This is a genomic window from Bartonella grahamii ATCC 700132, from assembly GCF_000518085.1.
Taxonomy (GTDB): domain Bacteria; phylum Pseudomonadota; class Alphaproteobacteria; order Rhizobiales; family Rhizobiaceae; genus Bartonella; species Bartonella grahamii.
Genome location: NZ_JACX01000008.1, coordinates 57,672 through 108,606, shown reverse-complemented (window position 1 = coordinate 108,606; position 50,935 = coordinate 57,672). Strand labels below are relative to the sequence as shown.

Genomic DNA, 50,935 nt, shown 5'->3' with positions numbered 1-50,935 from the left:
CTATTTAATGTAATGATTTATTACAAAATAATTTCAAGTAAATATATATAAATAATAAATTATTATATTAATATACTATATATTATTTATTGTAAATAATATATAGTATATTATGTTTATAATATATGTATAAAACATAAAAAATATAATATAACTTATATTTTATTTCTTATGTATAAAATAGTTATTCCATTAATTTATAATGTTTTTTCTTTGTTCACATATAGTCATAGAAAAAAATTCCTTTACTCCTTAACCATAGCGTGTTCCGATAGAAGAGATTACCTTTTTTAGGATAATTTTTATTTAAAAGTAACTAAGGGGAAATTCCCAAAAATGAACAAACAAAATTTAGAAAAAAAACCTAAGAAGAAATTGCAACGTGGACTACATAACCGACACATACAACTTATAGCCCTTGGTGGAGCGATTGGAACAGGTCTCTTCATGGGATCAGGAAAAACAATCAGTGTAGCAGGCCCCTCAATTCTACTCGTTTATACAATTATTGGTTGTGCTCTATACTTTGTCATGCGTGCTATGGGAGAGTTATTGCTTTCTAATACACAATATCGATCTTTTATTGACTTCTCAACCGATCTTCTAGGTCCGTGTGCCGGATTCTTTATTGGCTGGACATATTGGTTATGTTGGATTGTCACCGGAACTGCTGAAATTATTGCTATTGTCACTTATACACACTTTTGGTGGTCTGAACTCAATTCGTGGATTCCTGTTATAATTGGTCTTATGTCCTTTTTAATTCTTAACCTCGTCGCCGTAAAACTATTTGGCGAACTTGAGTTTTGGTTTGGTTTTATCAAAATCGTAGCAATTCTAGTCTTAATTGTTGTAGGATTTTATATGATCTTTACCGGTTTTGTCTCTCCAAACGGCACGGTTGCTTCTCTTAGCCATATATGGAATGGTGGAAATATTTTTCCGCGAGGAATTACAGGCTTTTTTGCTGGATTCCAAATTGTTATTTTTGCTTTTGTTGGCATTGAACTCGCTGGAACAGCTGCTGCTGAAGTACAAGAGCCTCAAAAAGCTTTACCACAGGCTGTTAATTCAATACCAATCCGCATTGTATTCTTTTATATATTCTCTCTTCTTGTGATTATGTCTGTGACACCGTGGAATCAAATCAGTCCAGAAAAAAGCCCATTTGTAACAATGTATGCACTTATTGGTATTCCAACTGCTGCTGGTTTGATGAACTTTGTTGTCCTCACAGCTGCCGCATCTTCAGCAAATAGTGGAATTTTTTCTACCAGCCGTATGATATATGGGCTAGCAACACAAAAAGGTGCTCCTAAATTTTTAGGAAAACTTTCTCGTAACCACGTTCCAGCCAACGCATTATTCTTTTCATGTTTATGCATCTTATTTGGTTATGCAGTTGTATCGTTATCTCAAACCCTCATAGCTGCTTTTACAATTGTTACGACGATTGCCGCAATTTTGTTTATATTTGTATGGTCTATCATTTTGATCAGCTATATCGTCTATCGTCGTAATCGTCCTCTCCAGCATACTGTCTCTCCTTATAAAATGCCAGGAGGTGTTATTATGTGTTGGGCGCTTCTTGTTTTCTTTGCATTCATTATTTATTTATTATCATTAGAAGCTGATACTGCCATAGCTTTAAAATACACTCCAGCGTGGTTCATATTTTTAGGAATTGTATACTTTCTTTTTGGAAGAAAGAATTATGCAAAAAATTAAAAAATAAAGCTTATGTTGCAAAAAACATATAAAAAAGGGTAACTAAAGTTACCCTTTTTTGATATTTATCTATAAAATTATAAAAGCTATTAACAAAATATCTCTTTAGAAGCTTCAATTACGCTCTTTATCAACCAAAGCGTTAGATTTTATCCAAGGCATCATAGAACGAAGTTTTTTACCAACTTCTTCAATAGGATGATTATCATTTAAACGCCGCATGCCTTTAAAATGAGCTGCACCAGCTTTATACTCTTGAATCCAATTTGACGTAAATTTACCCGTCTGAATATCCTTCAAAATACGCTTCATTTCTGCTTTTGTTTCATCAGTAATCACGCGTGGACCAGACATATATTCGCCCCATTCAGCCGTATTGGAAATCGAATAATTCATATTTGCAATGCCCCCTTCATACATGAGATCAACAATCAGTTTAACTTCATGTAAACACTCGAAATAAGCCATTTCCGGTGCATAACCTGCTTGTGTTAATGTTTCATAACCTGCTCGAATCAGTTCAACAAGACCTCCACAGAGAACCGCTTGTTCACCAAAAAGATCAGTTTCGCACTCTTCTTTAAATGTTGTTTCAATCACCCCAGCACGTCCACCACCAAGACCACATGCATAAGACAATGCTACATTATGAGCATGTCCTGAAGCATCTTGTGCCACCGCTATTAAGCAAGGAACACCACGACCAAGTTGATATTCATTGCGCACTGTATGACCTGGACCTTTAGGAGCAATCATCACAACATCAACTGTTTTTTTAGGTTCAATTAAGCCGAAATGAATACTCAAACCATGCGCAAAAGCAATCACTGCCCCATCACGTAAATGATCATGAATATGCTCTTTATAAATATCAGCTTGCAATTCATCTGGTGTTGCCATCATGATGAGATCTGCCCATTTTGCTGCTTCCGCAACACTCACCACTTCAAAACCATCGGCCATAGCCTTCTTAACTGTTTCCGACCCTGAACGCAAAGCTATTTGCACATTTTTAACACCGGAATCTTTCAAATTTAAAGCGTGCGCACGCCCTTGAGAACCATAACCAACAATGGCTACTTTTTTCCCTTTAATAAGATTAACATCCGCATCACGATCATAATAAACACGCATAAAAAAATTCCTTCTTTTTCTATTTAAACTGAATTTCAGATTATTTTTATTAAATAAGAAACATCATCTTCAGTGCATCACACACTTATAAAGACAAAAAATACCGCTTATAAGAACACAGCAATTGAATAATTTTTAAAGTTTACATATTGCATAAAAAAAACTGTAGTCCCCAAATATTCCCAAAACATATACGGATCCCCAAATCAACTTCAACTGCTATTCCACAAAAACAATAATTACACAAAACAAGATTTTTAAAGAAAATATATTTGCTAATATTTTACTCTTCTATCGTGCAACAAAACCCTATATTCTAAAAATTAAGATACAATATACAATTTTTAACATGAACCAAATCAATACGGATAGCAAGAAAAATTACAAAATAACAAGTATTGTTTTAATACAATCTTCAAAAGCATATACAACAATATCTTTAGAATAATAGAGAGAACGTTTTTACTTTTTACGTTCTTTAATATCCGCGCTTCTCACGCGAAAAAGAACACCCCCATACTGCCATTATGTTATTCATTTATGGCGCCTTATAAAAAAACTTTTAATGTGCTCGAGCCCTTTTCAAAAGTCCCCTATAATCGCCTAAGATTTATTACACACCACTCTCTTTACTTCATAAAGCTACAAGTCGATATCATCATTCTATTCGACAGCTCTTATTGCATTAAGCCTATTCATAAAAAGCATTTTCTGATTTTAAATCTGTTCATGATGAAATCATCAAAACCCTTATATGCCAAAAACTGCCACAACATTGAATTAGCCAATAAAATGATGATAGCAATAGACTTCATATCATCTATGGAGATTTTACATTATACTATTTACAGATAACCCGTAAAATGAGCTCAAACATCAAGAAAATTTGTGTATTGATCCATAAAAACCCTACGCACTCCTTTACAAGGAAAATACTTTCCAACCCCTATTTCTTCTCCCTAATAGATAGTACAAATAAAAAACATCGCATACACTCAAAACAAAAGATAGAAAGCAACCAATAAACAGAGCAATAATAGAATATTTATAATGCACGCTAATAGTGCTATTTATCTAAACATATATTATTTTTTAAAGATAAATTGGCAAAGCTTTATAAAAATTTCTCTTTCAATTTTATAGAGAGAAAAAGATTACGATAATAACCGGATAAAACGCTGAACAGTATCATGCATTCCATACTCTAATGCATCGGCAATGAGCCCATGGCCAATAGAAACTTCATCAAGCCAAGGAATGTTTTTGACAAGAGCAGGAAGATTAGCAATCGTCAAATCGTGACCTGCATTGATACCTAATTGCAGTTCTTTGGCTTTTTTTGCTGCTAAAACAAGTTTATTGAGCTCTTGATCCTGTTTTATCTTATCCTGAAATGCACCACCGTAAGGTCCAGTATAAAACTCCACACGATCAGCCCCTATTGCTTTAGCAGTATCAAGACCATCGATAGTAGGATTAGCAAAAAGTGATACACGAATCTTTCTTTTTTTCAAATGCTGAATAATAGGTGTTAAAAATTCTGCATCATGAGCAAAATTCCAACCATGATCAGACGTTGACTGCGCTGGATCATCAGGAACAAGGGTAATCTGATCAGCATACTTTTCTGCTATATCCAAAAATTGATCACTGGGATAACCTTCAATATTCAACTCAGCTGTAGGAAAATTGTTCTTGATTAAACAGTATATATCTGGCAAATCCGCAAAACGAATATGCCTTTCATCAGGGCGTGGATGAACAGTCAAACCTGCTGCTCCAGCAGCAAGCGCTATATGCCCAATATTCGTGATACTTGGCCACGGAAGATTACGTCGATTACGCAAAACAGCAACAGCATTAAGATTAACCGAAAGTTTTACCGCCATGCCCATTTCCATTTTTCTATAGTGTGTAACAAGATAGAAAAAAGGCATTTTCCATCTGAAACTTAGATAATATACATATTTTTTCTATCGAACAATCATTAAACGTTCTGCTGCGCGCGTAATTCCCGTATAAAGCCAGCGCGCATACATATCACGAAATGCAAAACTTTCATCAAACAAAACGACGTTATTCCATTGAGAACCTTGCGCTTTATGAACTGTTAATGCATACCCATAATCAAAATCATCATATCGCTTTTTTAATTGCCATGAAATTTCTTGATCCGGGTTTTCAAACGCTGCTTTTAACAGTTTAATCTTTGCTACCCCACGCTCACTTTCTTCTGGTTTCACAAGAAGATTAATACTTGGTTTAACTGTTTCCTTCTGTGAAGTCATCACCTTCCATAAAGAGCCATTCAACAAACCTTTAGTAGGATCATTTCGCAAGCACACAAGCTTGTCTCCTGCTTGTGGATAATCTGCTGTAAATCCTTTTAACACACGCAACCGCTGATTATAAAGGTAGCGCGTACGATTAACCCCTACCAATACCTGATCAGCATCCAAAACCAATTGTTGATTGACCTCTTTACGTGTAACAACGCGAGCTTCTCCATAGTCACCATAAGCAATATCGCGTCCTTCACGCACATCCATAGCAAGACGTATAATCGGATTATCCCGCGCTTGCCGATGAATTTCTGAAAGAAGAAAATCTGGTTCTCCATTAGAAAAAAATCCTCCACCTGATATAGGAGGCAGTTGACCTGGATCACCAAGAACAAGAATTGGCGTCCGAAAGCTCATTAAATCACGTGCCAATTTTTCATCTACCATCGAGCACTCATCAACAATAATGAGCTTAGCTTGTGCAGCCGCACTCCTCCGATTTAATGTAAATGTTGGAGCAATAGACTTCTTTCCCGTAATTTCATCGGAAACTTCTTCTTCCCCACGCGGACAATAAATCAACGAATGAATAGTACAAGCATTACTGGCGCCTTTAGAGCGCAAAACCTGTGCCGCTTTGCCTGTAAACGCCGCAAACTGAACAGAACCATCAACTGTTTCTGCAAAATAGCGTGCCAGCGTTGTCTTACCCGTCCCCGCATAGCCAAAGAGGCGAAAAAGTGGAGAACGCCCCTCTTTCAACCACGCAGCAACAGCCTTCAATGCATTATCCTGTTCCGGTGAAAATTGCATAGCTTACCAACATAAGATTTGCATTAAAAGAGCAGTATTTTGAAAAAAACCGACTATCAAGAAAAACTTTTTTATTAAGAATTGCTGACACACGCCCATCTAACAACTTTCATAGCACAATTATCAATTATTTACCCATTGCTTTTTCAAGATATTGTAATAATCTAAATTTTATCTATACATCGATCTTCTTGGTAACACCTTATACTTATCAAATAAAATATCATTTTTTACAACAGTAACACCAACAATGGAATATACATATCTTAAATTTAAAATAATACCTATATACGCTTTTTTTAACCAAAATTTAGAATGAGAAAAAGAGCATTGCAATTGCAAAACCCTCGCTAGAAAAATGTCCTTAACAGGATAAGAATAATGTAATTTTATGAATACTATTTTACACAATCAATCAGCTTTCTTGCACCTAAAATAAAGTACATCCACTATTACGAAATAATAATTAAATATATCAAACACCTTTTAGCAAAAATAGAAATAGCTCTCAACAAAACTACTTAATCTTATGATGATACACCTATAAAGTTCCTATCTCCCTCTTATCATGATTTAATAAATTTACTCTTCATGCTACAAATAAGTTATATCTCAACGAATAAAGAGAGCCATCACGCTTATATGAAGCACGCTTTATCTCGCACAAATATGTAGCATTTTCTGTTTCGACAATAAAATCTGGTTCGTAAGTATGGCCTTCTTGGTAGTCTATTATAAGAAAACTGGGACATGGGTTTCAGTCCAGCGTAGCACTTCAGGTCCGTCCTCTAGAATATGAAAAAAGTGCAATTTTCCATCTACTGAGTCAAACTTTTTGTCGCAATGTTTTAAAGTTTATAAAAACTAACTGATTAATGCTATTCTTATTGCTAGAAATAACAATGAAATCAAGGGGTATAATTTGTTAATAGGCTTGGCGTTATGTCAAAATATCAGCGACGAGATTGCTTTTTGATTGTTTTAGAAATGAAATAATGAGCTCCAATATTGATGAATGAAACGGGAGATTTAAATTGAAAATATTAATTCCAGATGACTATCAAAAAGCCACCCTAAAATTACAATCTATTACAAAATTAATGAAATCGCATGAAGTGCTTGTTATAAATAATTTAGCTAAAGAATGTGATTTAGAAGATAAGCTCAAAGAGATAGATATTCTTATCTTAATCAGAGAGCGGACTATAGTTGATAGAAATCTTCTACTGAAACTGCCAAATTTAAAATTAATCTGCCAAACAGGCCCTATAGGTTCACATATTGATATAGAAGCTTGTAGAGACTTAGGAATTGAAATATTAGACGGTGGTGGAGATCCAACTTCTGCTGCTGAATTTGCGTGGCTCTTAATTATGTCTGCGCGTAGAAAACTCTGTAAATCTGTATCTGATATGAAAAAAGGACGATGGCAAACAACATTTGGCAACCAAATGAAAGGGGCTACTCTTGGAATATTCGGGTTTGGGCGTATTGGTAAAATGGTTGCTCAATATGCTCAAGCTTTTGGCATGTCCATTTTGGTTTATGGGAGCGAACATTCAACGCAAGAAGCAAAAAATTTAGGTTATCATTTTACGCATTCAAAAGATGAATTTTTTACACGTCCTGACATTATATCCATCCATTTACGTTTAAGCGATAAAACCAGAGAAATCATTCAATTAAATGATCTATTGAGCATGAAACCTCATGCTATTTTTGTCAACACAGCGCGTTCAGCTTTGGTTGAAAAAGGGGCGATAGAAAAAATACTAAGTTTGGAAAATTCAACTTACTTTGCACTGGATGTTTATGACAGCGAGCCGGTATATGAGAGCAAATTATTGCAATCAGATAGAGTTCTTTGCACACCGCATCTGGGCTATGTGACTGAAGAAAGCTTTGAGAATTATTTTGAAAAAGCTTGCCAAAATATAGCTTCTTTTATAAAGAGCGCTTAATGCCGGATGAACCAATGTTTGTAAAATTTATCTTATATCGCTAGCCTATCAAATTTGCACGACACATAATAGCTTATTTCCTTAAATTAAGCATATTCCTTAGCTTTCATATTAAGACCAATCGTATTGACAGATTTTTATGTAATCAGCATAAAATACCTAATTTATTGTTGCAAGCATTATTAAAAAAAAGGCCACTTTATTGGAATACACTTTAATTGGAGGGGGCTGAGTGAGCAATAATAAATTTATAGAAAAAATTATTATAGATGGATTATATTGCTTGTTGCCACTATCGCTCAAGCATCAGCTTGCTTCTTTGTTCAAGGGATTGGTCCTTTAGCTGAATTTTTTAAGAAGAATTTCTCGCTTAGTGACTCTCAGATAGGTTTGCTGTCTTCAGCAGCGCAGTTCCTACCTATTATTGGGTTACTTGTAGCTGGTGAATTACTAGACAAATTTAACGAGCGCTATATTGTTGGAGTTGGCGCGGTCGGCGTTTCTGTCGCTCTTTTGTTGGGAGCAATCGCAGATAACTATATTTCCCTTTTGGTTTGTTTGCTAATTGTAGGGGGATTTTATAGTTCTGCTCAACCCGGTGGCGCTAAATCTGTTTCTTCATGGTTTCCACAATCGCAGCGCGGATTTGCAATGGGAATAAGGCAGGCGAGACTACCATTAGACCAGGGGGGGGCATTAGCTGGGATAGTTCTTCCTGCTAGTGCGCTTGTCTATGGCATACAAGGTGCGTTTTTGGTCGGTGCCATCGTTTCTTTTTTAGGTGGATGTACATTTATTATTTTTATCACTCACCAGCAAAAGTTGTAGCTATCGTTCCAGAAAGCAAGGCAAGGATTTCGTTCTATGCAAATGTAAGGTCTCGTCTTGCAATGTTGGCTGCGCTGCATATGAAAAATATTATTCTTTCAGGCGTTTCACTTGTGATAGTTCAATATGTTTTAACCATTTTTATAACGATTTATTTTTATAGAATCTATCACCTGTCTTTAGATAAAAGTGCTTATTTTTTTGTTTCACAAGCTTCTGGTGCCTTAGGAAGAATTATTTTAGCAGCATGGAGTGATCATTGTAGAAAAGGACGATTTTTTTCTGTCTTGTTTTGCATGATTGCAGTCGTTTTTGGATTTTTAATATTAATTTTGGGCATGAGTGGATCCATAATTTATTTAACTATTTTATCTGCTTGGTTAGGTTTTTTTGGAATGTGATGGTATGGCCCTTGGGTCGCCTATATTGTAGACTCTTCGCCAAAAGAAAGCGTTGGCTTTTCTCTGGGTTTGGCAATATCTGTAAATCAAATCGCAATTACTACTGCTCCACCATTATTTGGATTAATCCAAGATTTTACAGACACTTATTTACGAACATGGCTGATTTTAATTTTAATTATTGTTTTTTCACTTTTCTTAATAAAAAAATAAGGAAATATAATTGGGGAGGAAATTATAATGATAAATGAAAATACTTTTGAATTCAGCAATGTCGAAAGAGACAAACTTTGGTAGACTTTAGACCATGTTATTTATGATCCATACAGGTGGTATTGAATATTCGGTTGAGCTAAAAAAATAGCATTTTCGCTGCTACCATATAGAATATCGACAATTCTTATGAAGTAAAAGATGTCTATTCCCCCCTAGACCATATTTAATCTTTGAAAAACTTCCAATTGATAGAAAAATTAATACGTCACCTAATCCTTATAATTTAGATGCATCTTGTAAAAGTGGCTATATTAGCGAAAATTTAATTATGATGTTCTCTTTATTAATCGGAGAGCCGTATTCAATTAAGTTTGAAGGCGAACATATAGTAAATAACCTAGTTCCTTTAGAGGATAATAAAAAGGATTATATAGGATTAGGATATGAAGTTGAGTTAGATTTTCATATAGAAAATGCTGCACTAAAATTTATAAGAGGTTTAAATTTATCTCCTAAAGGGATACTTTTAACCGATGTTCGCAATGATGTTGATGGCCCGTTAACGAGAATATCTGATGCACATCTAGCTTTAAAACTTTTAAGTGAGGAGGATTTGAGGAGCTTAAGGGATAATTTATATATAATTAACGTTCCCTATAGATGGAGAAAAAATGAGGTAACCTCTACAAGTAAAGTGCCCCTAATTCAAGGGGACGATGAATTCCCAGATATCAGCGCTGTTTTTTATCTGGGCATGTTAGAACCACAATCACAAAAAGCCAAGGACGCTTTAGATCATTTTTATGAAGCTATTAAGGCTGTATCTTTTGGAATTGATGTACAACCAAGAAGATTATTATACATTGATAACAGAATGGCTCTACACTCTAGAGATAAATTTTCTGGATCATTTGATCGTTATGAAAACCCAATGCGGTGGATTCAAAGAGTGTTTGCGTCTGCAGATTTATGGAATCATAGATATGTAGAACAAATAAAAGAAAGAGTCTTTGACTTTCAATGTTAATGTCTTGATGATGATATGATGTTGAGTATTATATATATTGACGACATATCTCATATGTATAGATTTCTCCCGCATAATCAAGTGAGGTGACTATTTAATTATAAGCTATAGTAGCCCATTGATTTTCTATGGCTGCATTTGATCTTTGTCATTTTTTCCCTTCCTTTCAAGCCGCTAGGGGGCTCTTCCTATTAAGCCCTTGAAAGAGCGATTTGGAGTAATTTCATAATGCGAAACCAAAACATAGTGACAAACCCTTCTATTGTTTTCACAAGTATGACGGCTTGCATGGTTGCACCCTTCAAGCACAGTGACTTTTTTTCTTGCACGATGGAATCTTTCATATATGAGGCAACATAATTAATTTATAACAGATAATTCAATGTATTATCTAAAAAATGCAACGAAATAGCTATTAATGTGAACATATGAATTAAAAAAACAAACATCGCGTACAAATAAATTCAAGCATAATTGGCCACACGACTTATAACATTTTTTAGATGAACAAATAATAATACACCCCATGTCTTTAAACAAAGCCCTATGTCTTTAAACAAAGAATGAAAATCATAAAATGAGCTCTAAGGATAATAGAAACTCTCCACAAAGAAGAGACAGAGATGAAGACTTCAAAGACTTCATCATCACCATCCTTCACTATTTTGTTAACATATTCATTTTATACAAGAATCTTTCCCTCGGAAGAAACAGCATTTGCAACAGCTTCCTCGCTTGCCTCATCGGGTAATAACATCTCATTATGAGCACATCCCGATGGGATCATAGGAAAACAATTTTCTAAATGATAAACACGACAATCAAAAAGAACAGGCTTATCACAGTCAATCATCTGCTGAATTTTATCATCAAGTTCATCTGGTTTTGAACAATGAATTCCCACGGCTCCATAAGCTTGTGCCAATTTCACAAAGTCAGGCATAGATTCGGTATAAGAATGAGAAAGACGATTACCATGCAGCAATTGCTGCCACTGACGGACCATCCCCATATACTGATTATTTAAAATAAAAATTTTCACTGGTGTATCATGCTGAATTGCCGTTGCAAGCTCTTGAATATTCATTTGAATGGAGGCATCACCAGAAATACACACAACAAGTGCATCAGGATGGGCTATTTGAACACCAATAGCCGCAGGAAGACCATACCCCATCGTTCCAAGACCACCAGAAGTCATCCAATGTTTTGGTTCATCAAAATGATAATACTGTGCTGCCCACATCTGATGCTGTCCAACATCCGTTGTGATATAAGCACGAGCATCTTTGGTCAGTGCATAAAGCCGTTCAAGAGCATATTGCGGCATGATAACATCTTTTTTTTTCATATATGCCAATGAATTACGAGCTTTCCAGCGATTAACTAGCGTCCACCACGCCTCACGGACTTCACTATTAAACGCTGGTTGCTGTATCTTTAAGAGTTGCGTCATATCTCCTAAAACACAAGCCACATCGCCAATAAGTGGAACTTCTGCTTTTACAATTTTATTGATGGAAGAAGGATCAATATCAATATGAATAATACGCGCATGAGGTGCAAATGCATCCAATCGCCCTGTGATACGATCATCAAATCGTGCTCCAACAGCCAACATGACATCACAATCATGCATGGCCATATTAGCTTCATAGGTTCCATGCATCCCAAGCATTCCAAGCCAATTTTTGCCAGAAGCGGGATAAGCACCAAGCCCCATGAGTGTTGACGTAATCGGAAAATCACCCAGTTGAACTAAATCGCGCAAAAGCTTTACAGCTTCCATCCCCGATGAAATAACACCACCACCAGAATAAATAACAGGACGCTTTGCTTCTACTAAGAGAGAAACAGCCTCTTCAATAGCCTGCACATTCCCTTTCGGCTTTGAATAAGAACGCATAAATGTCGGCGCTTGAGGTGCTCTATAAATTCCTGAAGCAAATTGAACATCCTTAGGAATATCAATCAAAACCGGTCCAGGACGACCTGATTGAGCAAGAGAAAAAGCTTCATGAATAATAGCCGCAAGATCATTGACGTTTTTAACCAGCCAATTCCACTTCGTACAGGGCTTTGTAATTCCAACCGTATCAGCTTCTTGAAAGCCATTTGTTCCAATGATCGTTGTCGCTACCTGACCAGAAAAACAAACAAGAGGTATAGAATCCATAAGAGCATCTTGCAAAGGTGTAACAGCATTCGTTGCGCCTGGACCAGAAGTCACAAGCATAACACCTACCTTTCCAGTACTGCGTGCATAACCTTCAGCAGCATGCCCTGCAGCTTGTTCATGGCGCACCAAAATATGCTGGAGTGTATCTTGGTGATAGAGCACATCAAAAATAGGCAGAACAGCCCCACCAGGATAACCAAAAATATGTTTAACCCCTTGATCTATAAGAGCCTGAACCACTATTTCAGCCCCCGACATTATTTTTCCATCTGCACTCTCTTGCTTTCTTGGATCATTTCTCATTTTTCCCACTCACCTACTTGATAGGACAATAAAAAAGCCCCTAACGGAGCCCATAAAAAAAGACCCCAAAGGAGCCCATTACACAACACACACTGTATGATCACCCCCATTATTCCAACGTATAAAATATATAAAAATTTCCTTGTAGAAAGATTTCTAATTCCATTGATACCATTCGTCAATAAAAAATTATATTTTCTAAAAAATTCTTTTTCACGAATTATCTTTTATCTTTCGATAAGTTTCTTTGTAAAGCTCTAGCTCTTTTATCAAAAAGTAAGCATCCATTCTTCATCAAATTGATTACGAAACCATGTCATTTGTCTTTTTGCATATCTCCTCGTTTGTGTTTTCACCGCTTCAAGAGCATTCTCAAAGCTTCTATATCCATCCAAATAAGCCATAAATTCAGGTATACCAATAGCCTTCATTGCTGGTAATGAAGGGGAAAGCATAAGATTCTTCATAATCATCACCTCTTCTAAAGCTCCTCTTTCAATCATAGAATCCAAGCGTTTATGAATACGTTCATAAAGCAGAGGACGTGGTGGCATGAGAAGAATTTTTTCGGTGAAATTCGGCGCAATGAGAGGTGTTGTTTTTTGTTTCTGCCACCAACTGAGCGTCTTACCGGTTGCATCATAAACTTCCAAAGCACGAACAATACGCTGTCTATCGTGCGAAGAAATTTTTTTAGCAACAACAGCATCAATCTGCAACAACTGGCGATAAAGACTTGCAACGCCCTCTTTATCAAGCCGAAGTAGCCACTTCTGCCGAACAACATCTGGAACATGAGGGATTTCCGAAATTCCCTCTAAAAGAGCACGAAAATAAAGTCCTGTTCCACCAACAAAAATAACTGATCTTAAAGAAAAAGTAGCCAATAGCTTCTCGACATCACACAACCATTGCCCTACTGAATAATTCAAAGTAGGACTCACATGACCATAAAGATAATGCGGAACAATCGCAGTATCAGCCTCCGTAGGCCGTGCCGTTAAAATATTTAAAACATCATAAACCTGCATTGAATCAGTGTTAATAATGAGAGCATTTTTTTCTTGAGCCATTTGCAAGGCAAGTTCTGACTTCCCACTTGCCGTTGGTCCCGCTATTAATGTAACTGTTCTCTGTGTCATGAATAGCAATTTCTCCCAATCAATAACTTATTGCAACACACAGCCCCCCAAAGCCCCTATGAAACTTATAAAAAAAGAAAAAATGGACTTAATAACGACACCAAAAGAATTTCCAAGCATTTTTGCTATCATAATTCAATAATAAACTACAGCCATAATCATTCTGTCCGTTAGCCATTAAAAACAAACGTATTCTTTGTCATCATTTATGAAAATAATACTGAGCTTAACCTATACAATCAAACAGCTTTATTTTGTCCTATAAAAACAGCATGCTACTCTGATTTATAATAAGAGATTCAGAAATTGTCTTCTTCACGCTCTCTTTTTTACAACTATTTTTTCATCCATCACCAAGAAAGGTATAAATATATATAACTAATTTAGTCTAATATGATTTTTCTCTAGGATAACTTTTTTCAAACTGAAGTGAAAAAAACGTTCTCTATAGCACACAAAGTACAATCACAAAGTACTAAAAGTCTCACTAGATAAAACATTATTTATAATAATAATTGCACCCTTTATTTATAATAGTTGAGCATTTTGCAATCTGAATAAGAGCTCCCAATATCATAAGATTTTCTCATTTTTATGCTTCTCATAAAGTGCCATATCAATACCATTCACTTGTGCATCAAAAGCAGAGATAAAAATTGACTTGAACACAAGACAGAGATCTCTTATGCAGCACTTCAAAGCCTAGGCTGTTGCAATATTGGGAACTAGCAAATCTATTATGCTACAAACTTATACTTTTATTTAATGCAAAAATAGAGCTGCCCAACGGATTTTATGTTATACAATCCATGCTCTTTGTCGTGAAATAAGCTTGAGAAATATTGGACATCACATGGCTGAACTACAAAGTAGCCCATATACTAAGGCTGATAAAAAACAAAAAATTAATTTTTAAGCCTCAATCTATTGGGGTATCAATCCATTAGAAGCGTTACGAACCGTAACTCTCCATCTGGACGCGCTACGATGAATAGAGCATTTTTGCGTCCAGCTTCACGTAATTTATGAATACGTTTTTTAGCCTCATCGATTGTTGTGATAGCACTCTGATTAATATCAATAATGACTTCACCAACGCGAATACGCTTTTTATCCGCTGCGCTATTTTGTGCAACAGATGTTACCACTAGTCCTCGAAGTTTATCTGAAATTGAATAACGATGACGCAAATCCTCTGTCAATTCAGATAGCGTCATTCCCATAAATTGCATTGTCACGCTTTTCGACAGATCATTATCTTTTTTATCATCAACTTCTTCTTCTATATCTTCATTTGCATCTGTTTCAATCAAACGTCCAAGCTTAACTTTTACTGTTTTTTCTTGCCCATTCCGTAAAACAGTAACATCCACCACTTTTCCTTCTGAACTTTCTGCAACTAAACGCGGCAAATCACGTGCATGCTTAATTTTGAAATTACCAAAGGAAAGAATGACATCTCCAGTTTGTAACTGGCTATTATCTACATTATTTTCTTCCGTCTGTTCTATTTTACCAGCCACCAATGCTCCCACAGCACTGTCCAATTTTAAACTTTTTGCAATATCCTCTGTTACCGGCTGAATACGAATAGCCAACCAACCACGCCTTATTTCTCCAAAATCACGCAATTGATTAATAACAGAAAGGGCCATATCCGATGGAATAGCAAACCCAATACCGATAGATCCTCCAGAAGGTGAAACAATTGCTGTATTAATGCCAATGACTTCACCATTTCTATCAAATAACGGACCACCAGAATTGCCCCGATTAATTGCTGCATCTGTTTGAATAAAATTATCATAGGGACCAGCATTAAGATCACGGTTACGTGCAGAAATAATACCAACCGTTACACTTCCACCAAAACCATAAGGATTACCAATAGCCATAACCCAGTCACCAATACGTGCTTTTTCTGAGTCACCAAAACGCACAGCTTTTAATTTTTTACGTCCCGCATCCACTTGAAGTAGTGCCAAATCAGTTTTGCTATCCTTGCCAAGAAGCTTCGCCTTGAGTTTTGTACCATCTGTAAAATTAACTTCAATATCATCAGCATCAACAATAACATGATAATTTGTAACAATAATCCCTTTTTGCGCATCAATCACAAAACCAGACCCCAAAGAACGCACCTTTTGAAATTGACTATTTTTTTGACCATCTTTGGGTGTAAAAAAATCATTAAAATATTCCTCCAGCAATGAATCTTTGGGAATAACGGGTACCGAAGTATTTTCATCCTGTTCGGTTCCTTCAACAGTCTGTGCCGTAGAAATATTCACAACCGTCTCCAAAAGCTCAGAAGCTAAATCAGGAACAGAAAGCAATGTCTTGTTTGTCTCTGCGCTCCAAGACAAATTCACTGATCCTGATAAAAACAAAACCACACACAAAACAACTCTTGTGATAAAAGACTTCAAAAACGTATTTCCACTCACGATACTTCTATCCATGACATGCCTTTAACCAAAGCTGAAAAGAGCCCTACCCAATTTATTATACAAAATCAGTGTGGCTTAACACTGTCTTACATTCATCATAAAAAAAGCAGCTATAGAGCATACTTCTCATATGAAATAGTATACTCTATACATTGTTTCATCTATTCTCCACCAGACTTTGAATCAGTTTTGCTCAAACTAGGACTCATTGTTGATGAAAGCTTTTTCTTTACTTGCAGGGGATTTTGAAAATAAAAAAAGAAATCCTCATTCGGTGAAATGACCATCGGAACTCTTTCTAAATTCTTATACTGTTCCATCGCTAACCAAAAATCGTAAAAAGATGGATTAGCTTCCCGCGCATTTAATAAAATGCGAATACTTTCGGCTTGTCCTTCACCGCGAGTAATTTCAGCATCACGCTTTGCGGCTGCCACAATTTCTTCATATTCACGATTTGCTTCTGCCACAATACGATCTCGTTCTTGTTGACCACGAGCCCGGATATTTTCCGCAGCAGCCTCCCGTTCAGCTGCCATTTGCCGATAGACATCTTCTGAAACAGCATCGGTCAAATCAGTTTTTCGAATACGCACATCAACAATGGTAATACCCAACGAACCAGCATCTACAGAAAACTGCTTCTGTACTTCAGCCATCATCGCTCCCCGTTCATCCGATAAAGCTGCTTTAAATTCTCGCTTACCATAAACAGCACGCAAAGCGTCAATAAACCGTGGTGCAAGGTTTTCACGTGCCGCAATTTGTGGACGCCCTGAAGCAATACGCTGTAAAAACAATTTAGGATCCGTAATACGATAAATAAAGAACGCATCCACTTCGTAATAAGCACCCCCACGAACTTGTACCGATTGCGTAGGAACATCGTAACGCAACAAGCGATTATCCACCACAATCATCTTATCCACAAAGGGCATTTTCGAATAAATTCCAGGATTAGACTCCACCTTAACAATTTGACCAAAACGCTTAATTGCCACTTGTTGACGAGGATAGACAATAAAAAGTGACATCCATAAAATGATCAAAAGAAACATTATAGTACTAAAAATAAACAAAAAACGAGACTGCTGCATTATTAGCGTCCTCCAGAAATATGAGCATCCAAGAGCGATGTCGAACGTGCTGATTTCGCTTTTGCTTTTTCTGATAAATTGTTACGCAGCAATTCGTTCAAAGGAAGATAAGGCACCGCTGGAGAATTCATTTGATCAAGAACCAATTTATTTGGTGAAGAGAAAATACGCCCCATCGTCTCCATATAAAGACGATAACGCGCAGCCTCTGGTGATATTGCCGCCTCACGAGCTATGGCCTGAAAACGTTCGGCACGCCCGCGTGCTTCTTCAACCATTTGTGCTTTTTCACCTTTTGCGATTTCCCGTGTACGTGAAGCTTCACCATTTGCTAAACCAATCTTCGTAAAACGCACACGATTCCCCTCTTCAATCATTCGTCCACGTTCCTGCTCCGCTTGTTGAACAGAATTAAACGCAGCAGCAACCTTTGTCGGAGGAGCAGCTTCACTGATAGACACACGACTTATTTCAACACCAAGTTGATATTTATCTACAGTCAACTGGATAATTTTTCTAACGTCATTAGCAACTTCTTCTTTCTTGTCACGTAAAACATCATCAACCGGCCGCGAACCAATGACCTCGCGCATTGCACTTTCAGCAACCTGACGAACTGTTCCTTCTTGATCATTAACGTTGAATAAAAATTGTCCTGGATGTGAAATGCGATAGTAAACAGAAAAATTGACATTAACAATATTTTGATCACTAGACAGCATCAAACCTTCACTTTGTTGTACCTGACCAGGCTTCCCACCAATTGCGATTGTTTTTTCCGTTAAAGGCACTTTCATATAGGTCTCAATTGGCCAAAAGTGAAAATGCAAACCATCACCGATTATGCCTTCTTTAGGGACACCAAAACGCAATTCTACTGCTTGCTCATTTTGTTGGACAATATAAAGTGATTGATAGAGCAAAAAACACACAGCAAGAAGAAGGAACAAAACAACAGTTCCCCCTCTACTAAATTGTTTAAACTGATCCTTCCCTTTACGCAAAATATCATCAAGATTGGGACCATTTTCACCACCATTATTGCCACCAGAACCAAAAAGATTCTTAGCCGATGTTTTTTTGTCACCACTGTTCTTGTTTTTATCGCCACTCCACGGGCCACCACCATTTTGATTTGTCCAGGGCATTATCACCTCTTTAACTGACTACCACTCATTCAAATACCAACCATTCACTTAGATCTTATAGGGATTCTCTTATCTCATTACAATACAACTGACAGGTTCTTTTCACTTATGATTATTTTCGTTCATAAACCACAAAACGTGTCGGATGACTATCTTTTTCTCCTTTTGGAATATCTTGTGTTTCTACAATAGTCCATTTTTCTTTATCAAAAACAGGAAAAAAACTATCACCTTCTATAGAAGCTAAAACTTCTGTAAGGAATATTTTATCAGCCATATACAACCCTTGTTGAAAAATTTCACCACCCCCAATAATAAAAACTGCATCTGCACCATTTTGAGAAGCCACATTTTTTGCGATAGAACAGGCTTGCGACAAAGAATGAGCAATAACAGCGCCTTCAGCCGTGAATGCACAATTACGGGTAATAACAATATTTGTACGCCCTGGTAAAGGACGCCCAAGAGAATCCCATGTTTTTCGCCCCATAATAATGGGGTTACCAAAAGTCAAAGCTTTAAAGCGTTGCAAATCCGTGGATAAATGCCAAGGCATCGCACCTTCACGACCTATAACACCATTCTCTGCAACAGCTGCAATTAAACAAACTGGAAAAGTCATACTGCTACCGGTGCCTTAATATGTGGCTGCGCTTCATAATTAAGCAATTCAAAATCCTCAAATTTAAAAGAAAAAAGATCTGTTACCGCTGAATTTATAAGCATCAACGGCAAAGCATTTGGTATACGAGACAACTGATATCTCGCCTGTTCAAAATGGTTAGAATAAAGATGAGCGTCACCCAGAGTATGAATAAAGTCTCCTGCTTTAAGTCCACTTACTTGAGCAATCATCATCGTCAACAACGCATACGAAGCAATATTAAACGGAACACCTAAGAAAATATCTGCTGAACGCTGATAAAGCTGACAGGATAGCTTCCCATCAGCAACATAAAATTGAAAAAAACAATGACAAGGAGGCAAAGCCATCTCCTCTATCAGTGCGGGGTTCCAAGCAGATACAATTAAGCGACGAGAATCAGGCGTTTCTTTAATCATCGTCAAAAGATGACTGATTTGATCAATATGCCGTCCATCGGGAGCAGGCCAAGAGCGCCACTGATAACCATAAATAGGACCAAGGTTCCCTTTCTCATCAGCCCACTCATCCCAAATTGACACACCATGTTCCTTCAACCATGCAATATTTGTATCACCTCTCAAAAACCACAAAAGCTCATAAATGATCGAGCGCAAATGCAATTTCTTCGTTGTTAACAGAGGAAAGCCAGCCTGCAAATCAAACCGCATTTGATACCCAAAAATTGATCGCGTCCCCACACCGGTTCGATCTGTACGATCAATGCCGTTATTTAAAACATGCGATAAAAGATCAAGATAGATTTTCATATAAATATTATGGTTGATTCTTAACGTTACAGGAAATAGAAACTTCAAAATTTATAAAAATACAATTCAAAAAAATCCTCCTCCCAAACATCTTTTATAGGAAATCATTATTATACGATTGCATTTTGATGAATCAAATCGTAAATAAATTTTAAAAGAAACAAGTTAGGTATGATCATAAAAGGGATAAATTTATGGAGAATGAACCAACTTTAGCACCACATGATACAAGAAAACGTATCTGGGCTATCGTGTCCAGTGCATCAGGTAATCTAGTAGAATGGTATGACTTTTATGTTTATTCCTTTACATCCATTTACTTTGCATCACAATTTTTTCCCTCAGATGGCAATGTCGTTACACAACTTTTAAAAGCGGCTGGTGTCTTTGCTATTGGTTTTCTTATGCGCCCAATCGGCGGATGGCTTTTTGGCTTCATTGCCGATCGTTACGGACGCAAACGCTCTATGCTTATCTCTGTTTTTATGATGTGTGGTGGTTCGTTCTTAATCGCCCTACTTCCTACCTATGAAACCATTGGAGTAGCAGCAGGAATTCTTTTACTTTTACTCAGAATGCTTCAGGGGCTTTCTGTCGGTGGTGAATATGGTACAACAGCAACTTATATGAGCGAAATCGCCCTCAAAAATCGCCGAGGATTTTTTAGCTCTTTCCAATACACCACACTGATTGGTGGTCAACTTCTAGCCAGTCTTGTTATATTCATTTTAGCGCTTTATCTCACTGAAGATCAGCTAAAATCGTGGGGCTGGCGTATTCCATTTGCCATTGGTGGACTAGGAGCAATTGTTGCGATTTATCTACGCCGCACACTCCATGAGACAACGACCAAAGAAAGTCGTTCTAGTGCACAAGCTGGTAGTATTAGGGGACTTCTAAGCAACCACCGAAAAGCTTTTTTTCTAGTTATCGGCTTTACCGCTGGAGGATCGCTCACATTCTACACCTATACGACTTACATGCAGAAATATCTGATCACAACCACCGGCTTTGATAAACATACAGCCACAACTGTGATGACTGCTGCACTCTTTGTTTTCATGTTACTTCAACCTGTATTTGGTTTTATGGCTGATAAAATTGGAACAAGAACTTCACTCCTTATTTGGAGTGTTTTATCTATTATTTTTACCATTCCTGGACTTAATGTGATTGGTAGTACTGATAGTACATGGATTGCTTTATCAGTTATTATTGGAATGCTCTGCATTATGAGCTTTTACACATCCATCTCTGGCATTGTAAAATCAGAAATGTTTCCCGCTTCAGTACGAGCAATAGGAGTTGGGCTCTCTTATGCTATTGCCAACGCACTGTTTGGTGGTTCTGCTGAATATGTCGCGCTTGGATTAAAAGATCTTGGATATGAATCTGTCTTCTATTTTTATATAACCGGCATGATGATTATTGCATTCATTTCTGTTCTCTTAATGCCCGATGCCCGGAAAGAGGGTTATCTTCAAGGTGATAGTATCCATTAAATTTTCTAAACTAAATCAAGAATCCCGATTTTTCGGGCTTCTTGATTATGATAATACTGTAAAATCAATATTTATAATCTATTACAGACACGCCTTTCGTATCATAAAGAAGCGGTATCCTCTTCTTTGATATAAACCATGATGAATAAAGCACCTCATGCCATGACCCTATATTTTTCATGATACCAATAAATCCAGTATACTTAGCTTTAAAATATCAGATCTGTTTTAATTAGGATCCTCTTTTCTTTATCAAAAATAAGCAAAATATCGTTTCCTTATTTGTCTAATAATAGAAATTAAACCGCATCTATTATCACCAATCAATCCTCTCTCAACACCCCTTTCTGATCTGGATGATCAATGACACCGTTAAAGATACAATAAAAATCAAAACATACCTTCCTATAAAAATATGAGTACCGTTTTTGTTCTATGACAAAATAAAAACTGCAAACATCATGGAAATAAGCCACTTCCCCCCCCCCTTTTTTTTAAGAAACATCGCAATATGATTGAATTTTTATGGCTTAAACTGTAAACAACTTTAAAGAGAAGAAAAGTTATAAATCTAAAAGGGGAATACTTCATGAATAATCAAACAACTTTAGATCCACATGATACAAGGAAACGTATTTTTGCTATTATATCCAGTGCATCAGGAAATCTGGTAGAATGGTACGACTTTTATGCTTACTCCTTTGCATCGGTTTATTTTGCATCACAATTTTTTCCTGAAGATGAAGATATCGTTACACAACTTTTAAAAACTGCAGGAATCTTTTTTATTGGCTTTCTTATGCGTCCAATTGGAGCATGGCTCTTTGGATTCGTTGCGGATCGTTATGGACGTAAACGCTCAATGCTTATTTCTGTTTTTATGATGTGTGGCGGCTCTTTTCTCATTGCCATACTTCCCACTTATAAAACCTTGGGAATAACAGCAGCATTTCTCCTCCTTTTAGTCCGCATGTTTCAAGGACTTTCCGTTGGCGGTGAATATGGTACAGCAGCAACTTATATGAGCGAAGTTGCACCCAAAAATCGTCGTGGACTCTTTGCTTCTTTTCAATATGCAACAACGATCACAGGTCAACTTCTCGCAAGTTTTATAATATTTATTTTATCCCTTTACCTTACTGAAGATCAGTTAAAAGCATGGGGCTGGCGTATTCCTTTTGTCATTGGTGGCTTTGGAGCAATTGTTGCAATTTATCTGCGTAGTTTGCTCCATGAAACAACAACCCACAAAAGCCGCTCTGAACAACATGCTGGTAGTCTTAGAGAACTTTTTCGCAATCATAAAAAAGCTTTCTTTTTGGTTGTTGGCTTTACAGCTGGTGGATCACTCACATTTTATACATACACCACTTATATGCAAAAATATCTGATCACAACCACGGGTTTTGATAAACAAACCGCAACAACGATAATGACTGCCGCCCTCTTTATTTTTGTGCTACTCCAACCCCTTTTTGGTTTCATAGCCGATAAAATTGGAGCAAGAGCTTCACTCATTAGTTGGAGTACCTTATCCATTATCTGCACCATTCCTGTACTTAAAATGATTGGGAATGCCCATAATGCATGGGCAGCACTCTTAATCATCATTGGAATACTCTGTGTTATGAGTTTTTATACGTCCATTGCTGGTATCATAAAAGCAGAATTGTTCCCAGCCTCAATCCGCGCAATTGGTGTTGGATTTGCTTTTGCCATTGGAAATGCACTATTTGGCGGTTCTGCTGAATATGTAGCGCTTGGATTAAAAAATATGGGATACGAATCTGTTTTCTTTTTTTACATAGTTGGCATGATGGTCATTGCACTCATCTCTATTCTCCTTATGCCCGATATAGATAAAGGAGGATATCTCGATAAAGACGATAAACTTCATTAAACTTATTTTTCGGAAAAAAAAGCCCAAGAAAGTGGGCTTTTTTTATAATTATTTAATTTTTATTTATGAAACCCATTTCATTATCTTACTCTCAATAATGGACTGTCATCGAATATTTTCTATGACCTACAATATTACTTCCATAACCTATTGATTTGTAATGGTTGTTTATCATTTTGTATCTCAATTGAAAAACCCAAATACCATAAGATTTTTTCATTTCTACCCTTTTTATATCACGTCCTCATAACGATACCTCTTGCAACTCAGAAACAGAGTTAATGCTATGCATAAAATTATTTAATAAAAGAATAAAACAGCCTGTTACAAACTATTTAAATTGCAAAAAATGTATAAATCTATTGATATAATTTAACTTTAACAAATTTTAATGAACATAAAGGTATTTAAAATATAATAAAAACTTACTTAATTCTTATAAAGAATAGTTTTATATTTAAATTATAAATTTATTAAAACGATTTTTATTATTTATATTAATTAATAAAACTATTTATACTATAGAATAAATAATTTAAAATTGCAAAAGTATTTTATTTTAAATTTTTTTCATAAAAATAATCATTATACAATTGAATTTTTCTGGAAATCATAAACAATTATGGTTAGAAAATATCAACTATAAATTTAAAAGGGGAGCACTTCATGAAAAATGAAACAACTTTAGTACAACATGATACAAGAAAACGTATCTTCGCTATCATATCTAGCGCATCAGGGAATCTAGTAGAGTGGTATGATTTTTACGTTTACTCATTTGCGTCTATTTACTTTGCACCACAATTTTTCCCTTCAGATGGCGATGTTGTTACCCAATTTTTTAAAACTGCAGGAATCTTCTTTATTGGTTTTCTTATGCGCCCAATTGGAAGTTGGCTTTTTGGCTTTATTGCTGATCGTTATGGACGAAAAAACTCGATGCTCATATCTATTCTTATGATGTGTGGGGGCTCTTTTCTCATTGCCATACTTCCCACTTATGAAACTTTAGGGAGAACTGCAGCAATTCTTCTTCTCCTAATCCGTATGATGCAGGGACTTTCAGCAGGTGGTGAATATGGTACAGCTGCAACTTATATAAGCGAAGTTTCCCTTAAAAAACACCGCGGTCTCTTCGCTTCTTTCCAATCTGGTACGCTTATTACTGGTCAACTTTTAGCCAGTTTTATTATATTTATTCTGGCACTTTATCTAACGGAAGACCAATTAAGAACATGGGGCTGGCGTATTCCATTTGCTATTGGTGGATTGGGAGCATTCGTCGTACTTTATCTACGTCGTTCACTTCATGAAACAACCACCAAAGAAAGCCGCTCTCAAAAACATACTGGGAGTCTTAAAGAACTTCTAAGCAAACACACAAAAGCATTTTTTGTAATTGTTCTCTTCGCCTCTGGAGGATCTCTCACATTTTACACCTGTACGACTTATATGCAGAAATATCTGATCACAACTACTGGTTTTGATAAACATACCGCTACAACTGTAATGACCGCGGCACTCTTTATTTTCATATTACTCCAACCCATATTTGGTATCCTAGCTGATAAAATTGGAACAAGAAATTTACTTATCCTTTGGAGTGCACTCTCTACTCTCTTTACGATTCCTGGACTTATCATAATCGGTCACACGCATAATCCATGGATTGCGCTATCAGTCATTATTGGAATACTCTGTATTATGAGCATGTATACATCCATCTCTGGTGTCGTAAAATCAGCAATGTTTCCCTCTTCAGTACGAGCACTGGGAGTTGGTCTCTCTCATGCTATTGGCAATGCATTATTTGGTGGTTCTGCCGAATACGTAGCTCTTGGATTAAAAAATATAGGACATGAATCACTGTTTTATTTTTACGTAATCGGCGTAATGATCATTGCATTCATTGCCACCCTCTTTATACCGGATATGAGCAAAGGAGGATATCTTCAAGAAAACGATTAAACCTTCGATGCTAAACAAAAAAGCCCAAAGAATTTTGGGCTTTTTTATTGAGCAAAATTGAATTTTAAAATTGTTTAAATTTTATCAAGTGCGTTTAATTGTTTAGCTACCAAATAATAGAAAGTCATACGACTTTTTCTGCGATCTCCAGACATCATTTCTGCAACTTTTGACACAGCCATTTTAGCCCTCTGCTCATCCGCGCCTAATACATCTTGAACCCATTTTTCAACGCGTTCTAACTCTTTTGGATCCGATGTAGCAACAAGCGCTGCATCCTGCTTTTTCATCACCAAAGCTAAACGACGGCTAAGCCGTTCTACTGCTGCTTCATCGGGGTTTGAATCATATAGTTTAATATCTGCTAGATTATTGGTCATTTTGCATCATCTCCTCTCCAAAAATGAGCGGCCTATACTTTACAGCCGCATCATATAGCTCCATAAATAATTAGAGGATTAAAAATATTAACAACCCCCCCTTTTCCTAAGACTGTTCTTCATCTATATTTAAGGAGCTGGTTTACCAGCTATGGTAATAAATGGACAATGAAATAAACTCATTGGACCCGGGGGCGGTACCCGGCGCCTCCACCAAAATATAAGAGACCAAAGTTATATTTTGGTGGGGGCGAAATAGGATCGACAAGGGCGTAAAGATTGCTCTTTTACTCGGCATAGTACCACCGTTATCGGACTAAATGAGTAGTTGCAAATGACAACTATGCGGAAGCACGTCTCGCTGCTTAATGCAGTGCGAATGTTTCAATTTAAGTCTTAAACCGTCGCAGGTCTAAGCGGGGTTCGGAGGCACCTGGCAACAGAAGCCTTCATTTTTTTAAATGTTATTGATTGATCTTTCAAACATTATCAGACATTATTTACCATAGAGTTTCGTTTTTATTCGATTTATTGAGGTGCATCATAGACAAAATACTGCTAATTTTAAAATATATTTATCACACAATATCAATACGCCCCATTCTGCTCCGTGAAATAAAAGGAATAAACTTCGATGGTTAAAGATCAAATCCGTTACGATATTCTCGTTCAGGATGCGCTTCGTGGAGTTATCCGTAAAGTTTTATCGGAAGTTAGCAAAGCAGGTCTTCCGGGAAATCATCATTTTTTTATAACTTTTTTGACGAATGCCCCAGGTGTTAAAATTTCTCCTCGGCTAAAAAATCGCTATCCTGAGCAAATGACAATCGTCTTACAACATCAGTTTAGAGATCTCAGTGTTTCAGAAACAGCTTTCGAAGTAACCCTCTCCTTCAGGGAAATAACCGAAAAGCTCGTGATTCCTTTTACTTCCATTCAGGTCTTTTATGATCCTGTAGCAGCATTTGAAGCAGCATTTGATCTGCCCTCAAATCTTACCTCTGGAGAAAGTGAAAATTCAGAAAATACCTCAACTACGCCCATTACCTTATCAAACACACAAAAAAAAGAAAATACGCTTACAAAAGAACAAAATTTCAGTACAAATAAAGAATCTTCAAATAGCGATACAAAACAAAGTGCTGATGTTGTCTCTTTAGATTCTTTTCGGAAAAAATAAATTTTCTCATGACTGAATTGATTAATCTTCGCCGATTTCGAAAACAAAAAAAACGTATAGAAAAATCTCTTCGTGCTGAGCAAAATCGTTATCGTTTTGGACGAACAAAAACTGAAAAATTTTTTGAGCAACAAAAATCTTTAAAAGCGCAAAAATTTCTTGATCAAAATCGTTTACGAAACGACGAATAAAGGTGGAAAAATGCACGAAAATAATTCTATCGATTGGTCAAAAGTCATTCCACGAAAAATATCTGTTCGCGTTGATGGGCACGCAACAAGCGTCTCTTTAGAACCGCCATTTTTAGATATTCTAAAAGATATAGCCCGCAAAAAAGGACAATCTTTAGCCTTTATTATCACTGATATTGATAGCAAAAGACCACAACAAATCAATCTTTCGGCTTCGTTACGCGTTTATGCCCTTCAAAGCGTTCTCACCCAACGCCTTTAATGTTTATGCTTATTTTTTACGTTCTCTTTTTGTTTATTCAACTGAAGCTGTTGTGACTTTTTTAAGAGAAGTTTTTTTAATCTAGAACTTCAATGAAAAAAAGACTACAAAAGAGATATAATGAGTAATTTTTCTGATCACAACATACCTTTCTTTGAAGAAGATTCCCCTCCAGACCATGATAAAAGGAGCTCTGGTTTTTCCTCCCATACTCTAAAAGAACAAAAATCATATAACACAGACTATTTAAAACAACTCAATCCAGAACAGCAACAAGCTGTTATGAATACTGAGGGACCTCTTTTAGTTCTTGCAGGTGCTGGTACAGGAAAAACGCGCGTTTTAACAACCCGTATTTCTCATATTTTACGCTCTGGGCTTGCCTCTCCTCAACAAATACTTGCTGTTACTTTCACCAACAAAGCAGCACGTGAAATGAAAACACGTATTGGTGAACTTATTGGAGGAGTTGTTGAAGGTATGCCTTGGCTTGGAACTTTTCACTCCACTGGTGCTAAAATTTTACGCCGTCACGCAGAGCTTGTTGGTTTAAAAAGAAACTTTACAATTCTCGATAGCGATGATGTTCTTCGACTTTTAAAACAGCTTATTCAAGCTGAGGGACTAGACGATAAGCGTTGGCCCGCACGAAACCTTGCCATGATGATTGATTCTTGGAAAAATCAAGGACTTTCACCAGAACATATCTCAAAAAGTGATGCTCATTCCTTTGGCAACGGCATGGGACGCGAACTTTATCACAGTTATCAAAATCGATTAAAAGATCTTAATGCTTGTGATTTTGGTGATCTTCTGCTTCATTCTATCTCTATCTTCCAACATAATCCAGATATTCTTCGCGAATACCATTCTCAATTTCGCTATATTCTTGTCGATGAATACCAAGATACAAATACAGCACAATATCTTTGGCTTCGCCTTTTGGCACAACATCCCCAAGGTCAACATGTTAATCTTTGTTGTGTTGGCGATGATGATCAATCCATTTATGGATGGCGTGGTGCAAAAGTCGAGAATATATTACGTTTTGAAAAAGATTTTCCTTCTGCCAAAATTATTCGTCTAGAACGTAATTATCGCTCAACATCCCATATTCTTAAAACCGCCTCCCATCTCATTGCTCATAATGAAGAAAGACTGGGCAAAGTCCTTTTTTCTGCACAAATAAAGAGTGAGGAAGAAAAAGTAAAAATTCATTCAGCATGGGATTCGCAAGAAGAGGCCCGTGCCATCGGAGAAGAAATTGAACAAGCACACCAAACAGGTCATGCATTAAATCATATGGCTATATTGGTGCGTGCATCATTCCAAATGCGTGAATTTGAAGATCGCTTTGTAACGCTTGGTCTTAACTACCGCGTCATTGGTGGTCCTCGTTTTTATGAACGAATGGAAATACGTGATGCTATGGCTTATTTACGCGTTGTTGTCCAACCTGCTGATGATTTAGCTTTTGAGCGTGTTATTAATACACCGAAACGCGGCATAGGCGATGCAACCCTGCGCATTCTTTATGAGAGTGCGCGAGCACGTGCTGTTCCTCTCTTTTCTGCAGCCGCTGACATCATTGAAACAGATGAGTTAAAGCCTAAGGCACGCAGTGCGTTACGAAGCCTTATTGAAAACTTCCGCCGCTGGCAAAATATGCTTCAAGATACTCCTCATAAAGAACTTGCCGAGATTATCCTTGATGATTCTGGTTATACAACCATGTGGTTAGAAGATCGCTCACCAGAGGCTCCTACACGACTAGAAAATCTTAAAGAAATGATCCGTTCCATGGAACAATTTGAAAATCTTCAAAGTTTTTTGGAACATGTTGCACTCGTTATGGATGCTGAAAACAATGAAAATACCGATGCAGTCAACATCATGACACTTCATTCAGCCAAAGGACTTGAATTTGAAACAGTTTTTCTTCCTGGCTGGGAAGAAGGACTTTTTCCCCATCAGCGCTCATTAGATGAAGGTGGACGTTCAGGATTAGAAGAAGAACGGCGTCTTGCTTATGTTGGACTCACAAGAGCAAAAAAACACCTGCATATATGGTTTGTATCTAATCGTAGAATTCATGGACTTTGGCAATCTACTCTTCCCTCCCGCTTTCTAGATGAATTACCAGCAGAACATATAGAAGCCATAGCAATGGAAACATCTTATGGTGGTTATGGAAAATCTTCCTTTCAAAATCACGATTCCTGTTATACTGGCTATGCAACAGCAAGACAAAAGCATGCACAAAAAAACAAGACGATTGAAGGGAAAATTATCGCTCAATCAATCTCTCATGCATCATCAGATTTTTCCATCAATGATCGGATTTTTCACATAAAATTTGGTTATGGTCATATTACAGCAATAGACGATCATAAATTGACAATAATGTTTGAAAAAGCCGGAGAAAAGCGTGTACTGGATAATTTTGTCAACAAAGCTTAACTAAAAGCAAACCACGATCAGTTTTTGCAAGAGACCATTTTGTTTTATTCTGATTATCATTTCCATTTGCGAACAAAAACTTCAATGGGTAAATTTTGCATATCAGGCAATGCATCGTAAATTTTATCAAGCGGCCAATCCCACCAAGCCATCTCCAAAAGGCATTCTATGACATGATTGGGAAAACGCATCCGCAACCGTTTAGCAGGAACACCAGCGACAACCGCATAAGGCATAACATCTTTCGTTATAACAGCGTTAGCACCAATAATTGCTCCATGTCCAACTGTCACCCCAGGCATAATAACCGCGCCATATCCAATCCACACATCATGCCCAATAATAACACGTTTTGCACAACGCCTTTCGCGAAAAGAACGATCAAGAGCCATATAACGAAAATATTCGTTTGGACGATAGGTTATTTTATGCGTTGAAACGCGCTCCATAGGATGCTCCAACGCATTCATCCGTACATGAGATGCAATAGAACAAAAACGCCCAATATCGCTATAAATAGCCTCACTATTACGTTCTAAATAAGAAAAATCTCCAACGGTTACATCCCGTAAAATCACCCGCTCATTAATTTCCACATAGCGCCCTAATTTACAACCATGCAGCCGTGCTGTCGTATGGATACGAGGCTCACTTTCATGAAATCGAAGATCGTTCTCAATATTCATGCATCCCTCACCAATGTTTCATCAATAGATATGGAAAGACATACCAATCAAGCCAATAAAATCAACCATGAAACAGAGATTGCAAAACAAACCTGCCGATGTTACAATTTCTTGATCTATCTAAGAGAGTCAAACTATGAAAAATGTAATACGCATCTTGGGGCTGACAATCATATTTCTTGCAGGTATTTTTATTTATGATGCGCTGACAAATAAGCCTTTAGGTGATAATTTTACACTCACGGATTCTAATGGAAAAAATATCACTGAGGCTGATATTCGAAGCAAGCCTTCAATAGTTTTTTTCGGCTTCACTATGTGTCCTGAAATCTGCCCTACGACATTGATGAATCTTGATCGATGGCTTACAGCCCTTGGACCCAATGCCGATAAATTAGGCATATGGTTTGTTACTGTTGACCCTGAACGTGATACACCAGAAGTGCTCCATGAATATCTCAGTAATTTTAACAATAAAATCATGGGTATCAGTGGAGATCCTGATAAAGTTCATAAAATGGTCAATTCCTTTAACATCGTTGCTGAAAAAGTCCCTGGAACAGATGGAAACTATACATATAACCATACAGCAGCAATTTTTTTACTCAAAAAAGGTGGAAAATTAGCTGGCGTTATCCGTTATGACACGAAAGAAAGCGATAGCGAATTAAAAGATGAAATCGCCATTGAACGGTTAAAAAAACTCATCTTAAACTAAAAAAAGCCGATCAAAAGAAAGAACAGCATGTCGCAACAAATTCGCCTCTATTATACTGCTTCTAAAAATGAAGTAGAACGGTTCTATACCCTTATAAACACAGCCTTTGACGAAGAAGGTTATCCTCTTGCTCTTACAGAGATAGATGAACAAAATGCTGTATATGAACTTTCACTCTATGTAGACCAAGAAAACTACGAGCATATTTCGAAACGTTTTGCCCAAATCCTTTCTATAGATCCTGATAAAATTAATATGGAAGTTGTACCCAACATTGATTGGGTACAAAAAAGCCTAGAAGGACTAAAGCCTGTGCAAGCCGGTCCTTTTTTTCTTCATGGAAGTCACAACCGAAACGCCATTCCAGCCAATGTTCTTCCTATTGAAATTGAAGCAAATCAAGCTTTTGGCACCGGACATCATGGAACGACAGCTGGTTGTTTAGAAATGATTGCCAAAGTGATGGAACATGAAAATCCCCAAAATGCACTTGATCTTGGTACCGGCAGTGGGGTACTCGCCATCGGCATCGCAATGCTCAAACCTATTGCTATACTTGCATCTGATATTGATCCAATCGCTATTCAAGTTACACAACACAATATCCAGCTCAATGGCGTAAAAAAATATATCACAGCTGTCACAGCAACAGATTTTGCCCATGATGAAATTGCTTCACGTGCTCCCTTTGATCTTATTGTTGCCAATATCCTTGCCAATCCTCTTATCGCACTTGCACAAGAAATGGTAAAGGCACTCCAAAAAGGTGGATCACTGATACTCTCTGGAATTCTTGAAGAACAACATGCAGATGTTTTAAAGGCTTATGTAAAACAAGGGCTGAAACACATTGAAACATACCACCGTCAAGGATGGGTTACGATACATCTGAAATAAAGTAAAAGAAAAGGACGTCATTATGTATCAATCTTTTGAGGCGACAACAAATCCAGCCCATGCTCTAGAACGCATTGCCTCTCTGCGTAAAGAGTTTGACCGCCTTGGTCTCGATGGTTTTCTTGTTCCGCGTAGCGATGAACATCAAGGAGAGTATGTCCCTTCCCATGCTCAACGCCTTAGCTGGCTAACCGGCTTTACTGGATCAGCTGGGATTGCACTGATTTTAAAAAACAAAGCCATCATATTTACAGACGGGCGATATAAGCTCCAAGTTCGCCAACAAACTGATCCTAATATTTTTGATTATGAAGATCTCATAACTTGCCCTCCCTCACAATGGCTTGAAAAAAATGCTCAAAAACTTTCTATTGGCTTTGATCCATGGCTCCACACCATCACTGCCACCGATGCATTGAGAAACGCATTAGAAATGAAAGCAGGTGGAAAACTTGTAGCAATTCACTCCAATCCCATTGATCTGCTTTGGCATGATCAGCCATCATTGCCACAAGCTGCCCTATCAATTCACCCTCTCAAATATGCTGGGTGCAATACGGATGAAAAACTCGCTTTGATTTACAAAGATATACAGAAAACTCATGCAAATGCTTTTATTTTTACAGACCCTTCCTCCATTGCATGGACATTCAATATACGTGGCAACGATGTTTCCAACACACCTTTTTCCCTTTGTTTTGCTTTCATTCCTATCCAAGAAACACCAGCCTTATTCATTAGCAGCAAAAAACTTGGTGTAGAACAGAAACAATATCTGGAACGTTATGCAAAATTATATGAACCAGAACAGCTTATTCCAAAGATCAAAGAGTATGTTCAAAAAGGGACAGTGTTTGCCTTAGATCCACAGCTAACATGCGAAAAATTACGAACTGTTATTGAAGAAAAAAATAGCTCTTTCATCACACTTACCGATCCTGCCGCTCTACCACGTGCCATTAAAAATGACACAGAACTCAATGGCGCACGCAAAGCGCATCTACGCGATGGTGTTGCCCTAACCCGTTTTTTTTCCTGGTTAGATAAACAAATACCAGGGTCAATAAGTGAAATTTCTGCTGCTCAAAAATTAGAAGAATTTCGCATAAATACAGCAAAAGAAATGGGAGAAGAACTTAAAGATCTTTCTTTTGATACAATTTCAGCAGCAGGAGAAAATGGCGCCATTATTCATTATCGTGTAACAACACAAACAAATAAACAACTCAATGCGGGTGAACTTTATCTTGTTGATTCAGGCGGACAATATCGTGATGGAACGACAGATATCACACGTACAGTAGCAATTGGGAATATTGGAGAAGAAGAAAAACGCTGTTTCACGCTTGTCCTCAAAGGTATGATTGCTCTTTCAACTGCTTACTTTCCAAAAGGAACCCGCGGACAAGACATTGATAGTCTAGCACGCATCGCCTTATGGAAAGCTGGTTTTGATTATGCTCATGGCACCGGTCATGGTGTCGGGTCTTATCTTTCTGTTCATGAAGGACCACAAAATATTTCCCGCAAAGGATGCCAAGAACTCATCTCCGGTATGATTCTTTCAAACGAACCAGGATATTATCGCGAAGGTGCTTTTGGTATCCGTCTTGAAAATTTGATAATTGTAAAGCCAGCACAAAAAATTGATGGCGGGGATATAGAAATGCTTTCGTTTGAGACGCTTACACTTTGCCCTATTGATCGAAAACTCATTCTCCCAGAGCTTTTGACACAAGAAGAACGGCAATGGCTCAATGATTACCATGCGCGCGTTTATCAGATGAATGCACCTTACTTAAATGAAGAAGATAAAAAATGGGCAAAAGAGGCAACACTGCCCCTTTAAATGAGGCAACACAAATATCTTCTAACGCTTCTTATAAAAACACCACACCCTTCTCTTTTAAAGAGAGAAATGCATATTTACCATCAGCAATCACAAAAAATGCTTCTATAAAATACTTCAAGTTTTTTTACCGATAGGATAAAAGCTCTTCCCAAACTGAAACAGAACGGGATATACTTATAACAGATAATGCTTATCAACTATCCTCTACCATCTTCACATGAGTTATAGCCTTATTCTGCTATATAGAAATTTTCATTATATTTTGTAATCCTCCGCGTCTCATTTCTAAAACGCCTATTATAACCAGCTCATTACACTGTTTAAATTCAAAAATTCTGCATATTTAGTTACAATTTTTACCTTGATTCACAGTGATACCGTATATCTTTTACTAATAATAACCTTGTATATTCTTAATCATAAGAGTTTAAGTTTAATATTTAAATTCAACGTTTTTTTAATCACTTAATAAATATCAAAATATATGGCGCTCTATTTTTGCAAAAAAACAACCCCTATTATCCCCTTTTTAATTCCAGCCCCCCAAAATGTAAGAAAGATAACCATACAAACAGCATACGCATCTTCTAGAAAACGCCCTCTAAACATCATGTTCCTCAATCAACTGTAGCCAAGTCTCTTCATCGATAACCTCAACACCTAATTCTTCAGCTTTAGCCAATTTGGAGCCCGCTCCAGGTCCTGCAACAAGAAGATCTGTTTTTTTAGAAAGTGAACCAGATGTTTTGGCCCCTAATCGCTCTGCCAATGCTTTTGCTTCATCGCGTGACATATGCGCCAAAGTTCCTGTAAAAACAATTGTCTTCTCCGCTATTGGGGAAGAAGCTGTCGTGATAGGCTCTTCATCAAGAGGAGTTACTTCTTCAAGTAAAACAGACAAAACCTCACGATTATGCGCTTCTTGATAAAAATCAACAATTGCGCTCCCTACCTGTGGTCCAATTCCTTCGATATTGGTAAGCTCCATCCAAGCTTCATTGCCTTTTTCATTTGCCTTATCACATGGCATAAGTGCTCCCATAGCCGTAGTTTCAAAAGCTGTATAATTTTTATAAGTACGCGCAAGACGGCGTGCATTCACCTCTCCAACATGACGAATCCCCAATGCAAACAAAAAACGGCTTAAAGGAATTTCGCGACGTGCATTAATGGCATCATACAATTTGCGAACTGAAACAGTACCAAAACCTTCTATATTTTCTAAACGTATCAAAGATTTTTCTTGGCGACGTTCTAAAGTAAAAATATCAGCTGGTGTATGAATACAAAGCGCTTCATCTTGAGCATAGAAAAAAAACTCTACCTGTTTTTTACCCAAACCCTCAATATCAAAAGCATTACGCGCAACAAAATGACGAATACGCTCAATGGCCTGTGCAGGACAAATAAGCCCCCCTGTACAGCGACGCACGGCTTCTCCCACTTCACGAACAGCATGACTCCCACAAGCTGGACACAAATGAGGAAAAATAAAGACAGCAGCATCTTTCGGGCGTTTTTCAATAATAACATCAATAACTTGAGGGATCACATCACCAGCACGTTGTACAATCACGCTATCGCCTACACGGATGTCACGTCCTTCACGAATAGGCTCTCCTTTATGACCAATTCCCTTAATATAATCCTCATTATGCAAACTAGCATTGGTCACCACCACTCCACCAACAGTAATAGGCGTAAGACGTGCAACAGGTGTCAAAGCTCCCGTGCGACCAACTTGAATGTCAATATCTTTCAAAAGCGCTATCGCTTTTTCTGCTGGAAATTTATGCGCGATTGCCCAACGCGGCGAACGAGAAACAAATCCCAAGCGCTTTTGGAGCATCAAATCATTAACCTTATAAACAATCCCATCAATATCATAGCTTAAAGAATGACGGCATTCTTCGATATCGTGATAATAAGAAATAATTTCTTCTAACGTCTTAAAGGCTTTTGTTAATGGATTGATAACAAAGCCATATTCTTTTAGCTTTTTCATCATCTCCATTTGACTTTCTGCCAATATTTCACTCACCTCACCACAAGCATAAGCAAAAAATTGAAGCTTTCTGCTAGCGGTTATCCGTGAATCAAGCTGACGGAGTGAACCAGCTGCCGCATTTCGAGGATTGGCAAAGGTTAACTTGCCCTTCTCTTGTTGGCTGATATTAAGTGCTTGGAAATCCTCCCGCCCCATATAAACTTCACCACGCACCTCAATTATATCAGGAAAATCACCTTGCAAAACTTGTGGAATATCAGCAATGGTTCGGGCATTTGCCGTCACATTTTCACCGACAGTTCCATCCCCACGCGTTGCCGCCCCCACAAGCCGCCCCTTTTCATAGCGTAAAGACAAAGATAAACCATCAATTTTTGGCTCCGCTGTTATTTCCAACACCTGTGTTTCTGGAAGCCGTAAAAAACGACGAATACGCTCAACAAATTCAGTAACATCTTCAGAGCTAAACGCATTATCAAGTGAAAGCATAGGCTGTGCATGAACAGATTTTTCAAACTTTTCAGAAATTGGTGCCCCAATTTTATGTGAAGGAGAATCAACACGAATAAGCTCTGGAAAAAGAGCTTCAATTTCTGCATTACGGCGGCGCAAAGCATCATATTCTGCATCAGAAATTTCAGGCTGATCATCACGATTATAAAGCACATCATGACGTGCAATCTCTTTTGCCAACCACTCTAATTCACTTTCTGCTTCAACAGCTGTGAGATTTTTATCTGCATCTTTGTTCATAAAATCTATTCCAAATTACGAGCACTGCCACAAGGATCTCCACGCCTCCTCATAAAGTGAATCTCAGTAAATACAAGCTTTCCAGTATTTTTATCGCTGACTAATTACCTTCATGCTAGAAGCTTTTGAGCCGCTGCACGCGCTTCTTCAGTAATCTGTTCTCCTGCCAACATACGAGCAATTTCTTCTGCACGCTCATGCTCTTCCATTTTATGAATAGCAGTAACAAAGCGTCCTTTATCATGACTCTCAATTTTTGAAATAAGAAAATGACCATGCGCTTTCGATGCAACCTGTGGAGCATGCGTAATAGCGAAAACCTGGACATGTTCTGATAAGCGTTGCAACCGTTGCCCAATAGCAGCTGCAACAGCACCCCCAACGCCTGTATCAATTTCATCAAAGATCAGCGTCGGTGCTGATCCTCGATCAGATAAAACAACTTTTAATGCCAACAAAAAACGAGACAATTCACCGCCAGAAGCCACACTAAGCATCGGTCCAGCACGTGTTCCAGGATTTGTTCGCACCCAATATTCAATACGATCACATCCCTCTGCACTCCGCTTTTCGATATCACTTTGCATTTCAACAATAAATTCAGCCCTCTCTAATTTCAATGCCGGTAACTCAGTCATCACGCTTTCAGACAAGTGCTTTGCAACCTCTTGACGTTTTATTGACAACGCTTGTGCTAACATATCATAATTTTTTTGTGCTTGTTTTGCTTCATCTTCAAAACGTGTCAATATAGTCTGAGCCTCTTCAAAATCAGCTAATTCAGCATCCATCTTATCGCGTAACTGAACCAATTCATCCGCAGAAACTTGATATTTACGAGCAAACCCCCGAAGAGAAAAAAGACGCTCTTCTATCCGTTCCAATTCATCAGGTTCAAAATCTAATGCTCGTATTGCCGTCTCAATACCTTCTTGTGCTGTTGCAAGTGCATGCAATGCCTCATCAATAGATTTCACCACAGGTGCAATAAGTTCTTGCGCCTCAGGAATTTTCCGCTCCAAACGCCTCACCAAATTAGAAAGCACTGGGATTGGTGATTTTTGACCCGTTAAAAGATCATCCGCTTCTTTAATATCCGTCGCTATTTTTTCTAATTTAAGCATATCGGCACGACGAAGAGAAAGAGTATCCTCTTCACCAACTTTAAAATCAAGCTTTTCAAGCTCTTCTACACACGCACGAAGATAATCAACCTCACGTACAGCACTCTCTACTTTAAGACGCTGCCGTTGCAAACGCTCCTCAAATTCACGCCATGTGTAATAACACTGACGCAAATTTTCCACTTCATCCTCAAGACCACCAAAGGCATCTAATAATTGGCGATGTGTAGCAACATCAACAAGCGCACGATCATCATGTTGTCCATGAATTTCAACCAGCAAACGGCCAACACTCCGCATCAATGCAACACTAGACACCTGATCATTAATAAAAACACGGCTGCGTCCATCACTTGATTGCACACGTCGTAAAATAATATCACCCTCATCATCAAGACCATTCTCACGAATAAGTTGACGTGCAGGATGTGAAACAGACACATCAAAAACAGCTGTGACCTGCCCGCGCTCAGCACCATGACGCACAAGCGAAGCATCCCCCCGCCCCCCTAGAGCAAGTGATAAAGCATCAAGGAGAATGGACTTCCCCGCACCTGTTTCTCCAGTTAAAACCGTCAACCCCGCCGTAAAATGAATATCGAGCGTTTCGATCAAAACAATATTATGAATCGAAAGCTGTACCAGCATAGAGAATCAACGTACCCTCTTCTTATCACCACCTAAAGCATTTGATATCCAAGAAGATTTATGCTCGCGTGGCGATATTTTATTCTTCTGCAAGAGATTATAAGAAAATTTATACCACTCACTTTTGGGATAGTTACGTCCTAAAATAGCTGCTGCCGTCTGTGCTTCCGCAGTTAAGCCGAGAGCAAGATTAACCTCAGTCAAGCGGAAAAGCGCTTCTTCAATTTGATTTGTATCGGAATACTCTTCAACCACGGTACGAAACCGTCTACTTGCCGCAAGGTAGCGCCGCCCCTCTTCATAATAACGACCAATCTGCATTTCTTTGCCAGCCAGCTGTTCGCGCCCAAAACGTATTTTATCCTTAGCATCCTTGACATATTCAGAATTAGGATAACGCTCTATAAGGAGCTGCATAGCAGCAATAGCGCGTTTCGTATCACGTTGATCACGCGTAACATCAGGAATCCGACGGAAAGAAGAAAGACCAATAATATAGTACGCATAAGCCGAGTCAGTCGACCCTGGATAAAGAGTAATATAGCGTTGAGCCATACTAATTGAATCATCATACTTTCCGAGTCGATAATTAGTAAAAGCACCCATGACCAAAGATTTACGCCCCCAGTCTGTATAAGCATACTGCTTTTCAATCTTCAAAAACTTCTTTGATGCATCCCCAAGCTTCCCACTCTCAAGGCTAGCAAGCGCCTGATTATATAAAACATCTGGTGGCTCTATTTTCAAAACATAAGCAGATGGATCAAGGGTATTTTTCTCTTTAAAGAGGCATCCCGCCAACATACAGGTGCTTCCCAAAAGCACCACCCCCAATATCTTGCGTACAATGTTAAATTTTCTATATGTCATATTTCCAATGCACACATGAGATTTTTTCATAGTTTTTCCGGCCTCCACAGAATATCACCTTGTAGCAAAAACAAGTTATAAAAGGTCTTATACCATATCACTTCAAAATCCACATAACCAATTTAGCAGTTTAGGTCAATCATCCCCTTAAAAATCAAATAAACGATAAAAAAATCTTGTCAATTTTTTTACTCTTTCTCTAAAAAGCTTTTTTCGTAATGTGATTCGTCTGCCAAAACAGCCTTCACCAATTGCGCATTAATTCTATGTCCACTACAATAAGAACGAAATAATCCAATAAAAGGCGCCCCAAGCAAAGCAGTATCACCAATCGCATCAAGCATCTTGTGCCGAACACATTCATTTTCCCAATAAGGACCACCGGGATTTAAAATTTTATCATTAAGGTCGATAACAAGAGAATTTTCCAAAGAAGCGCCTCTCGCCTTTCCAGAAAGCCTTAATTTTTCCACGTCTTTGATAAAACCAAAAGTGCGCGCACGTGACAAATCATCTCTAAATCCTCGTGTGGTAAGATCAAAACTGAAATGTTGCTTACCAATAGCAGAAGAAGGAAAAGAGATCGTTATATCAAAACGACGTCCATCGAATGGCAAAAGCTCTGCAACACCATGAGCTCCTTCAACCCGCAATGGTTTTTTTATAATGAAATAAGAACGCAACGCATTTTGCTGTACAATGCCAACGTCTTCAAAAGCTTGGCAATATAGCCACGCTGAACCATCCAAAATAGGAACCTCATTATGTGACACTTCAATAATAAGATTATCCAAATTATAAGCAGTAATTGCTGCCATCAAATGTTCAATTGTTTCAACCCTTACATCTCCATCTCCAAGTACCGTTGATAATTCAGTTTCTCCTGTTTGGGATGCATGGGCTTGAAATATTTTCTCTGTTCCGTCTAACCCACAACGCTTAAAAATAATACCACACCCAACATCCGCAGGAGAAACCTTTACCACTGACAAACAGCCACTGTGAACGCCAATCCCCTTAAATGTTACTGCTTTTTTAAGAGTAGACTGATATTTTGGCACCAAATTCATCATATTATTTTACTAAATTGCTTTTACATCTTTTAACAAAACTTATAAAACTATAAAAAATATTCATAGTAAATAGTAAAAAAAACCGCTTATAATAAGCGGTTTTTTTAAAAACAAAGTATTTTATCCAAAAAACAGCAATATATTTTACTGTATAATTTTTGACTGATCATCAAAGAGGTAATAATTTTTCTTACTTTTCCTCATTTTTCATCAATTAATTTGCTTGACGACGTAAAAATGCTGGTATTTCCAACTGATCTTCTTCACTTATAAAAGTACGCTGATCTTGTGGTACCTGAGGGTGCAGCTCACCAGAACGACGTGGAACATAAACAGAAGCATCTTGAGAAAGCGCCTGAGAATTTTTATTGTAAACATGAGACTCTTGCTGCTGAGACGATCTAACAGCAGGCTCCAACCTCGCTTCTGGCTCTGCTTCTTCACGATGCGTCAAGCTCTGTTTCAAACGCTGCCAAAGATTACGAGGACCTTGATCAGTCACAGATGTTCTTTGACTTTGTCCATGAGCAACAGGAGGAAAATCCTTTAACTCAGGCATACGCATTGGAGCGCGCGCTTGCATTTGTTGCATTTGTTTTGGTTGCACTAGCTTTTCTTTTTGCTTCACAACCCCTGTCATCTCATCAAGAACATGCGCTGTTGCCTCCATACTCACGGGAGCTGTCATAGCCGGTTGAGAACCACGACTTACTTGCATACGAGGCACATTTGATCTCTGTTCCTGAACAGCATTTGAACCATACGCAACAGCATTCGTCGCACTTCGTGTCGTCATTGCCTCTGTAGGATGTGCAAAAATTTGACTTTTGGGACGGAACTGTTCTGCGGTTGATTTACCCTTCTCTATTTCAAGTGATTCGATCACTTCTACCATTGACTCAGAACGCAGTGGCGATGACTGAACATGAAAAGAACTGTGTGACGTTCCAGGATCGCTCTTGCGCATTGAAGAAGCAGGCCTTTGAATCTGAGGATGAGAGGACTGAACCACATCACTAACTTCACGATCAATACCGGTGGCAACCACAGAAACACGAATAACACCTTCCAATGACTCATCATCAATAGCGCCAAAGATCACATTCGCATCAGCATCCACTTCTTCACGAATACGATTAGCAGCTTCATCAACCTCAAAAAGAGTCATATCACGACCACCCGTAATAGAAATCAGTAAACCACGCGCCCCACGCATAGAGGTATCATCCAACAATGGGTTTGCAATAGCAGCTTCAGCCGCAGCCAAAGCACGTCCATCACCAGATGCCTCACCCGTTCCCATCATGGCTCGACCCATTTCGTGCATAACAGAGCGAACATCAGCAAAATCAAGGTTAATCAAACCCTCTTTAATCATCAAATCCGTAATGGAAGCAACACCAGAATAAAGCACTTGATCAGCCATAGCAAAAGCATCAGCAAACGTTGTCTTATCATTTGCAATACGGAAAAGATTTTGATTGGGAATAACAATCAATGTATCGACAGACTTTTGTAATTCTTCAATACCAGACTCTGCCGTTTTCATACGACGTGCGCCTTCAAACTGAAACGGCTTTGTCACAACACCAACAGTCAAAATACCTTTTTCACGCGCTGCGCGAGCAACAACGGGAGCAGCCCCTGTTCCAGTTCCTCCCCCCATACCAGCAGTAATGAAAACCATATGAGAGTCTGCAAGATGATCGATAATTTCATCAATACATTCCTCTGCCGCCGCTTGTCCAACTTCCGGTAAAGCACCAGCACCCAAACCTTCTGTCACAGCTGCCCCAAGTTGGATAACACGTTCAGCCTTTGACATAGCCAAAGCCTGTGCATCCGTATTTGCAACAACAAAGTCAACTCCCTGAAGACCAGCATTTATCATATTATTCACGGCATTCCCGCCACCACCTCCAACACCAAAAACGGTAATGCGTGGCTTCAATTCCGCGATATCTGGCCGATGCAGATTAATCGTCATTTTCTTTTCCTTCTCATAAGACACCGCAAGCCAAAGCGATGAAATTTATCCAACTAGACTTAACTAAAAACTCTCACGCAACCACTGACCGACACGCTGAAAATACCCACGCGTGCCCATCGATAAATGATTTCCTGCTGCCTGCATTGTTTTTTCTTCAAAACCCACCAATTGCGGATAAATTAACAACCCAACAGCAGATGTAAACGCCGCCCCTTTTGCAAGAGAAGGAAGCCTCGAAATACCTAAAGGCCGCCCGATACGAACATTTCTTCCCAATATAGTACGTGCCATTTCTGGCAATCCTGTTAACTGGCTTGCTCCCCCAGTCAAAATAACACGTTTACCAATGATGTGACCAAAACCAGAACGATTTAAACAATCACGGACCATTTCTAAAATTTCTTCAACACGCGCACGAATGATACGCCCAAGAACCGCGCGAGGATATTGAGTTTCACGCTGTTCACTCCCAATTTCTGCTACATTAATTATTTGCCGCTCATCGGCACTTGTTAAAAGTGCTGAACCATAAACAACTTTTAAACGTTCCGCCTCTGTTAGAGACATAGAAAATCCGCGCGCAACATCAAGAGTGACATGATGCCCCCCAACAGCAAGAGCATCCGCATGAATAAATTTTCCCTCAAAAAACACTGAAAATGTTGTTGTTCCACCACCAAAATCAATACATGCAGCCCCTAAATGCGCCTCATCATTCATCAAGACAGCAAGACCACTTGCAAAGGGAGTAGCAACCATTGCTTCAACACTCAAATGTGCACGATTAATACAAGTTTCTAAATTACGCAAAGACGCTGTTTCAGCTGTTACCACATGCACGTCAACCCCAAATGTTTCCCCTGCCATTCCGACAGGATCAGAAATTCCTTTATCTCCATCCAATACATAAGAAACTGGAACTGAGTGCATAACATGACGTTCAGCATCAAAAGCTTTACGTGAAACATCTGAAAAGGCCATACGCATATCACGCTTGGTGACTTCACGACCATTCAAATGGACTTTTCCATTAATCAAAGCACTTTGTAATCGACTTGAGGAAAAATTCACAATCACTGAATCCACCACCAAACCAGCCATTTTTTCTGCCGCATCAACAGCCAATCTTATTGATTGTTCTGCTGCAAACATATCCATGACAACACCGGATTTAATACCGCGTGAACGCTGCACTCCAAAGCCTAGAATTTCCGTAGAATGTGTACGACCATGTAAATAGTGCGCATGCTTTAAAGGACGCAAACAAGCAATAAGACAAACAATCTTACTTGAACCTACATCAAGAACCGTTAAAAAACGTGTCTTACGCCCTCCCAGATGATGTGATCTAAGCAACATCATGGGTTTCCTGCCTTTCGTGTCTTTAAAATACGTTCTTCTTCTTCCACAGTAGCATGATAACGCTCCAACGTTTCATCTGATAAAGAAACAGTAATTCTATCAGCAAGACGTAAATCAACACTGAGAATATCGCGAGATAAAAGATCTTGCATTGTACCGGACGAAACAAGAGAAGAAAGCCTTTCAAGGGCACCATTTTCAGGCAACATAACGCGCATTCCATTATCCAAAACAAGATCCCAACGTCGATCACCTACCCGCACAAAAGCACGAATACGATCATATACTTCTGGATAGACTGACAGCGCTTGAATAAACACTTTAGCAGCATTTTGTGCACCCTGCCCAACCACAAGAGGTAAATCTCGAACAATTTCCCCTTTAAAGGGCACAATGACACGACCTGTATTATCAACAATATCCACTATGCTATCATGTTGCCAAATAGCATAGGGTTCACGCTCCACGATGGAAATGCGCATTCTATTAGGATAAATTTTCTGAACATTAGCCGATTGCACCCAAGCCTGTTTTTCCAAAAGAGAACGTGCTCTTTCAACATCAAAAGTGAATATAGAAGGCGCAACATCAAGTTTTAAAATTTTAAAAATATCCTGCTTTGTCAAGCGCTTATTGCCGATTATATCGACATGAGTGACCACAAAACTACTATCTAGTATGATCGTGTTTACGATCACAGCCATCTGACCACTTGATGAAAGTCCATAAAAAGCCGCAACAAAGAAAAACCATACCACCGCAAAAGAACCGAAATGGCGTGGAATATGAATATTGACAAAAACAAACTCAAACATAAACCGGAGGAAACGACGATAAAGACGTGGCAAAGCCGGCACTGAAAGCACCTCCATCGGAACATTTGTTTTATTAACATTCAACGCATACATGATGCGTCCTCCACCATCCATTGAACAATATCGCCGTAAGTACGGCCGCTCGCTTTTGCAATATCAGGAAGAAGAGACGTCGATGTCATACCGGGTTGCGTATTAATTTCAAGCCAAACCAATTCTCCCGTTTTCTCATCAAAACGAAAATCAGAACGGCTAACACCTCGACACCCTATCGCCTGATGGGCTGCTAAAGACATTCTTTGCACACTTTGGTAAATATTTAGTGAAAGTTGTGCAGGACAAATGTGAAGAGAACCACCCGTTTTATATTTCGAGTCATAATCGTAGAATGGAAAGTGTTTATCGGGAAGAATTTCACACACATCCAGCACTTCATTCCCCAAAACAGCACAAGTCAATTCACGACCAGGAATATATTTTTCAATCATCACCTCATCGGCATACCCCCACTCAGCTCCCCCAATACTATGCGGCGGTGCTGCTTCATTTTCCTGGACAATGACAACACCAAAACTTGATCCTTCACACACAGGTTTAATTACATAAGGAGGCTCCATGGGATGCGTTTGTCCCAAAGCAAAGCGGCTCATGATACGAGAAGGAGCAACACAAACCCCAACATTTGCAACGATAATTTTTGCACGTCCCTTATCCATTGCCAAAGCGGATGCCATCACACCCGAATGGGTGTAAGGAATTTTTAAATATTCAAGAATCCCCTGGATCCGGCCATCTTCACCAAATGGACCATGCAATGCATTGAAGGCAATATCAGGCTGCAACTGTTCAAGAACAGAAGCAATATGAGCGTCAACATCCACGCGGCTCACGCGATACCCCTGCACCTCTAGAACATCAGCACAAGCCGCCCCTGAAGATAAACTTACAGACCGTTCAGAAGAAAAACCTCCCATTAACACAGCTATATGTTTATCTCTCATAATAAATCACCCTCTTTCGCATACTATATGTAGTCTATATAAAATACATCAGCACCACATACAGGAAAAACAAGGTTTATCCTTGCGAATCAATAACCTAGCATTTTGCATAATGAATCAGACTCAAAAGCCTGATGCAAGAGATTCTTTGTTAATTTATTGATTCTTAATAGAAATTTTTTATTATCTCTTTGAAATGACTCAATTTTTTATTTGCACTTTTTTAGTGAACAATAAATCAATGAAATGGATCAAAAGGAGAAACTCTTCGACCACGCTCAAATTGACCGATACGCTCTATTTCCCATTGTAAAAGGTGGGCTGAATTTGCAAAAACACGCGCACGCACTGTTTCTCCCAATGCTTCAAGATCATATCCTGTTGCTTGCCCTGTATTAATCATAAAATTACAGTGCATTTCACTCATTTGAGCGCCACCAATCCGTAAACCACGACACCCTGCTTCATCAATCACGCGCCACGCAGATCCATTCTCAGGATTTTTGAAAGTTGATCCTCCTGTCTTTTCACGAATGGGTTGTACTGTTTCTCTGTGGAGGGAAACTTCATCCATAGCAGCACGAATATCATCTTTATTACCAAGTTTTCCTTCCAATAAAGCAGCTGTAAAAATAAAATCTTTAGGAATATCACAATGGCGATAGGAATAATGCATATCTTTCAAACTCAAGATATGACGTTGCCCTTTACGATCCAGCGCATAGACCTCAACAACACGCGCTGCGGTTTCAATACCATTCGCACCCGCGTTCATTTTGAGAGCTCCTCCAAGAGCACCAGGAATACCATGATAAAAATGAAAACCTGCAATTCCTGCCTTTAAAGCGGCAACAGCTAAATGTTTATCCGCCGTACCAGCACCAACTAAAAAGCCTTTTGGAGAAACTTGCTGCACTTGCCCAAAGTTTTTTGGCGAAAGACGAATCACAACACCAGGAACGCCCCCATCACGCACCAGAAGATTAGAACCGATACCGACAATTGTTACAGGAACAAATTCAGGCAAATTTTGAAGAAAGAGAGCCAAATCTTGTTCATCAACAGGCTGATAAAAAAGCTCTGCCAACCCACCCGTGCGAAACCACGTTACCTTACGCATTTCAACATTAGGTGTAAGTTTGCCTCTCACGCCACCCAACAGCGGTTGCAATTGCGCCAATAGCGCCTCACCATCAATGTGCTGAAAATTTACCATGACCATCCAATACCGCTAATTGATGAGGCAACGCACAAGCCCATTGTGTGATATTGCCAGCACCAAGAAAAACAACATAATCCTCTGCCTGAGCAAATTTTGAGACAAAAGACACAACATCTTCCAGACTATGTATCAAGCGCACATCACGATGACCCGCCATTTTAATATGCTCTACCAATTCTTGAGAACCAAATCCTACAATAGGCTCTTCACCAGCCGCATAAACGGGCGTAATCAACACTGTATCTGCATCATTAAAACAAGCAGAAAAATCATCAAATAAATGATACAAACGTGAATACCGATGGGGTTGTGCAATCGCAATAACACGCCCTTTTGCACTCTCACGTGCTGCACGCAAAACAGCCTTTATTTCAACAGGATGATGTCCATAATCATCAAATATTTCAATACCCCGCCAACTTCCTGTTCGCGTAAAACGCCGTTTTACTCCGCCAAATTCTGCTAAGCCCCTTTTTATAGCTTCATTTGAAATGCCTAGTTCATGCGCAATAGCAATCGCCGCCGTTGCATTAGCAACATTATGCTGTCCTGCCATGGGCAAAAGCAAATTTTTCAACTCAATTTTTCTTCCTGTTTTGCGTGAGCGAACAAGAACATCAAAATGCGTTTTTTGACCATCCATCGAAAGATTAAGAAAACGAACATCCGCTTGTGGATTTGCACCATAAGTGATCACCCAACGATCATCAATACGGCCCGCCAATGACTGAACCTCTGGATGATCAAGGCACAAAACAGCAAAACCATAAAAAGGAACATTTTCTACGAATTGCCGAAAAGCCTCACGCACAGCATCAAAACTTCCATAATGATCTAAATGCTCAGCGTCAATATTAGTAATAACAGCAATATCAGCAGGCAGCTTTAAAAATGTACCATCACTTTCATCAGCTTCAACAATCATCCAATCGCCATCTCCTGTACGAGAATTCGTACCATAAGCATTAATAATACCGCCATTAATCACCACTGGATCAAAATGACCAGCATCAAGAAGAGCTGCGACCATTGATGTGGTCGTTGTTTTACCATGTGTACCACCAACCGCAATTGCACGCCGAAACCGCATCAGCTCCGCTAGCATTTCTGCACGTCTGACAAGCGGTAAATGTCTTTCCTTTGCAGCAATATACTCAGGATTTGTTTTTTTAACGGCAGTAGAAAAAACAACAACCTCTGCATTCCCTAAATTTTCAGCACAATGACCTATATGAACGTTAATTCCTTTTCTCCGCAAACGTTCAACATTTGCACTCTCAACTTGATCTGACCCTTGAACTTTATAGCCAAGATTATAAAAAACCTCCGCAATTCCACTCATACCGATCCCCCCAATTCCGATAAAATGGATAACGCCTATATCAAGTGGCATTTTCATCAAAAAGCTCCTCTTTTATATCTGACAACAATCGCCCTGCAATTAAGGATTCAGCCATATCAGCAAGACAACGGGTTGCATGAGGTTGCCCAACTTTTTTTGCAGAAAGCGCTTGTTTTTCTAATAAATGGGGCGCACAACAAGCGTGCATTAAAAGAGAAAAAAGCTTTTGTGCATTTAAATCTTTTTCTGATACAATTTGCGCACCACCTACACGAGCAAGCAGAGCTGCATTGGCAGCCTGATCATGATCTAAAGCATGGGGATAGGGAACAAGCAAAGCAGGTCTACCAATCACCGCTATCTCACAAACAGATGAAGCCCCAGCGCGCGACAAAATAAAATGGGCATGTGCCATACGTTCAGCCATATCATCAAAAAAAGGAGCTACCTCTGCTTGTACGCCCATATCACGATAGATTTTGATCAACCCTTCTGCTTCACCTCGAACTTGCTGCACAATTCGTAAACGTTTACGGTTCTTATCATCGAATAAAGCAATAGCTTCTGGAACAATATGTGAAAAAGCAGAAGCCCCTTGGCTACCTCCAAAAATCAAAAAATGAAATGGCTCTTCACCAGTTGAGGGATGATAAGGAATTTTGGCCGCCTTCAACACAGCCTCACGAACAGGATTCCCCGTCAAAAGTATTTTATGAGCATAAGCGCCATTTGGCGACAACAAACCACCAGCGATTGCACGCACAAAAATTGCCAACACCCGATTGGCACGCCCCATAACAGCATTTTGTTCATGAATAAATGTTACACGCCTCGTTAAGGACGCAATAAAAAGAGGAGGAAAGCTCGGATACCCTCCAAATCCTCCAACAAGAACAGGACGTAATTTATAAAACAACGCCAACGATTGCCCCATACCCCTTAGCAAAGACCAAAACGTCTTTATCAGAGCAAAAGGATGGCGTCGTGTAAATGTTGCCGATGAAACGATATGAATATGCTCTTCATCAAAGCAGCGAACAAAAGGTCGTGCTCTTTCATCTGTCATTAAATGAACATCATATCCACGCTGCCTTAATTCAACAGAAAGGGCTTCAGCAGGAAAAAGATGTCCACCTGTACCACCAGCCACCAAAGCAATAACTTTTTTATCATTCATAAGGGGTATCCAAGACAGAAGAGGAAGAAAAAGCTGAAAGGCGTGCTTCTGGCCAACGACGTGTTAAACTGAGCAAAATGCCCATTGAAAACGCAATCGCCACCATCGAAGAACCACCATAAGAAATAAAAGGCAATGTCATGCCTTTTGGAGGAATTAAGTGAAGATTAACGGCCATATTAATCGCTGATTGAAAGCCAATCATCATTGCTATGCCAGTAATACCAAGACGTATAAAGGAATCACGTGTATTCATGGCTATATACAATGAACGCATAACGATAAAGCCAAAAAGCATCATAATTAATAAACAAAGAATAATACCATACTCTTCAGCAGCAACGGAAAATACAAAATCTGTATGGCTATCAGGAATGATACGTTTTACTGTTCCCTCCCCAGGACCTTGCCCAAACCAACCACCATTCAAAATAGCCTCACGTCCTACATCCACTTGAAACGTATCCCCTTCACCTGTCAAAAAACCATTGATACGCTCGCGCACATGATGCAGAAAAAGATAAGCTAAAATAATTCCTACAACGCCTAAAATGAGAAAGAGAAAAATAATGGTAAGAGGTACACCAGCAATAAAAAACAGCCCCCCCCATGTTGCACTTATTAAAACTGTTTGTCCAATATCAGGCTGCAAAACCAGAAGCACACAACAAATGGCATAAAGTAGAATCGCTAACGTATAACCCAGAATTCCCCTCCTGCGTATCTGTTCTGAAAAAAGCCAAGCGGACATAACCACAAAAGCTGGCTTCATAAACTCTGAAGCCTGTACAGAAAAACCAAATAGTAGAATCCACCTCCGTGCTCCCTTTAATTCTGGACCCCAAAATAAGGTTGCAACCATAAGAGCAAGCGTTACAATGAGCAAAAGAGCACATAAACGACGAATATTAGAAAGCGAAAAAAAGGAAATGGTAACCATCGTAAAAAATGCTGAAATGCTAAAAATGATATGCCACCGAACAAAATAAAAACTATCAGCAATTCCGATTTTTTTTGCAATAATAGGGCTGGCAGCAAAAGACAGCATAATGCCAATTCCCATTAAAATTAAACAAGCTGCAAAGATAGAGCGATCAATCGTCCACCACCAATTAGCAATTGGATCTCTATCTGCACGCGTAACCATGGTATCCACCTTATCCATTTTATAAATTATCTTAAAGTGATATGGTTCCCCAGCCTATTTAACAAACACTTTAAAAACTAAATTACACAAAAAAAGATTCTGGAGTCTTAACGCAAAATATTTTTTTATAACTGATGATTTTTTTATTGTAACTGCATCACAAAAGAGACAAATTCTTCGCCTCGCATTTCATAATTTTTAAATTGGTCATAACTTGCACAAGCAGGTGACAAAAGAACCGTCACCTCTTTTTCCTTACAACCCATTGCATCAACAGCTGCTTCA

40 protein-coding genes and 1 other RNA gene (1 of these 41 running past the window's edge) are annotated in these 50,935 nt (G+C 38.5%); 16 read left to right on the top strand and 25 right to left on the bottom strand.

Going from position 1 to position 50,935, the window contains the following annotated elements; translation table 11 throughout:
* Positions 1-336 precede the first annotated feature (336 nt).
* Entirely contained in the window at positions 337-1,728 is a 1,392-nt protein-coding gene (locus U736_RS0104385; protein WP_015856607.1) for an amino acid permease, read from the top strand.
* A 114-nt stretch (positions 1,729-1,842) separates the two neighbouring features.
* Here the strand turns inward: U736_RS0104385 and ilvC are convergent, their stop codons facing one another.
* The 3 genes from ilvC to U736_RS0104370 form a co-directional block, all read right to left on the bottom strand.
* Positions 1,843-2,862 carry a ketol-acid reductoisomerase gene (gene ilvC / locus U736_RS0104380; protein WP_015856608.1) on the bottom strand — a complete coding sequence of 340 codons (1,020 nt, stop codon included), beginning with the start codon at positions 2,860-2,862 and terminating at the stop codon, positions 1,843-1,845.
* A 1,154-nt stretch (positions 2,863-4,016) separates the two neighbouring features.
* On the bottom strand, positions 4,017-4,751 hold the full coding sequence (locus U736_RS0104375) for a pyridoxine 5'-phosphate synthase (protein WP_015856609.1): 735 nt from the start codon (positions 4,749-4,751) through the stop codon (positions 4,017-4,019).
* Between the two features lie 84 nt (positions 4,752-4,835).
* Positions 4,836-5,957: an ATP-dependent DNA helicase gene (locus U736_RS0104370; RefSeq protein ID WP_015856610.1), complete on the bottom strand. Its 1,122-nt coding sequence runs from the start codon at positions 5,955-5,957 to the stop codon at positions 4,836-4,838.
* A 1,034-nt stretch (positions 5,958-6,991) separates the two neighbouring features.
* On the opposite strand from U736_RS0104370, the gene U736_RS0104365 reads away from it, so the two are divergent.
* The 4 genes from U736_RS0104365 (at position 6,992) to U736_RS10920 (ending at position 10,390) form a co-directional block, all read left to right on the top strand.
* The gene (locus tag U736_RS0104365) at positions 6,992-7,918 is read left to right on the top strand and encodes a D-2-hydroxyacid dehydrogenase family protein (RefSeq protein WP_015856611.1); all 927 of its coding nucleotides are present in this window, start codon (positions 6,992-6,994) and stop codon (positions 7,916-7,918) included.
* 279 nt (positions 7,919-8,197) lie between these two features.
* On the top strand, positions 8,198-8,746 hold the full coding sequence (locus U736_RS12750; protein WP_244395803.1) for an MFS transporter: 549 nt from the start codon (positions 8,198-8,200) through the stop codon (positions 8,744-8,746).
* Between the two features lie 80 nt (positions 8,747-8,826).
* Positions 8,827-9,147 (top strand): MFS transporter, encoded by a 321-nt coding sequence (locus U736_RS12745; protein WP_244395804.1) that lies wholly within the window; start codon positions 8,827-8,829, stop codon positions 9,145-9,147.
* A 544-nt stretch (positions 9,148-9,691) separates the two neighbouring features.
* A complete protein-coding gene (locus U736_RS10920; protein WP_244395805.1) occupies positions 9,692-10,390 on the top strand; it encodes a TauD/TfdA family dioxygenase in 699 nt (232 codons plus the stop codon).
* A gap of 682 nt (positions 10,391-11,072) precedes the next feature.
* Here the strand turns inward: U736_RS10920 and U736_RS0104345 are convergent.
* The 7 genes from U736_RS0104345 to U736_RS0104300 all read right to left on the bottom strand — a co-directional run bounded on the left by U736_RS0104345 (position 11,073) and on the right by U736_RS0104300 (position 20,122).
* Positions 11,073-12,872 (bottom strand): acetolactate synthase 3 large subunit, encoded by a 1,800-nt coding sequence (locus U736_RS0104345; RefSeq protein WP_015856612.1) that lies wholly within the window; start codon positions 12,870-12,872, stop codon positions 11,073-11,075.
* Between the two features lie 269 nt (positions 12,873-13,141).
* A complete protein-coding gene (gene miaA, locus U736_RS0104335) occupies positions 13,142-14,014 on the bottom strand; it encodes a tRNA (adenosine(37)-N6)-dimethylallyltransferase MiaA (protein ID WP_015856613.1) in 873 nt (290 codons plus the stop codon).
* A gap of 935 nt (positions 14,015-14,949) precedes the next feature.
* Positions 14,950-16,476 (bottom strand): Do family serine endopeptidase, encoded by a 1,527-nt coding sequence (locus U736_RS0104320; protein WP_026500345.1) that lies wholly within the window; start codon positions 16,474-16,476, stop codon positions 14,950-14,952.
* A gap of 149 nt (positions 16,477-16,625) precedes the next feature.
* A complete protein-coding gene (hflC, locus tag U736_RS0104315; RefSeq protein ID WP_015856615.1) occupies positions 16,626-17,561 on the bottom strand; it encodes a protease modulator HflC in 936 nt (311 codons plus the stop codon).
* Between the two features lie 2 nt (positions 17,562-17,563).
* Positions 17,564-18,709: an FtsH protease activity modulator HflK gene (gene hflK / locus U736_RS0104310; protein WP_015856616.1), complete on the bottom strand. Its 1,146-nt coding sequence runs from the start codon at positions 18,707-18,709 to the stop codon at positions 17,564-17,566.
* A 112-nt stretch (positions 18,710-18,821) separates the two neighbouring features.
* Complete coding sequence (locus tag U736_RS0104305; RefSeq protein ID WP_015856617.1) at positions 18,822-19,331, bottom strand: dihydrofolate reductase; 510 nt, start codon at positions 19,329-19,331, stop codon at positions 18,822-18,824.
* A complete protein-coding gene (locus U736_RS0104300) occupies positions 19,328-20,122 on the bottom strand; it encodes a thymidylate synthase (protein ID WP_015856618.1) in 795 nt (264 codons plus the stop codon). The genes U736_RS0104305 and U736_RS0104300 overlap by 4 nt, the downstream gene beginning before the upstream one ends.
* Before the next feature lie 194 nt (positions 20,123-20,316).
* Between U736_RS0104300 and U736_RS0104295 the strand changes: the two genes are divergently transcribed.
* From U736_RS0104295 to U736_RS0104285, 3 genes are all read left to right on the top strand, one after another.
* A complete protein-coding gene (locus tag U736_RS0104295; protein WP_015856619.1) occupies positions 20,317-21,624 on the top strand; it encodes an MFS family transporter in 1,308 nt (435 codons plus the stop codon).
* 589 nt (positions 21,625-22,213) lie between these two features.
* Positions 22,214-23,524: an MFS family transporter gene (locus tag U736_RS0104290; RefSeq protein WP_015856620.1), complete on the top strand. Its 1,311-nt coding sequence runs from the start codon at positions 22,214-22,216 to the stop codon at positions 23,522-23,524.
* A gap of 666 nt (positions 23,525-24,190) precedes the next feature.
* The gene (locus U736_RS0104285) at positions 24,191-25,492 is read left to right on the top strand and encodes an MFS family transporter (protein WP_015856621.1); all 1,302 of its coding nucleotides are present in this window, start codon (positions 24,191-24,193) and stop codon (positions 25,490-25,492) included.
* A gap of 74 nt (positions 25,493-25,566) precedes the next feature.
* Here the strand turns inward: U736_RS0104285 and U736_RS0104280 are convergent, their stop codons facing one another.
* Complete coding sequence (locus U736_RS0104280) at positions 25,567-25,872, bottom strand: DUF2853 family protein (protein WP_015856622.1); 306 nt, start codon at positions 25,870-25,872, stop codon at positions 25,567-25,569.
* 97 nt (positions 25,873-25,969) lie between these two features.
* On the opposite strand from U736_RS0104280, the gene ssrA reads away from it, so the two are divergent.
* The 5 genes from ssrA to U736_RS0104260 all read left to right on the top strand — a co-directional run bounded on the left by ssrA (position 25,970) and on the right by U736_RS0104260 (position 29,965).
* Positions 25,970-26,326, top strand: a transfer-messenger RNA (tmRNA) gene (gene ssrA, locus U736_RS11770).
* 180 nt (positions 26,327-26,506) lie between these two features.
* Positions 26,507-27,052 (top strand): SspB family protein, encoded by a 546-nt coding sequence (locus U736_RS0104275; protein ID WP_015856623.1) that lies wholly within the window; start codon positions 26,507-26,509, stop codon positions 27,050-27,052.
* Positions 27,053-27,060: 8 nt separating this feature from the next.
* A complete protein-coding gene (locus U736_RS0104270) occupies positions 27,061-27,243 on the top strand; it encodes a DUF4169 family protein (protein WP_015856624.1) in 183 nt (60 codons plus the stop codon).
* 10 nt (positions 27,244-27,253) lie between these two features.
* Positions 27,254-27,505, top strand: coding sequence for a ribbon-helix-helix domain-containing protein (locus U736_RS0104265; protein ID WP_015856625.1), 252 nt, complete (start codon positions 27,254-27,256; stop codon positions 27,503-27,505).
* A 120-nt stretch (positions 27,506-27,625) separates the two neighbouring features.
* Positions 27,626-29,965 carry an ATP-dependent helicase gene (locus U736_RS0104260; protein ID WP_015856626.1) on the top strand — a complete coding sequence of 780 codons (2,340 nt, stop codon included), beginning with the start codon at positions 27,626-27,628 and terminating at the stop codon, positions 29,963-29,965.
* A 56-nt stretch (positions 29,966-30,021) separates the two neighbouring features.
* On the opposite strand, the gene U736_RS0104255 is transcribed toward U736_RS0104260, so the two are convergent.
* Positions 30,022-30,651 carry a DapH/DapD/GlmU-related protein gene (locus U736_RS0104255; protein ID WP_015856627.1) on the bottom strand — a complete coding sequence of 210 codons (630 nt, stop codon included), beginning with the start codon at positions 30,649-30,651 and terminating at the stop codon, positions 30,022-30,024.
* A gap of 136 nt (positions 30,652-30,787) precedes the next feature.
* On the opposite strand from U736_RS0104255, the gene U736_RS0104250 reads away from it, so the two are divergent.
* The 3 genes from U736_RS0104250 to U736_RS0104240 are packed head-to-tail and all read left to right on the top strand — an operon-like array spanning position 30,788 to position 34,115.
* On the top strand, positions 30,788-31,369 hold the full coding sequence (locus tag U736_RS0104250; RefSeq protein ID WP_015856628.1) for an SCO family protein: 582 nt from the start codon (positions 30,788-30,790) through the stop codon (positions 31,367-31,369).
* Between the two features lie 27 nt (positions 31,370-31,396).
* The gene (locus U736_RS0104245; protein ID WP_015856629.1) at positions 31,397-32,266 is read left to right on the top strand and encodes a 50S ribosomal protein L11 methyltransferase; all 870 of its coding nucleotides are present in this window, start codon (positions 31,397-31,399) and stop codon (positions 32,264-32,266) included.
* 22 nt (positions 32,267-32,288) lie between these two features.
* A complete protein-coding gene (locus U736_RS0104240; RefSeq protein WP_026500344.1) occupies positions 32,289-34,115 on the top strand; it encodes an aminopeptidase P family protein in 1,827 nt (608 codons plus the stop codon).
* 604 nt (positions 34,116-34,719) lie between these two features.
* Here U736_RS0104240 and ligA read toward each other — a convergent pair.
* The 13 genes from ligA to murD all read right to left on the bottom strand — a co-directional run.
* A complete protein-coding gene (gene ligA / locus U736_RS0104230) occupies positions 34,720-36,879 on the bottom strand; it encodes an NAD-dependent DNA ligase LigA (protein WP_015856631.1) in 2,160 nt (719 codons plus the stop codon).
* Positions 36,880-36,989: 110 nt separating this feature from the next.
* Positions 36,990-38,651 (bottom strand): DNA repair protein RecN, encoded by a 1,662-nt coding sequence (recN, locus tag U736_RS0104225; protein WP_015856632.1) that lies wholly within the window; start codon positions 38,649-38,651, stop codon positions 36,990-36,992.
* A 6-nt stretch (positions 38,652-38,657) separates the two neighbouring features.
* Positions 38,658-39,551: an outer membrane protein assembly factor BamD gene (locus U736_RS0104220; protein WP_015856633.1), complete on the bottom strand. Its 894-nt coding sequence runs from the start codon at positions 39,549-39,551 to the stop codon at positions 38,658-38,660.
* Positions 39,552-39,709: 158 nt separating this feature from the next.
* Positions 39,710-40,594 carry a UDP-3-O-acyl-N-acetylglucosamine deacetylase gene (lpxC, locus tag U736_RS0104215; RefSeq protein ID WP_026500343.1) on the bottom strand — a complete coding sequence of 295 codons (885 nt, stop codon included), beginning with the start codon at positions 40,592-40,594 and terminating at the stop codon, positions 39,710-39,712.
* Positions 40,595-40,808: 214 nt separating this feature from the next.
* Positions 40,809-42,581: a cell division protein FtsZ gene (gene ftsZ / locus U736_RS0104210; protein WP_015856635.1), complete on the bottom strand. Its 1,773-nt coding sequence runs from the start codon at positions 42,579-42,581 to the stop codon at positions 40,809-40,811.
* A gap of 63 nt (positions 42,582-42,644) precedes the next feature.
* Entirely contained in the window at positions 42,645-43,946 is a 1,302-nt protein-coding gene (gene ftsA / locus U736_RS0104205) for a cell division protein FtsA (protein ID WP_026500342.1), read from the bottom strand.
* Positions 43,943-44,854, bottom strand: a complete 912-nt coding sequence (locus tag U736_RS0104200) for a cell division protein FtsQ/DivIB (RefSeq protein WP_015856637.1) — start codon at positions 44,852-44,854, stop codon at positions 43,943-43,945. Before U736_RS0104200 ends, ftsA begins: the two co-directional genes overlap by 4 nt.
* On the bottom strand, positions 44,842-45,762 hold the full coding sequence (locus U736_RS0104195) for a D-alanine--D-alanine ligase (RefSeq protein WP_015856638.1): 921 nt from the start codon (positions 45,760-45,762) through the stop codon (positions 44,842-44,844). Before U736_RS0104195 ends, U736_RS0104200 begins: the two co-directional genes overlap by 13 nt.
* 238 nt (positions 45,763-46,000) lie before the next feature.
* Entirely contained in the window at positions 46,001-46,978 is a 978-nt protein-coding gene (gene murB / locus U736_RS0104190; protein WP_026500341.1) for a UDP-N-acetylmuramate dehydrogenase, read from the bottom strand.
* Positions 46,956-48,383: a UDP-N-acetylmuramate--L-alanine ligase gene (murC, locus tag U736_RS0104185; RefSeq protein ID WP_015856640.1), complete on the bottom strand. Its 1,428-nt coding sequence runs from the start codon at positions 48,381-48,383 to the stop codon at positions 46,956-46,958. The genes murB and murC overlap by 23 nt, the downstream gene beginning before the upstream one ends.
* Positions 48,367-49,503: a UDP-N-acetylglucosamine--N-acetylmuramyl-(pentapeptide) pyrophosphoryl-undecaprenol N-acetylglucosamine transferase gene (locus tag U736_RS0104180; RefSeq protein WP_015856641.1), complete on the bottom strand. Its 1,137-nt coding sequence runs from the start codon at positions 49,501-49,503 to the stop codon at positions 48,367-48,369. The genes murC and U736_RS0104180 overlap by 17 nt, the downstream gene beginning before the upstream one ends.
* On the bottom strand, positions 49,496-50,650 hold the full coding sequence (locus U736_RS0104175; RefSeq protein ID WP_015856642.1) for an FtsW/RodA/SpoVE family cell cycle protein: 1,155 nt from the start codon (positions 50,648-50,650) through the stop codon (positions 49,496-49,498). Before U736_RS0104175 ends, U736_RS0104180 begins: the two co-directional genes overlap by 8 nt.
* A gap of 143 nt (positions 50,651-50,793) precedes the next feature.
* Positions 50,794-50,935 carry the 3' end of a UDP-N-acetylmuramoyl-L-alanine--D-glutamate ligase gene (gene murD, locus U736_RS0104170; RefSeq protein ID WP_015856643.1) on the bottom strand. The gene runs 1,253 nt beyond the window's last position, so the window shows 142 of its 1,395 coding nt (coding positions 1,254-1,395); its start codon lies off the right edge, out of view — the gene reads right to left on this strand; it ends in the stop codon at positions 50,794-50,796.

Coding starts and splice junctions, on each gene's coding strand:
- U736_RS0104385 (WP_015856607.1), top strand. CDS start 337: ATGAACAAACAAAATTTAGAAAAAAAACCTAAGAAGAAATTGCAACGT.
- ilvC (WP_015856608.1), bottom strand. CDS start 2,862: ATGCGTGTTTATTATGATCGTGATGCGGATGTTAATCTTATTAAAGGG.
- U736_RS0104375 (WP_015856609.1), bottom strand. CDS start 4,751: ATGGCGGTAAAACTTTCGGTTAATCTTAATGCTGTTGCTGTTTTGCGT.
- U736_RS0104370 (WP_015856610.1), bottom strand. CDS start 5,957: ATGCAATTTTCACCGGAACAGGATAATGCATTGAAGGCTGTTGCTGCG.
- U736_RS12745 (WP_244395804.1), top strand. CDS start 8,827: ATGAAAAATATTATTCTTTCAGGCGTTTCACTTGTGATAGTTCAATAT.
- U736_RS10920 (WP_244395805.1), top strand. CDS start 9,692: ATGATGTTCTCTTTATTAATCGGAGAGCCGTATTCAATTAAGTTTGAA.
- U736_RS0104345 (WP_015856612.1), bottom strand. CDS start 12,872: ATGAGAAATGATCCAAGAAAGCAAGAGAGTGCAGATGGAAAAATAATG.
- miaA (WP_015856613.1), bottom strand. CDS start 14,014: ATGACACAGAGAACAGTTACATTAATAGCGGGACCAACGGCAAGTGGG.
- U736_RS0104320 (WP_026500345.1), bottom strand. CDS start 16,476: ATGGATAGAAGTATCGTGAGTGGAAATACGTTTTTGAAGTCTTTTATC.
- hflC (WP_015856615.1), bottom strand. CDS start 17,561: ATGCAGCAGTCTCGTTTTTTGTTTATTTTTAGTACTATAATGTTTCTT.
- hflK (WP_015856616.1), bottom strand. CDS start 18,709: ATGCCCTGGACAAATCAAAATGGTGGTGGCCCGTGGAGTGGCGATAAA.
- U736_RS0104305 (WP_015856617.1), bottom strand. CDS start 19,331: ATGACTTTTCCAGTTTGTTTAATTGCAGCTGTTGCAGAGAATGGTGTT.
- U736_RS0104300 (WP_015856618.1), bottom strand. CDS start 20,122: ATGAAAATCTATCTTGATCTTTTATCGCATGTTTTAAATAACGGCATT.
- U736_RS0104295 (WP_015856619.1), top strand. CDS start 20,317: ATGGAGAATGAACCAACTTTAGCACCACATGATACAAGAAAACGTATC.
- U736_RS0104290 (WP_015856620.1), top strand. CDS start 22,214: ATGAATAATCAAACAACTTTAGATCCACATGATACAAGGAAACGTATT.
- U736_RS0104285 (WP_015856621.1), top strand. CDS start 24,191: ATGAAAAATGAAACAACTTTAGTACAACATGATACAAGAAAACGTATC.
- U736_RS0104280 (WP_015856622.1), bottom strand. CDS start 25,872: ATGACCAATAATCTAGCAGATATTAAACTATATGATTCAAACCCCGAT.
- U736_RS0104275 (WP_015856623.1), top strand. CDS start 26,507: ATGGTTAAAGATCAAATCCGTTACGATATTCTCGTTCAGGATGCGCTT.
- U736_RS0104270 (WP_015856624.1), top strand. CDS start 27,061: ATGACTGAATTGATTAATCTTCGCCGATTTCGAAAACAAAAAAAACGT.
- U736_RS0104265 (WP_015856625.1), top strand. CDS start 27,254: ATGCACGAAAATAATTCTATCGATTGGTCAAAAGTCATTCCACGAAAA.
- U736_RS0104260 (WP_015856626.1), top strand. CDS start 27,626: ATGAGTAATTTTTCTGATCACAACATACCTTTCTTTGAAGAAGATTCC.
- U736_RS0104255 (WP_015856627.1), bottom strand. CDS start 30,651: ATGAATATTGAGAACGATCTTCGATTTCATGAAAGTGAGCCTCGTATC.
- U736_RS0104250 (WP_015856628.1), top strand. CDS start 30,788: ATGAAAAATGTAATACGCATCTTGGGGCTGACAATCATATTTCTTGCA.
- U736_RS0104245 (WP_015856629.1), top strand. CDS start 31,397: ATGTCGCAACAAATTCGCCTCTATTATACTGCTTCTAAAAATGAAGTA.
- U736_RS0104240 (WP_026500344.1), top strand. CDS start 32,289: ATGTATCAATCTTTTGAGGCGACAACAAATCCAGCCCATGCTCTAGAA.
- ligA (WP_015856631.1), bottom strand. CDS start 36,879: ATGAACAAAGATGCAGATAAAAATCTCACAGCTGTTGAAGCAGAAAGT.
- recN (WP_015856632.1), bottom strand. CDS start 38,651: ATGCTGGTACAGCTTTCGATTCATAATATTGTTTTGATCGAAACGCTC.
- U736_RS0104220 (WP_015856633.1), bottom strand. CDS start 39,551: ATGAAAAAATCTCATGTGTGCATTGGAAATATGACATATAGAAAATTT.
- lpxC (WP_026500343.1), bottom strand. CDS start 40,594: ATGATGAATTTGGTGCCAAAATATCAGTCTACTCTTAAAAAAGCAGTA.
- ftsZ (WP_015856635.1), bottom strand. CDS start 42,581: ATGACGATTAATCTGCATCGGCCAGATATCGCGGAATTGAAGCCACGC.
- ftsA (WP_026500342.1), bottom strand. CDS start 43,946: ATGATGTTGCTTAGATCACATCATCTGGGAGGGCGTAAGACACGTTTT.
- U736_RS0104200 (WP_015856637.1), bottom strand. CDS start 44,854: ATGTATGCGTTGAATGTTAATAAAACAAATGTTCCGATGGAGGTGCTT.
- U736_RS0104195 (WP_015856638.1), bottom strand. CDS start 45,762: ATGAGAGATAAACATATAGCTGTGTTAATGGGAGGTTTTTCTTCTGAA.
- murB (WP_026500341.1), bottom strand. CDS start 46,978: ATGGTAAATTTTCAGCACATTGATGGTGAGGCGCTATTGGCGCAATTG.
- murC (WP_015856640.1), bottom strand. CDS start 48,383: ATGAAAATGCCACTTGATATAGGCGTTATCCATTTTATCGGAATTGGG.
- U736_RS0104180 (WP_015856641.1), bottom strand. CDS start 49,503: ATGAATGATAAAAAAGTTATTGCTTTGGTGGCTGGTGGTACAGGTGGA.
- U736_RS0104175 (WP_015856642.1), bottom strand. CDS start 50,650: ATGGTTACGCGTGCAGATAGAGATCCAATTGCTAATTGGTGGTGGACG.